Origin of the sequence: Bradyrhizobium jicamae (assembly GCF_018130215.1) — a bacterium.
Classification (GTDB): Bacteria; Pseudomonadota; Alphaproteobacteria; order Rhizobiales; family Xanthobacteraceae; genus Bradyrhizobium; species Bradyrhizobium jicamae_A.
Genome location: NZ_JAFCKQ010000040.1, coordinates 1 through 54,179 on the forward strand (window position 1 = coordinate 1; position 54,179 = coordinate 54,179).

Sequence of the window (54,179 nt, forward strand, 5' to 3'; positions counted from 1 at the left end):
GGGGGGGGGGGGGGGGGGGGGGTAATAGTTGCGGCTCGGGGGAACTGGATGGCGAGGATTTAGCCGGACGGACATCAGGACGGGGCATTGGCAACACTACCAGCCGTGCGGCAACGGTAAGTCGCTGGGATGGTCCCTTCTGGCCCAACCCGGAAGTCGATGTCCACTTCAGCGCCGCTATTGGGGAAGGAGCGGACATCGGTCACGCAGGCCGTTTAATGAGCACACGCCTAGTCCTACTTCCCGGTGCATGACGCCTGGCAGCTTTCCAGCCGGTCGAAGCACGCGTCGATTTCATGCTTGTCCGTCGTCGAGGGGAAGCATGCCCCCAGGCGATCACTGCAACCGGCGCGACAGGCGTCAACACTCGGGTGTGCCTCTTCCGAGGCTTCGCTCGAGCACGTGCTCGCGAACGGCACGTTGCTCCACGACCAGTAGAATTCACGGCCGTCCATATCGACGCATTTCCTCAGCGACGTCGACGGCGCGCCGGAGGGCGATTCGGCGGCAGGCGCCGCGGTGCTGGCCGTCAAGCCGAGCAAAATCAGGACGACCGGAAGGCTGCGGGTTCGGGCCATGGATCGATGCCGCGATGAGGGACGCGCACCACGATACAACGGCTCGCGCGCAATCTGAATCCGATTTGCCCGTCGTATCCGATCCGAACTCACGCGATCGCGACGATCTCGAGTTCCTGACTGCCGGAGCCAACAACATCGCCGACAGCTTTGCCCATCAGTGATCTCGCCACCGGAGCGACGAATGAAATCGACCCGAGCTTGGGATCGGCTTCATCCTCGCCGACGATGCGATAGGTCTGCACGCGCCCGTCGGCTCGGCTGAAGGTCACCGTACTGCCAAAGGCGACTGTTTCGGTCGACGCCGGATTTGGTTTGACCTGCGCCGTGCGGATTCTTTCAGTCAGATAGCGCTTGTCGCGCAGCGGGACCGCCGAGAGCCTGCGTTTCTCATTGACGTCTTCAACCTGCTGCGCGGCGTCATACGCCTCGCGCGCCTCCTGCAATTGCAGCTCGAGCGCCTTCAATCCCTCCGCCGTGACCAGGTTCGGATGCGGCGAGATCGGGCGATCGGGGAGCAGGGTCTCCGACGCCGTTTCCGCGCTTTCTTCCTTGGTGAAGGCGACACTCAATCCTGACGCTCCCATCGCACAGACGCTCGCCGCCCTCCGCTGAACGCAGACCCGACGCGCAAAGAGTAAATGTATGACGATATAATGAAAATGCCCACCCCGGGTTCCTCCGGATGCCGGCGGAGGGACGGGTCGTCGCTGCGGGGCGATGCGGCAACGGGTGTTGCCCGTTCGACACGACGGGCAAATCAAACGAAAACCCGTCAAGTCTCCCGGCAGCAAAAATAATTCTGTTTTCACGAATATCGAATTGATGTATGAATTCGCCCGTCTCACCCGCTCGAGGGGCGCTTCGCGATCGTCACGAACGTTGTGGTGGGATGCGGTGGACGCCGATGTCGCGATTGACGGTCGCGGCGGATAGCGGACGGCGAAATCGTGCAGGCCTGACGCCCTAGTGGCAGGTGTCCTGTCAGCAAGAGACCAACGTCTCTTGCTGACGGCGGTGACAAAAAAGCCCAGTCTCACCGGGGCGAGCACGTATAAGCCGTAACCCATCGCGCAGGGAAAGCCGGGATGTTCCGGTTACACCTGTGGTCCTACCCCCGAGCTACCTTTGTTGCTCGGGGCCCATGGGTGCGATCGGCGCCCGGCTTTCCCTGCGCCCTCACTACTGAGAGAGGGTGAAACGAGATGAAGGACTCGGACAAATCATGTCGCGAGAGCGCGAAGCCGCGTCGTCATCCTCGTGCCATCGCCCGGCTCGACCGGGCGATCCGGTATGCCGCGGCCTCTCGGCTCAAGCACAGCCGCATCTGGAATACCGGATCGCCCGCATGCGCGGGTGACGACACCGGCGGGCTGTTTGACAGTTGAATCGGAATTCGCCCCCGTCCATTGCGACGTGGGGAAGCTGCGACCCTACAGCCCCGTATACCCCGCCTTGATGTGATCCGTGCTGCCGTCGAGCTGGCGCAGATAGGTGAGACCGCACACGGTGAGGCGATGCGTATCCTTCTCGCCGGCCTCGAACAGGGTACGGACATAATCCGTCACCTTGGCCCGCGCCTCCTCGCTCGCGGCGGTCGAGCGATTGAGCAGCAGGTCATAGGTCAGCATGATGCGATCGATGGCGGCTTCCACTGATGTCTCCGGATTTGCGACTTAGACGAGGATCAGCGTCTCGGCCTCGAATCTCGCGATCGCCTTGTTGGCGAGGCGGATCCGGTTCATCTCACCGTGCTGGAACAGCTTCACGATGATACCGAGCAGGCGCTGATTGGTGACGTAGGCATCGGGGATGGCGCCGCACTTGCGCAGATAATTGGAAGCGATGGCATAGGCGTCGCCAACCACCTCCATATTCAACACCTGCGACTCGCGCTCAACCAGCATGTCCTGCTTCTCCAATGGCTAACGGATAAAGCGCTGATGAAGCCATGGTTCCACGGCGGGAAGAATTTATTTCGCAACCGCGAAAACGACAAAGCGCACCGGCCGGGCATGGCCGATGCGCTGATTGGAGGATGGCTGCCGGTCTTTTGAACCGCCGGCTTGGCCGACAGGCGGGAGGGGAAGTTCAGAGGCGATACAGGATCTGGTCGGTCCAGAACCGCTCGAGCCGGTGCAGCGACTTGTTGAGGCTCGCGAACTCCTCGTTCGAGATGCCACCGACCTGCTCGACCGTCTTGACGTGCTTCTGATACAGCGCGTCGACGATGCGGCGGACTTCCTGGCCCTGCGCAGTCAGACGGATACGAACAGAACGCCGATCGACGCGCGAGCGCTGGTGATCGAGGAAGCCGAGCTCGACGAGCTTCTTCAGATTGTAGGAGACGTTGGAGCCGAGATAGTAGCCGCGGGTGCGCAGCTCGCCGGCAGTCAGCTCCTTGTCGCCGATATTGTACAGCAGCAGCGCCTGCACCGAGTTGATGTCGGCACGTCCGCGGCGATCGAACTCGTCCTTGATGACGTCGAGGAGCCGGCGGTGCAGCCGCTCCACCAAAGTCAGGGCTTCGAGATAGAGCGGCTGCACCGGAGCCTGACCGGCAGCGCGATCGGCGGCATCCGCCGCCGTTGTCGCAACGGCTTTCATCATGACACTTCCCCTGTTGTCGTTTTTATCGACTTATTCGACGAAACTTGTGTCCCGCCTGATAGCTGCAACTTAAGGGGGCCGTTTGAAGATCAGCTTAAATAAGACAATAAAGAGATCATGAATTTAAGACAGTGAATCGCGGATTAAGCCCATGGATCAAGGGCTTTTCGAAACTTTTCATTGACGGTGCAGAGCACCTGTTCACGCTTCGTCTGCCTCCCCTGTCACATTCGGAAACAGCTTCGTGTGAATTCGAAACGGTGGCGTAACGGTCGTGCGGGAACCCTTTACGGTCACCGAAGGGTTAGCGGAAAAATCTTCGAAAATCTTACGGGATCGCACGGCTGGGTTCTGCACGCATGACGCGTGGCGACGCTGGACAGCAGCAAAGTGGTCCCGCCGCCGGCCAGCGCAACACCGGCTGGCAAATATGCCTAGACCCGACAACAGGCCCCGGCGGCAGTCCCGAGAGATCCGCGCTGCACGATCTGTCGTCTCTGAACAGCGCGGTCCGGGCGCTTCACCTAGCAGAGCCTGTGATTCTGTCTTCTCAGTGCGCGCACCGGCGTTGCGAAGGTGGCGATTCAGACGCGCTGTCGCAGTGAGGCAACAGTGGAGACTGGACTACGGCGGACGTTCACGGGCTGCCATCCAGGCCAGCGCAAGGTAGGCCGCAAGCATCACGGCCTCGAAGGCGACCACCGTGAGGCTGCCGCCGTAGATGCCGGGAAACATCAGCTCAATGACCGCCATCGACACGACCGCGGTCAGCCACACCACCGCGCCCCAAGGCGTCGCGAGCCAGAGCCCGACCGCTGAGACGAGTTCGATGACGGCGAAATAGATCGTGGCGGTCTGCCAGGCCATCGACTGGTTCTCGAAGGCCTCCTCCTCGCCGCCGACGAAGCCGGTGACCTGGGCCCAGTGGTAAAGGCCCTTGGCGATCGACACGACGGCCATGATGCGCAGGAAGATGACGAGACGCCGCGTCCAGGCGTTCTCGTCCGGCTCGATGCGATCGGACGAGATGCCGCCGACCGGCATGGCAGTGTCCCGTGCCTGATCGCGCGCAGAGGTGTCAGACATGCGAGGTGCCGCGCAGGGGCTGCAAAGCGAGGTTCATGGTGGGACTCTTGACCCGCCCGAGCGGCAAAATCAATCGCCGTTACGGCAATTCGAGGGTGTCAGGCTGCGATGACGCCCGCCCCTTAAAGGTGCTAGAAGCGGAATTATATCAGGTCGAAACCAAGCCGCCGTCGGGAGAACAGACATGGCGATCAAATTCGGACGCCCGATCGAAATGCGCGACGCGCCGCGACGCCAGGGCGAACGACAGACACCCCTCGCCTCATCCTCGCTCGATCTCACGGTGCGGCCGCGCCGCAACCGCAAGTCCGAATGGGCACGCCGGCTGGTGCGTGAGAACGTGCTGACGACCGACGACCTGATCTGGCCGATGTTCGTTGTCGACGGCCACAACACCCGCACTCCCGTTGCCTCGATGCCCGGCGTCGAGCGCCTCACCGTCGACCAGATCGTGCGCGACGCCGAGCGCGCGGCCAGGCTCGACATCCCCTGCATCGCGCTGTTCCCGTTCACCGAGCCCTCGCTGCGCGATGAAGAGGGTTCGGAGGCGCTCAACCCCGACAATCTGGTCTGCCAGTCGGTGCGCGCGATCAAGCGGGAATTCCCCGATCTCGGCGTGCTCTGCGACGTCGCGCTCGATCCCTTCACCAGCCATGGCCATGACGGGCTGATTGCCGACGGCAAGATCCTCAACGACGAGACGGTTGCGGTGCTGGTGAGGCAGGCGCTGACGCAGGCCGAGGCCGGCTGCGACATCATCGCGCCGTCGGACATGATGGACGGCCGCGTCGGCGCGATCCGCGAGGCGCTCGACGACAACGGCTTCGGCGAGGTGCAGATCATGTCCTACGCGGCGAAATACGCCTCCGCCTTCTATGGACCGTTCCGCGATGCGATCGGCTCGGCCAAGACCCTGACCGGCGACAAGCGCACCTATCAGATGGACAGCGCCAATTCCGACGAGGCGCTGCGCGAGGTCGAGCTCGACATCGCCGAGGGCGCGGACATGGTGATGGTCAAGCCCGGCATGCCCTATCTCGACATTGTCCGGCGCGTGAAGGACACCTTTGCGATGCCGACCTTCGTCTACCAGGTCTCGGGCGAATACGCGATGATCGCGGGCGCCGCCGCAAATGGCTGGATCGACGGCGAGCGCGCGATCATGGAGAGCCTGGTCGGCTTCAAGCGCGCCGGCGCCGATGGCATCCTGACCTACTTCGCACCGAAGGCAGCGGAGAAGATCAAGGCCGGCGCGTGAGGGTCGCCGGCACGAATGGAATTTCATCTGCTTCCATTCGCCATTCGCCGCTCCCTGTTCGCCATGGTTCCCCCGGAATATTTCGGCTCCATGGAGTTTCCCGGGGCTTGGCTTGCGTTCGACCAGTTCCCATGTCCTGCCCGGGATATCAATCGGAGGTTGGCATGTCGTACAGCAATGACAGGGGCCCTTATGGCGGTGCCTGGCGCAACGACGGCGGTGTCCCGCCGCATGCGTTCGATCCGTGGGCGCAGCCGGAACTGTTCCGGGGCGTGCTGACGCGGCGGGTGTTCGCGTTCCTGATCGACCTCGTCGTGCTGTCGGTGCCGGTCATCCTCGGCGTGATCTTCATCGCCCTGTTCGGAGTGGTCACGCTCGGCCTCGGCTGGGCGCTGTTCTGGCTGGTTTCGCCCGCCTCCATCATCTGGGCGATCGTCTATTACGGCTGCTCGATCGGCGGGCGGCATTCGGCCACCATCGGCATGCGCGTGATGGATCTGGAGTTACGCACCTGGTACGGGTCGCCGGGCTATTTCGTGCTCGGCGCGACCCGCGCGGTGCTGTTCTGGGTATTGGTCTCGTTCCTGTCGCCGCTGGTGCTGCTGGTCGGCCTGTTCAACGGCCGACGCAGGCTGCTCCACGACATCATCCTCGGAACCGTGGTTATCAACAGCTCGGTCCGGACCGAGGTGACCCGGGCAGCGCGTGCCTATTAGGCCCGCCTAAACCAATTGACCGTTAGCTTCTGGAGGGCGATGCTAACTCGGCTGCCTTGTTTGTTTGGAGCCTGACGATCTGACGTGACCCAGCATTCGCGTGACACTCCGCAATTTTACCTGACGGCGCCATCGCCATGCCCGTATCTGCCGGGCCGGCACGAGCGCAAGGTGTTCACGCATCTGGTCGGCGACAAGGCGGGCGATCTCAACGACTTGCTGACACATGGCGGCTTCCGCCGCAGCCAGTCGATCGCCTACCGGCCGGCCTGCGACCAGTGCCGGGCCTGCGTTTCGGTGCGGGTGGTCGCCAACGAATTCCGCGCCTCCCGCAATTTCCGCAAGGTTCTCGCCCGCAACGCCGACATCATCGGCGAGCAGCGCAACGCGGTGCCGACCTCAGAGCAGTATTCGGTGTTCCGCGCCTATCTCGACCGCCGCCACCGCAACGGCGGCATGGCCGACATGACGGTGCTGGACTACGCCATGATGGTCGAGGACAGCCATGTCGAGACCCGCATCATCGAATACCGCAAGCGCAACGTCGACAGCGGCATCACCGGCCGAGGCGACGAGTTGATCGCGGTGGCGCTGACGGACGTGCTCAGCGACGGGCTGTCGATGGTCTATTCGTTCTTCGAGCCGTCGCAGGAGGCGCGCTCGCTCGGCACCTTCATGATCCTCGACCACATCGCCCGCGCCCGGCGGCAGGGCCTTCCCTACGTCTATCTCGGCTACTGGATCGAGGGATCCAAGAAGATGGACTACAAGGGACGCTTCCTGCCGCAGCAGCGCCTCGCGCCAAGCGGCTGGCTCCGCGTCGAGGCAACCGGCGAGGTCCCGGCGGAGCCGCAGGACTGAGCGATCGGCCTCAGCCCGTGAACGTATCGATCAGGAGCTTCAAGTTGAGGATCACGATCAGCCCGGCGACGATCCATGCCGCTGCTGCCACCGGCGCCGAAATCGCGAACGCGCCCATCTTGCGCCGGTCGGCGACGAAGCGGACCAGCGGAATCACCGCGAACGGCAGCTGCATCGACAGCACGACCTGGCTGAACACCAGAAGCTGCCCGGTTCCGCGCTCGCCATAGAGCGCAGCAACGACGATCACGGGCACGATCGCGATCCCCCGCGTCAGCAGCCGCTGCGCCCAGTCCGGCAGCCGCAGGTCGAGAAAGCCCTGCATCACGATCTGGCCGGCAAGCGTCGCCGTTACCGTCGAGTTGAGGCCGGAGGCCAGCAGCGCGACGGCAAACAGCGTCGAGGCGATGCCGAGGCCGAGCAGCGGCGACAGCAGCTCGAACGCCTGGTCGATCTCGGCGACGTCGGAATGGCCGCTCTTGTGGAAGGTCGCGGCCGCCAGCACCAGGATCGCGGCATTGACGAACAGCGCCAGCATCAGCGCGATGGTGGAATCGACAGTCGCCCATTTGATCGCATCACGCCGCCCCTCCTCGGTACGCGGATAGGCGCGGGTCTGCACGATCGAGGAATGCAGATAGAGATTATGCGGCATCACGGTCGCGCCGATGATGCCGATCGCGATGTAGAGCATCTCGGGATTGGTGACGATCTCGTGCGACGGCATGAAGCCGCCGATCACGGCGGCGACCGGCGGCGCGGCGGCGGCGATCTGCACCACGAAGCACACCGCGATCACGATCAGCAGCGCGATCACGAACGCCTCGAGGAAGCGGAAGCCGCGGTTCATCAGGAGCAGCAGCAGGAACGCATCGAGCGCCGCAAGCAACGCCCCGCCGACCAGGGGAATGCCGAACAGCAGCTTGAGCGCGATCGCGGTGCCGATCACCTCGGCGAGGTCGCAGGCGATGATGGCGGCCTCGCAGGCCAGCCACAGCATCAGGTTCACCGGTCGCGAATAGGTCGCCCGGCAGGCCTGCGCCAGGTCGCGGTCGGTTGCGATGCCGAGCCTTGCCGCAAGCGCCTGCAGCAGGATCGCCATCAGGTTGGATAGCAGGATGACCGAGAGCAGCGTGTAGCCGAACCTCGAGCCACCCGCGATGTCGGTGGCCCAGTTGCCGGGGTCCATATAGCCGACCGAAACCAGGTAACCGGGTCCGGCGAAGGCCAGCAGGCGCCGCCACCACAATCCGCCGCTGGGGACCGCGACGGTCGCATTGACCTCCGGGAGGCTGCGGGCATGGCCTGCGTCGCCGCGCCAGCCAGCGGCCGGAAGGGCTTCCTGGAGGGCAACCGTGTGCGTCTGAGGCGTTCGAGCGTCCATACCACCAAGATGGCGTAGCCGATCACTTAATGCAACTCATTTGCAACTGCATCTAGGCTTACGAAGATGCTATCGCCGCCCTTCTTGTAAAGCACTGAAGAAGTGCTTTATATTCTAAGCATGATCAAACTACCCGTCGAGACGCCGACCGCCACGCTTCGCTACGCACTCGCCCCTGACCCGACAGGCATCGCGGCTATCGAGGCGACGTTTGCGGCCTATGCCCGCATGATGGAGATCCTCGCGGAAGTCGCCCCCGTCGGCGCCAATCTGGTCTCGCTGCACGCCCAGGCCTACGAGACGATCCGGCGGGAGACCGGCCTGCCGGCACGGCTGGTGACGCTCGGGCTGCGCGACCGCGCCAACTATGCCGCTGACGCGGCCGTCCGCCGGATCCCGCTCGACGACAAGTTGTTCGCGATCAAGGGTCCAACTTCACTGACCATTAGCACTGTCAGCGGACGCGTCTTGGTGCCGTTCGAGGTGCCGGGATATGTGTCGGGCTGGGAAAGCCCCTTCCCGGCACACTTGGTCTCGGATGGACGCGGCTACGAAATCCACATCGCCGTGAAATCGAAATCAGCACAACCGGAGGAGAAGACCATGCTTCACGAAGGCATCCTTGCGCGCATGGGCCGGCTTCTTGCCGCCATCGCGAGCCAGACCATCGACAATGCCGAGAACGCCAACAAGGTCGCGCTGGTCAAGCAGGCGATCCGCGAGATCGACGCCGGCGCCGACGAGGCACGCTACGCGCTCGGCAAATCGCGCGCCGAAGAGTTTCGCCTGAAGCGGCGGCGCGAAGAACTTGATACCGAGACCGCAAATCTCACCGAAAAGATTCGTCTCGCAATTGCGGAAAATCGCGAGGACCTCGCGCGCGCCGGCGTCGCACGGCAAATTGATCTGGAGTCCCAGATGATCGCGCTGGAGCGCGCGATGGATTTCATCGAGCTCGAAATCGACGAGCAGACCAAGGCCTTGCAGGCGATGCTCGGCGCGCGCCGCGAGGCCGAGGCGCGATTAACCGATCTCGAACAAAGCCTGATCCGGGAATCCCAGCAGGAAACCAACCGGGGCCCATCGCCGACCAATACAATGAGTGCCGAACGCGCCATGGCGGCGATTGCACGGGTGACCGGCGTTCCCGCAGCGAGCGTGCTCGGCGACAAGGAGCTTGACGAACTCGATCGCCTGCATCGCGAAAAGGAAATCGCGGCGCGGCTTGAAAGGATCAAGTCACAACAATGAGTGCAGTTGGCGACATTCTGCTCGCCTCCGACGTGCGGCCGTTTGCGGTCGCGGCTGCGATCATGGTGGCGCTTGGCGGTATCGAACTGCTGAGCACCATGATCGGACTTTCGATCAGCGAACTCATCGGCAAGGATTTCGCGGTCGAGGCCGAGAGCCATAATGCTCTCAGTGGCCTGTTTCTCTGGATCAACGCCGGACGGCTTCCCCTCCTGATCCTGATCATCCTGGTTCTCGGCATATTCTCGATCGGAGGCTTTTTGCTCCAGGGCGTGGCGCATGCCGTCGGCACCGCCATCCCCGTATCGATTGCCGCGCTGGCGGCCGCCGCCGTCAGCGTCCCCCTCGTCAGGACCGCGAGCCGCGGCCTCGCGCGCATGATCCCGCGCGACGAGAGCTACGCGGTTGATGACAACGACTTTGTCGGCAAGGTCGCCACCGTTGCGGTCGGCCCGCTCGATCAGGGCCTGCCCGGCCGCGTCCGTCTCAAGGATGTCTTCGGCAACTGGCATACCGTGTCGGCGCGTGCCAGCCGCGAATCCGAAGCGTTGCCGGTCGGTGCCAGCGTGCTGCTGGTCGATCGTGACGCGAGGTGCTTCATCGCGATCGCCGCTCCCGCCGACCTCATTCAGCAACAACAATCTTCCAACAGGGCATAACACATGTGGGAATTCGCTGTACCCGTCGCCATTGGCGTCCTAGCCATCCTCGTGATTGGCCTCCTCTTCGCAAAGCTCTACAAGCGCTCGACCCGCGACGAGGCCTATGTCCGCACCGGCCTCGGCGGCCAGAAGGTCGTGCTCGACGGCGGCTCCATGGTGCTGCCGATCTTCCACTCGACCGCCGCGGTCAACCTCAAGACGCTGCGGCTCGAGGTCGCGCGCGGCGGCCCGGATTCGCTGATCACCAAGGACCGCATGCGCGTCGACATCGGCGCCGAGTTCTATCTCCGCGTCAAACCCGATACCTCCTCGATCGCCCTGGCCGCACAGACGCTCGGCAACCGCACCAATGACGCGGCCGAGCTCCGCGAGCTGGTCGAGGCGAAGTTCGTCGACGGCCTGCGCTCGGTCGCCGCGACCATGAACCTCGAGGAACTGCAGGAGCAGCGCGCCACCTTCGTCAAGGCGGTGCAGGACGCGGTCGGCGCCGACATCCAGAACAATGGTCTCGAGCTCGAATCGGTGTCGCTGACCAAGCTCGACCAGAGCGACATCAAGCATTTCAATCCGAGCAACTTCTTCGACGCGCACGGCCTGACCACCCTGACCAAGATCACCAAGGAGCGTGAACAGGAGCGCAACCAGATCGTCCGCACCACCGAGGTCAACATCGCGCAACAGGACCTGGTGGCGCGACAGACCACGCTGACGATCGAGAGCACCAAGCGCGAGGCCGAGTTGGCGCAGCAGCGCGATATCGCCAACAAGACGGCGGCGATGCGGGCGCAAACCGCGCAGGTCGAACAGACCGCGTTGCAGAACGAGGCCGAATACCGCATCCAGCAGGAGCTTGCGGTCGCCAACAAGCAGACCGAGGCCAACCAGGCCCGCGACACCCGCAAGATCGAGGCGGATCTGGCGGTGAAGCGCCGCAACACCGAAATGGAGCGCGACCTCCAGATCGTCGCCCAGGAAAGCGCGATCGCGGTCGCGGCCAAGAGCAAGGAGCAATCGGAAGCCCAGACCATCGCCGAGACCGCGCGGGCGGTTGCGATTGCCGCCGAGGAAAAGGTCACGACGGCGCGCGCCACGGAGATCGCCGAGCGCGACAAGATCATCAACGTGATCGCCGCGCGCAAGGCTGCCGAGACCAACGCGATGCCGATCACCGTGATGGCCGAGGCCGAGCGCCAGGCCGCCGCCAACAAGGCGGAAGCAACCAACGTTCTCGCCAAGGCCGATGCGGCCGCGGCGACCACGCGTGCTGCCGGCGTCAAGTCGCTCGGCCAGGCCGAGGCCGAAGTCGCGACGATGAAGGCGGAAGCACGCAACAGGCTGAGCGCGGACATGATCGCATACGATCTCAACCTTGCGCGCATCAACGTGATCCCGAACGCACTCGCCGAGGCGGTCAAGCCGATCGAGAAGATTTCCGACATCCGTATCTTCGACACCGGCGGCCTGCTCGGCCGCGGCGGCGGCAACGGCCACGCCAACGGCAATGGCGGTCTCGGGCTCGGCGACGGCCTCGCCGCTCAGCTGCTGTCGGTCTCGGCGTTCAAGCCGATGATCGACAAGATCCTGTCCGAGGCGGGATTCCCGGCCGGACCCGACGCACTCTCGAGCCTCACCAGCGCGCTCGCGCAACGCAAGGCCGAGACCGCTGCGCCCGAGGTGCCCGCGATCGCCGATGGTGTGCAACCCCAGGCGCTGGTCGGCACCATCACAGGCCACCTCGCACCCGGTTCCAAAACGCAGTGACGGCCTGATCAAACATCGCGTCAAAAAAGGCCCGCCTTCCCGGCGGGCCTTTGCATTTGGCGTTGTCGGGAAACGGGTGGGATCGGACGCCGCCCATCCACACACTATGGCTGGATCGAATCCTCACAGGAATCTGACATGTCCGCCGACACACATCATTTGCCCACAACCTTCAACCGCCTGGCCTGGTCCAACCTCGCCGCACAATCGGCGGAGCAGATCGCGCTCGCCGCGGCTCCGATCGTCGCCGTGCTGCTGCTCGGCGTCGGCGAGGGACAGACCGGCCTTCTGCAGACCGCGCTGACGCTGCCCTTCATCCTGTTTGCCATACCCGCGGGCCTGCTCGCCGACCGCGTATCGCGGCGCTGGGTGATGGCGGGTTCGGAGGCGCTGCGTGCCGCCGCGCTTGCGGCGATCCTGCTTTTGCTCTGGCTCGGCCTGATGACCCTGCCGCTGCTGGCGCTGCTCGGCTTCATCGCCGTCTGCGGCACGGTCGCCTACAGTGTTGCCGCGCCGGCGCTGGTGCCCTCGCTGGTGACGCCTGCACTGCTGCCGGCGGCAAATGCCCGCATCGAGCTGGCGCGCACCGTCGCCTTCGCCAGCGGGCCCGCGCTCGGTGGCGTGCTGGTCGGCTGGGTCGGCGCCGCACCCGCGTTCGGCTTTGCCGCGGCGCTGTCCGCGATCGCGGTCGTACTGCTGGCCGGCGTCTACGAGCCGGCGCGCCCGCCGGCGCCGCAGCGCCACCCGCTCAAGGACATCAAGGAAGGCGCCGCCTTCGTGTTTCACCATTCCTTGCTGCGTCCGGTGTTCGTGACCCAGTTCATCTTCAACACCGGCTCGTTCCTGTTGCTCGCTGTGTTCGTGCCCTATGCAGTGCGGCATCTCGGGCTTAGCGCGACCGGTGTCGGCACCACGCTTGCGATGTACGGTGTCGGCATGGTGGTCGGCGCGCTGTTTGCGACCCGCGTGATGAAGCGGCTGGCATTCGGCACCGTGATCGGACTAGGCCCGGTGACCGGCTTCGTTGCATCGGTCGTGATGGCCCTGACCACGTGGTTTCCGACACCGCTGCTCGCTGGCCTCAGCTACTTCCTGCTCGGCGTCGGCCCGATCCTGTGGGTGATCTCGACCACCACGCTGCGGCAGTCGGTGACGCCCCCTTCGCTGCTCGGCCGCGTGTCGGCGATCAACATCATGAGCTACGGCGCCCGCCCGCTCGGCTCCGCGCTCGGCGCTGTCGTCGGCGGCCTCTACGGTGCCGAGACCTGCCTCTACCTCGCCGCCGCGATCTTCGCGGCGCAGGCGCTGGTGATCCTGATCTCGCCTGCCGTCTCGCTGACGCGGCAACCCGACATGGTCGGCGAGCTGGCGCGCTGCTAGCAGCCGTCATTGCGAGCACCGAAGCAATGACAGTGGAGAGACCTCAGCTCGCCAGATACCGTTCGTACTTGCCGCCGACGACCTCGTCGGCGGCAATGGCCGGGTCGAGGGTGAAGAGATCCTGGGCCTGGCCGATGCCGCGCAGCGCATAGCGGCCGGTGGAAACGAGGTAGTTTCGTCCTGCCGCGTCGAGGCCGGCACGGAACGCCGACGACGTCAGCAATTCGCGATCGACTGAACGGCACATCGAGGCGATGCGGCTGACCTCATTGACCGCCGGCCCCACCACGGTGAAGTCGAGCCGGTCGTCGCTGCCGATATTGCCGTAGAACACCTCCCCGACATGCAGGCCGACATGTGCCGAGGTCGCCGCCCTGCCCTCCGTGGTGCGACGGACATTGACCGTCTGCATGTTGTGCCGGAAGCGATGCTCGGCGCGCAGTGCCGCGCGCTTGGCCTTCGCCATGTTCTCGTGCGTGAACATCCCCAGCACGCCGTCCCCGATCAGCTTCAGCACCTCGCCGCCGGCGTCATGGATGGCATCGATCGAGGCCTGTGCATAGTCGTTGAGGAACGGGATGATCTCGTCGGGTTCTATGCTTTCGCTGATCGCGGTCGAGCCGCGCAGGTCGGAGAACCACAGCACCGCATTGATGCGCTCGGTGACGCCGCGGGTGATCCGGCCGCGAAGCACCTGCTCGGCGGTGTCGCGCCCGAGATAGACCCGCCCCAGCGTGCGCGTGATATCGGCCTGCGCCGCCGACTTGATCGCAAGCCCCAGCACCGGCACGAGATCGCGCAGCGCCTCCAGCCCCTGCTCGCCAAATCCCTCGTCCCGCCGGGTCGTCCAGTAGGAATAGACGCAGTCCATCTGCCCCATCGTGCCGCCTTCGCCGAACTGGTGCACATAGGCCACCAGATGCTTGTGACCTCTGTCGAGGAGATCGCCGGTGAATTTGAAATTGTAGGACTGGCCTTGAGCGAGCTCGAGCGGCATCTCCTGGTGGCCGTTTTCGAGCATGTGGTAGAAGATCGAACGCCGCCAGGCGTCAGCGGCTTCGCCTTCGTTGGTCGAGCCATATTCGAACGCGTCGCTCTCGTTGGTCTCGGCGTCGTTCCAGCGGAAGCCGCGCCCCTCGAAGATCGGGTGCAGCGTGTCGATGAACACCATGCCGCGCGCCAAATGGAGCCCTTCGGCGCAGCAGCGCTCGCAGAAGCCGCGTATCAGGTCGTTTTCGGGCAGGCCCGTGAGACCCTGGTGGACCAGCCAGTTCATCAGGCGCAAGCGGGGTGTCAGTTCCATACAGCGAATTATGCCGGGCAATTCCTGCGGAAGGAAGATGCGTCGCCGCAACCCAGACGCACGCGGACCAAGCACACTGACCAACCCGGCCGATTTGCGCTTTCATTCGGCACGGCTTTCGCGCACAAGACGACATGGACAACGATGCCGCCCCGGCCACCTCCTTCCAGCGCCTCGTGAAATGGGCGATCACCCCGCCGCAGTCCTACGGGGTCTATCTGGTCGCCCTGATCCTGATCTTCACCCTGTCGTTCTACGCCGGCACGCTGAAGCCGAAGCACAGCCCCGCGCCGCCGCCGGTCACCGCGCCGTCACCACCGCGAAGCTAGCCATCTATTTGCGCTCCGACGTGGCGATCCAGATCCCGGCAAACACCGCGATCAGGCCGGCCACCAGGTTGGGCGTGATCGGTTCGCCGACCAAGCGGGTCGCAAGCAGACCGGCTGCGATCGGATTGACCGTCATGGTGTTGGCGACCCGCGTCGGGGACGCCCGCTCCAGCGCCTTCACCCACAAGATGAAGGCCAGCGCGCCGCCGGCCACTCCGAGATAGAGTCCCGCGATCCACTGCGGTGGACCGAAATCGCGCAGCGTCGCTAGGCTACCGGTCAGCATTCCCACAAAGACGAGTGCAAAGGCCCCGGTGCCCATGCCGACGGCGAGGAACCCGAGCGCGCTCGACCGCCGGATGAAGGGACGCGACAGGACATTGTAGAACGCCATGCATAGCACGGCTGCCATCATGATCAGTTCGCCGCGCCACGCGCCCGCCGGCGCGGTCGACAATCCGGATGCAAGCGCGGCCCCCACGCCGAGCACCGCAATCAGGACGCCGGTCGATTTGCGCAACGTCAGCGGCTCGACCCCTAGCGCGGCACCGACCACCATGGTGGAAAGCGGCAATGTCGCCAGCGCGAGGCTCGCGCGTGCCGCCGTCGTGTAGGACATCGCAATGTTGTAGAGCACGAAGAATACGCCGAAGAACGCCAGGCCGAGCGCCGCGACCGCAGGCAGGTCGGCACGCTGCGGCCATTTTGCGCGCGTCAGGACGGCGACGGGGCCGACGCAGAGAAAGCCGATCGCCCAGCGCAGAATGGCGAGCGTGACCGGATCGGCATTGCCTGCCAGATAGCGCGTGATCGCCGCCGCAGTACCGCCGAGGCAGCTCGACACCAGTGCGATCGCAACGCCGATCCATTCGCTCATTCCGGGCCCAATGCGTTTGGGTTTCTGATGTGGCATCTTGCCCCATGAGGTCGTTTCGGCAACTACCCGGCAGGTATTCATGTCGCAGCAGCACGAATTCGCGGCCAGCCTCCGCTGGTGGCGGCAACGCAAGGGCTATTCGCAGCTGGAGCTCGCCGGGCGCGCCGACATCTCCCAGCGGCATCTCAGCTTCCTCGAACTCGGACGGGCCGCGCCGAGCCGCGACATGGTGATCAGGCTTGCCGCGGCGCTCGACGTCCCGCTGCGTCAGCAGAACGCCCTGCTCGTTGCAGCCGGCTTCGCGCCGGTGTGGCGGCAGACCGATCTCGCGGCGCCCGAGCTTGTGCAAATCCGCGCTGCGCTGGACTTCATGCTGGCACAGCAGGAGCCGTTCCCTGCGGTCGCGGTCGACAGGCACTGGAACCTGCTGCTCGCCAATGCAGGCGCCGGGCGGCTGGTCGAATTCCTGGTAGGTCCGCTCGCTCCCGGCACACCGGTCAATCTCGCCGACGCGCTGGTCGCACCCGACGTGCTGCGGCCGTATCTCACCAACTGGACCGAGGTCGCCGGCTATTTCATCCGCAGCGTGGAGGCCGACGCTGCGGCCGACGGCAGCGCCGGCACAGCCGAATTGCTGAAGCGCCTGCTCGCCTATGACGGCGTGGCGACGGCGCTCGCTGCGCCACCTCCCTCCTCCACGCCGGGGCCGGTGCTGCCGATGCTGTTTCGCAAGGGCGATGTCCATCTGCAATTATTCACGACCATCGCGACGCTCGGAATTCCCCAGGACATCACGCTGCAAGAACTTCGCATCGAGAGCTTCTTTCCGATGGACGAGGAGACCAGCCGGATCTTCCGCGGATGGGCGGCGAAGGCCGACTGACCTCCGCCTACACCATTTCCGCCGGCGCGAGCCGGCAGGTCTCGCTGCTGATCTCGACCTGAAGCGTGGCGTGGTGAATCTGGAACCGGTGCGAGAGCTCGGCGCAGACATGGTGCAGGAACGCATCGTCATGGCCGCCGGGACGCACCAGATGCGCCGTCAGCGCGGTCTCGCTCGTGCTCATCGCCCAGATGTGGAGATCGTGAACCTCGGTGACGCCCTCCAGCGTCGCGAGATACGCCCTCACCACCTTGAGATCGATGCCCCGCGGCACCGCGTCGAGCGCCAGATTGACGCTGTCGCGCGCCAGTTCCCAGCCGCTCACCAGCACGACGGCGGCGATGACGAGGCTGATCGCGGGATCAAGCCACTGCCAGCCGGTCGCCATGATCAGCAGCGCGGCGACGACGACGCCGAACGAGACGCCGGCGTCGGCCGCCATGTGCAGGTAGGCGCCGCGGACATTGAGGTCCGAGTCGCGGCCGCGCATGAACAGGAGCGCTGTGCCGCCGTTGATCAGGATGCCAAGCGCCGCAACCCAGACCACGGTCCAGCTTGCAACCTCCGCCGGCTCGCGGAAGCGATTGAACGCCTCGACCGCGATGCCGCCGACCGCGATCAGCAGCAGGCCGGCATTGAACAGCGCGGCGAGGATCGAGGCGCGGCGATAGCCGTAGGTGTGGGTGTCGGTCGGCCGCTTGCCTGCCAGCCACGTCCCGCCCCAGGCCAATAGCAGGGCGATCACATCGGAGAGATTGTGAACGGCGTCCGACACCAGTGCCAGCGAATTGGCGGAGTAGCCGAAGATCACCTCGGCCACGACGAACGCCGCGTTCAGCCAGGCCCCGATCGCAAACGCCGTGCCGAAACTGGCTGGCGCGTGGCTATGCCCGGCATGGCCATGAGAATGACCGTGGGAATGACCGTGGGAATGACCGCTGTGGTCGTGGTCGTGGTGATGATGATGATGATGATGCGCCATTGCGTGGCAACCGTCGCCTGATATCGTTGGCGACGGTTATAGCGCCGTAAAATGTGGATACTATCACATCCGGCTCGCCCAAATGCGCAGCCCGGATGGAGCGCAGCGCAATCCGGGACCGCTCTCGCGTTTGGCGCAGATCCCGGATTTCGCTCCGCTGCATCCGGGCTACGGGATCCCTACTCCACGCCGCGGTTGAACTTGTTCGACTTCGGCAGGCCGTGTGCGAGCCGGCCGGCGTCGGCGCGGTTGCCGCGCCAGTCGGCCAGTTCCTTCAAGGTCATGCTGTGCTCGCGGCCGGCCGAGTCCTTCCAGGTCAGGCCGATCTTGGAGTCGAACACCGCCACGTCGGACAACGACGCGCTGGTGTATTTCTGCAAGCGGACGCCGCGGCCGCGGGCCATTTCCGGCACCTGGTCGACGCCGAACAGCACCATCTTGTGGTTGGTGCCGATCACAGCGATGGTGTCGCCGGTCACAGTCGCGATCGCCCGGGCCTCGTTCGGCATCTCGACATTGAGCACCTGCTTGCCCTTGCGGGTGTTGCCGACGCAGTCCTCTTCCTTGACGATGAAGCCTTGGCCCTCGCTGCTCGCGATCAGGAACTTGCGCTCGCCCTTGTTGACGAACAGCGAGACGATCGCGGCGTCCTGCTCGAGCTCGATGAACATGCGGATCGGCTCGCCATGGCCGCGGCCACCGGGCAGCTTCGCGACGTCGAGCGAGTAGAACTTGCCGTTGGTGGCAAACAGCAGCAGCTTCGAGGTCGTCTCGGCGAAGAACGAGTGCTCGAGCTTGTCGTCGGTCTTGAAGGCGAGCCCCGACAGATCCTCGACGTGCCCTTTCAGGGTCCGCACCCAGCCCTTCTCCGAGATCACGACAGTGCACGGCTCGCGCTCGACAAAGGCCTCCTCGATCGCGGCGAGATCGTGCTCGGGCGCATCGGCGAAGGTGGTGCGGCGCTTGCCGAGCGGGGTCTTGGGACCGAAAATGTCGCGGACCTTGGTGACCTGCTCGCCGACCTTGGCCCATTGCTGCGTCTCGGAACCGAGCAGGCCCTCGATGCCCTTCAGCTCCTTGCGCAGCTCCTTGTCCTCGTTGCGGATCTCCATTTCCTCGAGCCGGCGCAGATTGCGCAGCCGCATGTTGAGGATGGAGTCGGCCTGGATGTCCGACAGCTTGAAGGTCTTCATCAGGACGGGCTTCGGCTCGTCCTCGGTGCGGATGATCTTGATCACCTTGTCGAGGTTCAAGAAGGCAACGAGCTGACCGCCGAGCACTTCAAGGCGATGCTCGATCTGCGCCTTGCGGTAGTTGGAGCGGCGGATCAGCACGTCGCGCAGATGGTCGAGCCATTCGCGCAGGCATTCGGCAAGGCCCACCACCTTCGGGATGCGGCCCTTCACCAGCACGTTGAGGTTCAGCGAGATCTTGCTTTCCAGCTCGGACAGCCGGAACAGGGATTCCATCATCAGTGCCGGATCGACCGTGCGCGACTTCGGCTCGATGACGAAGCGGATGTCATCCGCCGATTCATCGCGGACGTCGCCGACCAGCGGCAGCTTCTTCTGGTCGAGCAGCTCGACGATCTTCTCGTGCAGGCGCGCCTTCTGCACCAGCCACGGGATTTCGGTGACCACGACCACCCAGGTGCCGCGGGCGCCCTCCTCCACCGACCAGCGCGCGCGGGTGCGGAACGAGCCGCGGCCGGTGGTGTAGGCCTCGATGATCGCTTCCTTGGAATCGACGATGATGCCGCCGGTCGGGAAGTCCGGTCCCTTGACCCACCTCAACAGCGCCTTCGACTTGGCATCGGGCTTTTCGATCAGATGCAGCGCGGCGTCGCACAGCTCGGCCGCGTTGTGCGGCGGAATCGAGGTCGCCATGCCGACCGCAATCCCCTGCGAGCCATTGGCAAGCAAATTGGGGAAGCCGCCCGGCAGCACCACCGGCTCCTTCGACTGGCCGTCGTAATTGAGGCGGAATTCGACGCCGTCCTCGTCGATGCCGTCGAGCAGCAGCCGCGCGACCTCGGTCATGCGGGCTTCGGTGTAGCGGTAGGCGGCCGGGTTGTCGCCGTCGATATTGCCGAAATTGCCCTGGCCGTCGACCAGCGGGTAGCGCGAGGAGAAGTCCTGCGCCAGGCGCACCATTGCGTCATAGATCGCCTGGTCGCCATGCGGATGGAACGAGCCCATCACGTCGCCGACGATCTTGGCCGACTTCTTGAACGCGGTCCCCGGATCGAGCCGCAGCAGCCGCATCCCGTAGAGGATGCGCCGGTGCACCGGCTTCAGCCCGTCGCGGGCGTCCGGCAGTGCGCGATGCATGATGGTCGAGAGCGCATAGGCGAGATAGCGCTCCTCGAGCGCATCGCGCAGCGGCACCTCGTGGATTTCGGCCGGCTCTTCCGGCGGTACCTGTCGTTTTCCCATGGGGAGGCGTTAAACCGTGTCGCTGAATCGGGCAAGCCGCGAATCAGCAGCAATTTAGGTCCCGAATCGGGCCTACGGAACCGCTGTGCGTGTCCGCCGCTTGGTGACGGCGTTGATAAACCCCCCGCGGGCGTCGGAATGGCCCTGCCCGCGCGGCTCCAGCACGTGGCGCCGCAGGAACAGGCCGGTAATCTCGAAGCCGTCGAGCAGATCCTGGTCCGACCAGGCATTGGCGCCGCCCTCGCCTTCGCGCAGGAAGGCCGGCAATGGCAGCAGCCGGTCGCGCCACGGCTCGCCCGCCGCGCGCGACACCGCGCCGCCGGATTTCGGCGAGACGTAGACCAGCTCGCTCGTTGCGCCGGTTGCCGCGCAATTCTCCAGGTCAAGCCCGAAGCCGAGCTCGGCGAGCATCGCCAGCTCGAAGCGGATGAGATGCACCGCGGCCGTGCCGGCGTCGTCGAAATCGTCGAGCGTCCCCTGGAGCATCTCGTAGATGTCTTCGTGCGGATCGCGCTCCGGCAGCAGCCGCGCCAGCGCGGCGAGATGCGTGACGCCGTAGACCGCGTGCGACGAGGCGAGCAGCGTCGCCGCGCGCAGTCTCGTCCCTTCCAGCGTGTACATGCCGAGATGCTCGTCGAGCCGCGCACGCCACACCGCGGCGACGCTGTTGCCGGGCTGCAGCAGCGGCCGCATCCGCGAGCTTGCACCGCCGCGCACCAGCCCGAGATGGCGGCCATGCTCGCGCGTCAACAGCTCGACGATGGCGGACGATTCGCCATGCCGCCGCACGCCCAGCACGATGCCTTCGTCGGTCCATTCCATGAACGAGAGATTACAGGATTCCGCCTGTCCCTGCAGTCGTCATTCCGGGATGAACTGAAGGACCAGACCCGGTATCTCGAGATTCCGGGCTCGATGCTTCGCAGCGCCCCGGAATGACACCTGGCGCCTCACGCGTTGAACCAGCCCTTGGCGTCGCCGGTGAACGAGAAATAGAGGCCGAACGCGGTCACGATGCAGGACACCACCTCGATGCCGCTGTCGAGCGCGAGGCCTTCCACCCCGATCGCCTGCAGCAGCGAGGCCACCGAGAGCGCCAGCATCGCGGCCAGCACCCAGCGCGCCCAGTTCTTGCGCCGCTGCGCGGCAAGCCAGACGAAATACATCAGCAGCAGGATCATGCCGCCCGTCACCAGCGTGTCGCCCATGATCATCTGTTCGGTCCTCGCCTCGCTCGGCGTGCGGTCCGCGAACGCGACCGACAACGAGTCCAGCGTCAGCGACAGATAGAGCAGCACTTCAAACCACAGCACATTTCTCGGGACGGTCATCGCACAGCCGGTTCTTACTCTTTTGGGAATTCCAGTCCCATTTCCCGGTAGCGATCGGGATCGTCGCCCCAGTTCTCGCGCACCTTGACGAACAGGAACAGGTGCACAGGGACGCCCATGATCTCGGCGATCTCGGCACGTGCCTGCGCCCCGATCGACTTGATGGTGGCGCCGCCCTTTCCGAGCACGATCTTGCGCTGGCTCTCGCGCTCGACATAGATCGTCTGCTCGATGCGGATCGACTGGTCCTTGCGGTCCTTCCAGCTGTCGGTCTCGACCGTCGACTGGTACGGCAGTTCCTGGTGCAGATGGCTATAGATCTTCTCCCGGGTGATCTCCGCCGCCAGATGCCGCATCGGCGCATCCGACATCTGGTCCTCGGGATACAGGAACGGCCCCTCGGGCACCATCTTCGCCAGCGTATCGCGCAGATCGGCAACGCCGTCGCCCGACAGCGCCGAGACCATGAAGGTGTGCTCGAAGCGCATCCGTTCGTTGGCGGCCTGCGCGAGCGCCAGCAGCTTCTCGCGCTGAACGAGATCGACCTTGTTCAGCACCAGGATCTTCGGATGCGCGACGCTCTCGAGCTTCGTCAGGATCGCCTGCGCCTCGTCGTCGAGCCCCGACTTGGCGTCGATCAGCACGCAGACGAGGTCGGCGTCATGGGCACCGCTCCAGGCGGTCGACACCATGGCGCGATCGAGTCGGCGCTTCGGGGCGAAGATGCCGGGGGTATCGACCAGGATGATCTGCGCATTGCCCTCGATCACGATGCCGCGGATCAGCGCCCGCGTGGTCTGCACCTTCCGCGACACGATCGTGACCTTGGAGCCGACCAGCGCGTTGACCAGCGTCGACTTGCCGACATTGGGGGCACCGATCAGCGCGACGAAGCCGCAGCGCGTCGCGGTTGCTTCCGCTTTCGCCTCGTCAGTCATTGGTGCCGACGCCTTCGCGCTCGATCATTGCCGACGCCGCGGCCTTCTCTGCCGCACGCTTGTTACCGCCGAGGCCCTCCGCCGAGGTCAGTCCCGGCAGCTCGACCGCGACGCGGAATTGCGGATCGTGGTGCGGGCCGGTGCGCTCGATCTCGCGATAGACCGGCGTCGGCAGCCCCTTGCCCTGCGCCCATTCCTGCAACACGGTCTTGGGATCGCGCAACGGACGGCGCAGCTTGTGCATCCGCTCCGTCCAGTTGCGCTCGACGAACAGGCGGGCGGCATCGAAGCCGCCGTCGAGATAGATCGCGCCGATCACGGCCTCGCAGATGTCGCCGAGGACCGACTTGCGCAGACGCGCCCCCTCCACCGCCTTCACCAGGCCGAGCTTGATGTCCTCCAGCAGCCCGAGCGACTTCGCGACGTCGGCGCAGCTCTCCTTGCGGACGAGGTCGGCAAGCCGCTTCGACAACTCGCCCTCGTCGGCCTTCGGAAAGGCGCGGAACAGCATGTCGGAGACGATCAGCCCGAGCACGTGATCGCCGAGGAATTCCAGCCGCTGGTAGCTGTCGGCGCGGTTGCGGGCGGCGGGCTTCAACGCCGAGACGTGGGTGAACGCGGCGGTCAACAGTGCCGGATCGGCGAATGTGTACCCGATGCGCGCCTCGGTGCCGGCGATCGCGGCCCTCTCTTCCGCGGCCTTGGCGGCCTTGCTGCGCCGCTTCTTCGGCACGGCTGCGCCGCCGGCGGCGGCGCTCTCGCTCGGCTCACCGGGAGGCGGTTGGTCCTTGATGGCTGGCGTCTCGTCGTTCATCGCACGATGGAGAATATGCGATTCCACCGCACGGCGGTGGGCCAGCGCCAGAACATCCAGGCGTGCTCGCCCTCGGCGATAGAGAAAAAGATCATCTGGGCCCGGCCGACGATGTTCTCGAGCGGCACGTAGCCGACCGCCGACAGCACCCTGCTGTCGGTCGAGTTGTCGCGGTTGTCGCCCATCATGAAGAAATGGCCTTCGGGCACCGTGTAGACGTTGGTGTTGTCGTAGAAGCCGTTGTCGACACAATCGAGCGTCTCGTAGGTGACGCCGTTCGGCAACGTCTCCTTCCAGCGCTTGACCCTTGCGGTGGCATCCGAGCCGCAGGGGTCCTCGCCGACGAAGTCGCTCAGCCGCTCGCGCTTGACCGGGACGTCATTGATGTAGAGCAACCCCTCCTTCATCTGGATGCGGTCGCCCGGCAGGCCGATCACGCGCTTGATGTAGTCGGTCGTGTCATCCTTCGGCAGCCGGAACACGACGATGTCGCCGCGATTCGGGTTGGAGCCGAAGATCCGCCCCGAAAACAGCGGCGGCGACAGCGGGATCGAGTAGTGGCTGTAACCGTAGGAGTATTTCGAGACGAACAGGTAATCGCCGACCAGCAGCGTCGCCTTCATCGAGCCCGAGGGGATGTTGAACGGCTGGAACAGGAAGGTCCGGATCACGAGCGCAATCAGGAGGGCGTGGATGACGACGCGGATGGTTTCTCCGAAGCCGCTCTCAGATTTGGTCCCGGTGGTCGCGCTCATTGCTTTCCCAATTCCCGCGGGTCCTGGCGCCCACGTGGTGGCAGAACGTTTTCTTCACGCGAAGCGTCCCCTCGCGCGAGGAAAATGGCCTTGATTCTGAACTTGAGGGCAAATTCCGGCGTAAACCCGAATTCGCGTCTCGCTCGATAATACCCTGCGGCGTTTTAGACGGTTGTTCGCGGGCACGCAATCAATCGTCGGGTCAAAACTTCGCAATCCATTGAAATATCAATGATTTTTAGTTTTGCCGGAGTTTCGGAAGCATCCCCGCATCGCGGGCCTCATTTGCCGGGGGCAACGGCCGAAATTATGACGAAGGCCTGCGCCAGCGGCCAGTCGTCGGTGATCGAGAGGTCGATCCGCGCCTCCATGCCCTCGGGCGTCAGTTCCTCGAGCCGCGCCAGCGCGCCGCCGGTCAATTGCATCGTCGGACGGCCGCCGGGCAGGTTCACCACCCCCATGTCCTTCCACCACACTCCGCGGCGGATTCCGGTGCCGAGTGCCTTGGAGCAGGCTTCCTTGGCTGCGAAGCGCTTGGCGTAGGTCGCGACCACCATCTTCTCGCTGTTGGCGCGCCGCATCGCCTTGGCACGCTCGGCGTCGGTGAAGATGCGCTCGAGGAAGCGCTCGCCATGGCGCTCGATCACCTTGCCGATGCGGGTGATGTCGATGAGGTCGGAGCCGATGCCGATGATCATGCGCTGGTCGCACCTTGCACCCTGGCGCGGCCGCGCTCCATCGCGGCGCGCATGGCGCGGACCGTCTCGTCGATGCCGACGAACAGGGCCTCGCCGATCATGTAATAGCCGATGTTGAGTTCGCGGATCTCTGGCAGCACCGAGATCGCCTCTGCGGTCTCGTAGTCGAGGCCGTGGCCGGCATGGACTTCCAGCCCGGCCGCTTGCGCGAGTTTCGCGCCCTCGACGATGCGCTTCCACTCGGACGCGGCCTTGTCGGCGTGGCCGTCGACCACCGCATCGCACCAGCCGCCGGTGTGAATCTCGATCACCGGCGCCTTCAGTTTCGCGGCCATCTCGATCTGCCGGGGATCGGCGGCGATGAACAGCGACACCCTGATGCCGGCATCGCTGAGCCGCGCGATGAACGGGGAAAGCACATTGTGCTGGCCGACCACGTCGAGACCGCCCTCGGTGGTGAGTTCCTGGCGCCGCTCCGGCACGAGGCAGACGGCATGCGGTTTGGTGGCGAGCGAAATACGCAGCATGTCGTCGGTCGCTGCCATCTCGAAATTCAGCGGCTTCGAGATCTCGGCCTTCAGCCGCGCCATGTCCCCATCGCGGATATGGCGGCGATCCTCGCGCAGATGCGCGGTGATGCCGTCGGCACCGGCCGCGATCGCGGCAAGCGCCAGGCGCACCGGATCGGGTCGAGCCCCGCCCCGCGCATTGCGCAGGGTCGCGACGTGATCGACATTGACGCCGAGGCGCAGCGGTGGAGCTTTGGACATTCTCTGACCTGCAAATAGAACCGGCGAAGCGCGGGTGCGCACCGCGCATCACTCCTGGAGATGGATCGCCGGGTCGAGCCCGGCAACGACGACAACCTATCCGTTGACGCGCTCGACCCGCGCGACAACGGCCTTGGCCCGCAACTGGGCAATGATAGCGCTGAGATGCTTGAGGTCATAGACCTCGAGGTCGATGGTCAGCTCCGTGAAATCGGGGGAGCGACGCGACATGTGGATGTTGTCGATGTTGCCGTCGTGCTCGGCGATCACGGTGGCGATCTGGGCGAGGCTGCCGGGCTCATTGACATTGTGAATCAGGATCCGCGCCGGGAAACGCTGCGGCATGGTCTCGTCGATGTCCCAGCGCACATCCAGCCAGCGCTCCGGCTCCTCCTCGAAATCCTTCAGCGCCGGCGACTGGATCGGGTAGATCGTGATCCCCTCGCCCGGCGTGACGATGCCGACGATGCGATCGCCCGGCACAGCGCCGCCGTTGGGCGCGAACTTCACCGGCAGTTCGGAGTTGATGCCGCGGACCGGGATCACCGAGGCCGCACGCGCCGGATGCGGCGTCGCCTGTGTCTTCAGCTTGGCAGCGAGTCCCTTCTTGGCACCGTAGCGGACGAGCCGCTCTTCCTTGTAGTCGGGATACATCGCGCGCGCGACGTCGGACGCCTTGATCTCGCCGCGCCCGACCGAGGCCATCACGTCCTCGATCGAGGTGCGCGCCAGCCGCGGCAGCGCGCCCTTCAGCTTGTCGTCGGCATATTCGATCTTGGCGCGGGCGAACAGGCGGTCGACTATGCGGCGCCCGAGGCCGGCATACTGGTCGCGCACCGCGTCGCGGGTGGCGCGCCGGATCGCCGCGCGCGCCTTGCCCGTGACGGCGAGGACCTCCCAGGCCGACGGCGGGGCCGACTGGGCCTTCGAGGTCAAGACCTCGACCTCGTCGCCGTTCTGCAGCTCGGACGACAGCGGCGCGAACTTGCCGTTGATCTTGCAGCCCACCGCGCTATGGCCGACGGCGGTGTGAACCGCATAGGCGAAGTCGATCACGTTGGCCTTGCGCGGCAGAGCGATCAGCTTGCCCTTCGGCGTGAAGCAGAACACCTGGTCGTGAAACAGTTCGAGCTTGGTGTGCTCGAGGAATTCCTCCGGATTGGCGCTGTCCGAGAGGATACCGATGGTGTGGCGCAGCCAGGCGAAGGCGTTGGATTCGTGCTTCAGCCGCTCGTGCGGCGAGCCCGCCCCTTCCTTGTAGAAGGCGTGGGCCGCGATACCGAACTCGGCGATCTGGTTCATGTCCTCGGTCCGGATCTGCAGCTCGACGCGCTGCTTGCCGGGTCCGATCACCGTGGTGTGGATCGAGCGATAGTCGTTCTGCTTCGGCGTCGAGATGTAATCCTTGAAGCGCCCCGGCACGACCGGCCAGGTCGTGTGCACAACCCCGAGCGCGCGGTAGCAGGCGCCGACGTCTTCGAGGATGACACGGAAGCCGTAGATGTCGGAGAGCTGCTCGAAGCCGACCGACTTGCGCTCCATCTTGGTCCAGATCGAGAACGGCTGCTTGCGGCGGCCGAAAACCCGCGCGGTGATGCCGTTCTTCTGCAGGTTCTTCGAGAGCTGGGTTTCGATTTCGCCGATCAGGTTGCGGTTGCGGTCGGCGAGCGCGTCGAGGCGCTGCTTGACCACCGCATAGGCCTCGGGATCGAGCACGAAGAAGGAGAGGTCCTCCAGCTCCCCGCGCATTTCCTGCATACCCATGCGGCCGGCGAGCGGCGCGTAGATGTCGAGTGTCTCCTCGGCAATGCGGCGGCGCGAGGCCGGCGGCACGAACTCCAGCGTGCGCATGTTGTGCAGCCGGTCGGCGAGCTTGATCAGGAGCACCCGGACGTCGTCGGCGATCGCCAGCAGCAGCTTGCGCAGGTTCTCGGCCTGCTTGGCCTCGCGCGACACCAGCTCCAGCCGCTTCAGCTTGGTCAGCCCCTCGACCAGCGCGCCGATCTCGTGGCCGAACACGTGGTCGATCTCGGCCCGCGTCGCCTCGGTGTCCTCGATCGTGTCGTGCAGCAGCGCAGCCACGATCGTGGCGTCGTCGAGCTTGAGGTTGGTCAGGATCGCGGCGACCTCGAGCGGATGCGAGAAATAAGGGTCGCCGGAGGCACGCGTCTGGGTGCCATGCGCCTTCATGGCGTAAACATAGGCGCGGTTGAGCAGGTCCTCGTTGGTGTCGGGGTTGTAGGAGCGGACGCGCTCGACAAGGTCGTATTGCCGCATCATCCGTGTGCGCGGCTTGGCCACCCTCTCCACCGCAGACGACGCCGGTGCCACCGCGACCGTCTCGGTCGCAGCCTGCATCTGGCTGGAACTGCGGCGTCGATACGCCATGATCTCACTGCCTCCCGCGGGCCAACGGCCCCCCTGATCAATCTAGTGCGCCCCGGACCGAAGCTGCACCCTGCGCGGGGTCAGAAACGTTCAATTTCCCGCGTCCCCCTAGGACGCATCGTAACAACGAAATTGTCAACAAAAGCAAAGGCCCGGAGCAATGCCCGGGCCTTTGGCAGGAATCTCTGAAAGCGGGACCTTGGCGTTCGCCCTATTCGTCCTCTTCGGGCTGCTCTTCCGGCGGGGCCAGACCCTCCAGGCCCTTCAACAGCTCTTCTTCGGTCATGCGCTCGACCGCCACCTCGGTGTCGTCGGCATCGACGCTGGCGCCGGCGGAACCGATCAGCGGCACGGTGTCCGGCTCGGGCTCGTCGACCTCGACGAACTTCTGCAGGGAGTGCACCAGTTCCTCGCGCAGGTCTTCCGGCGAGATCGTGGAGTCGGCGATCTCGCGCAGGGAGACGACCGGATTCTTGTCGTTGTCGCGATCAACCGTGAGTTGCGAGCCTGAAGAAATCATCCGGGCGCGATGCGCGGCCAGCAGAACCAGGTCGAAGCGATTGTCGACCTTATCAATGCAATCTTCAACGGTGACGCGAGCCATCTAGAGGCGCTCCGTGGTAAAAGGGACCGAACATGTTGGTTATGAGCGTTAGTTATAGGCCCGGCCGACGTTTCGCAAGGCAAAATTTGTGATTTGCCTTCCCAACAGGCTCTGATAACCCCATTGGCCGGGGCCAGAACGGCCGGAGCGTCTGACGACATGGCCTGGTTGCCGTGCGGGACAAGTAAATCTCTCCTTTGACATGTCAAAAGTCTAGGCTTTTTGCCCTCGCCTCACCATAATTGCGGTGGTGACTGTCGTGGGGAAGATTCACCGAACTTTAGGCAGCAACGCAGGAAATTGCGCGCGGTCGAATGCCGCTGCGCTAATAACACTAACAACCACGCGAGAACACTTTGATGTCGTCACCAGTTTCCAACAAGATCGCGCTCTTCATCGACGGCGCCAATCTTTACGCCACCGCCAAGACGCTCGGGTTCGACATCGACTACAAGCGCCTGCTCAAGGAATTCCAGGGCCGCGGCACGCTGCTGCGCGCGTTCTACTACACCGCGATCATCGAGGATCAGGAGTATTCGTCGATACGTCCGCTGATCGATTGGCTCGACTACAACGGCTACACCGTCGTTACCAAGGCCACCAAGGAGTTCATCGACGCCAGCGGCCGCCGCAAGGTCAAGGGCAACATGGACATCGAGCTCGCGGTCGATGCCATGGAGCTGGCCGAGCACATCGACCAGATGATCCTGTTCTCCGGCGACGGCGATTTCCGCTCGCTGGTCGAGGCCGTGCAGCGCCGCGGCGTCCGCGTCACCGTGATCTCGACCATCGCCAGCCAGCCGCCGATGATCGCCGACGAGCTGCGCCGCCAGGCCGACGTCTTCACCGATCTCGTGGAATTGCAGTCCAAGCTCGGCCGCGACCCGTCTGAGCGCCCGGCCCCACGCGAGCCGCGTCATCACTCCCCGCAATTCCTGCAGCGCGCGACCACCACCACCGTGGCGCCACGGTCGGCCGATGACGATTTCGACGAGTAATTTCGTCACTCCTGCTGTCGTACCTGATCGCAACTGCCCGCTCTGTCCGCGGTTGGCCGACTTCCGCGCCCAGACCCGCGCGCGCGAGCCAGGCTGGTTCAACGCGCCGGTCGATTCGTTCGGCGACGCCAAGGCGCGGCTGTTGATCGTCGGACTTGCGCCGGGAATGCAGGGCGCCAACCGCACCGGCCGTCCCTTCACAGGGGATTACGCCGGCGACCTGCTCTACGCGACCTTGCTCGAATACGGCTTTGCCAGCGGCGTCTATCGGGCGCGACCGGACGACGGGCTGCAGCTGGTCGACTGCCGGATCAGCAACGCAGTGCGGTGCGTGCCGCCGCAGAACAAGCCGCTGCCGGTCGAGATCAACACCTGCCGGCAATTCCTGGCCGCGACCATCGCTGCGATGCCGAAGGTGCGCGCGATCGTGCTGCTCGGACGCATCGCCCACGAATCGACCGTGAAGGCGCTGGGGCTCCGGCTGGCTGCCGCCCCCTTTGCGCACGGTGCCGTGCATATGGCCGGCAATTTCAAGCTGTACGACAGCTACCACTGCTCGCGCTACAACACGAACACGGGCGTGCTGACATCGGACATGTTCCGCAGCGTGTTCGCGAACGTTCGGAAAGATCTCGGCTGATCGTCAGCCCTGCTCGACCGCCTGATCAATCAGCGATAGGCGCTTCACAACCGTTGATTGTGCCAGGATTGCGCCCGGGGCGATGACGGCGTTGGCGCCGATCCGTGTTCGGTCGCCAACCAGGGCGCCAAACTTTTCCGCTCCGGTCTCGAGACGTCTGCCGTGGTGGAAGAACGAAATCGCCGGCCTCGGCCATTCGTTTCGGTAATTGGCGATAATCGACCCTGCCTCGAGGTTGACCCCGCTGCCGAGAAGGCTGTCGCCGACGAAATTGAAATGAGCAAGCTTCGAGCCACGGAACACGAATGATGACTTCAGTTCGGCTCCAGGCCCGAGAATGCAACCCGCTTCCAGCCAACAACCCCCGCGGACGTAGGCGCCTGCCGCAATGAAGCAGTCTGGGCCGATGATGGCCGGGCCCTTCAGGACCGCCCCATTCTCGACGGTTGACGTGTGATGCACGGCGACGCCGCCCGCGATCGCGTAGCCGTCGCGAAGGCCGCTCAGCAGCCGCTCGACAATTCCAACCGAGCCGAGGGTCAACTCCCAGGGCATGCACTCGGCAAATCCTCCGAGCACGGACGAGCCAAATCCACTGATGTACTCGTCAATCACCGCTGTTCCCGACATCTACTCGACCGGGTTTTCCCGGAGCCAATCCAGCACGTCGCCGGCGCTGCGGTCGGGCGGAAACACCGGGTAGAATACGTGTGTGATGCGCCCGTCGTCGATTACGAGCACCAGCCGCTTGATCAGCGTCAGCCCTGCAACCGACAGGGTCGGCAATTTCAATGCCCGGGTCAGCTCCAGCGCCTCATCCGACAACACCGGGAACGGAAGGTGCAATCGCGACGCCATTTCCGTCTGGTACGCGTTGCTCTGCGTCGACAGGCCGAACACCTGCGCGGCGCCGGCTGCCTTCAGCTCGGCGAACAGGTCACGGAACGAGCAGGCCTGCGGCGTGCAACCGCGGGCGCCGGGGATCATGTCCCAGTCGTCGACCAACCCGATCTTGCCCGGCTCGCCGGTTCGCGGATAGGCGAACACCACGGTGCGGCCGTCGAGCGCAGACAACGTGACCGTGGTGTCGTTGGTGGCGCGCAGGCTGAGCGGCGGGAGCTTCATGCCCTTCAGGTGCGCCGCTTCGCCGTCATCCACGGGCGCCGGGATCTTGCTCCAGTCGACGTCGGTAAGGCTGCTCTGGGTCATCGCACCAACCTCCATCGGCCGTCATCGCGAGTAGCGTTTGCGACGAAGCGATCCATCTTCGGTCTTTCTCAAAGATGGATTGCTTCGGTTCGCTCGCAATGCCGGCAAGGACAAAAGTTCTACCCCCGCGCCCGCATCAGGCGGCCCTTCTCGCGGCCCCAGTCGCGCTTCTTGACCGTCTCGCGCTTGTCGTGAAGCTTCTTGCCCTTGGCAACCGCGAGCAGCAGCTTGGCGCGGCCGCGCTCGTTGAAATAGAGCTTGAGCGGAATGAGCGTCATGCCCTCGCGGTCGACCGCGCCGAGCAGCTTGTTGATCTGCTTGCGATGCAACAGCAGCTTGCGCGGCCGTTTCGGCTCGTGGTTGAAGCGGTTGGCCTGCAAATATTCCGGGATGTTGGCGTTGATCAGCCACAGCTCGCCGTTCTTGGAATCCGCATAGGACTCCGCGATCGTGCTCTTGCCGCTGCGGATCGACTTCACCTCCGTGCCGGTCAGCGAGATGCCGGCCTCGACCGTGTCCTCGATTGCGTAGTTGAAGCGGGCCTTGCGGTTCTCGGCGACAACCTTGATCGGGCGTTCGTTCTTGTCGGCGGCCACTTTAGCTCTTCTTGAGGAGGTCGCGGATTTCCGTCAGCAGCACGACCTCTGCGGTTGGCTTCGGCGGCTCCGCAGGCTTCGCTTCTTCCTTGCGCTTGAACTGGCTCATCACGCGGATTACGAGGAACAGCACGACGGCGACGATCAGGAAATTGATGGTCAGCGTCAGGAAGTTGCCGTAGGCAAGCACCGCGCCCTGCTTCTTGGCGTCGGCCAGATTGCTGGCCGTCACCTTCGCGGAGAGCGGGATGTAATAGTTGGAGAAGTCGAGGCCGCCGGTGATCGCGCCGATGATCGGCATGATGATGTCGCCGACCAGCGAGGTGACGATCGCACCGAATGCCGCACCGATGATGACGGCGACAGCGAGGTCGACGACGTTGCCCTTCATGGCGAAGTCACGGAATTCCTTCAGCATTCCCTTCCCCTTCTCTTCGACATTGCGCACTGTGCTCACGGCGGATCCCACTTCCCTCAGTTGATCAAACCGGCATGGACCATGGCGCTGCGGACGGCGGCACGGGTCGATTCGGCGACCGGCACCATCGGCAGCCGCAGCCTCTCGTCCATCTTGCCAAGCAATGACATCGCGTATTTGACCGGTGCCGGGTTGCTCTCGATGAACAGGTTGGTGTGCAGCGGCATCAGCTTGTCGTGAATCCTGAGTGCCGTGGCCGCGTCGCCCTTCTGCCAGGCCGCCTGGAACTCCGCGCACAGCCGCGGCGCAACGTTCGAGGTCACCGAGATGCAGCCGTGTCCGCCATGCGCCATATAACCGAGGATGGTCGCGTCCTCGCCCGACAATTGGTTGAAATCCTCGCCCATCGCGGCGCGCTGCTGCGAGACCCGCACCATGCTCGCGGTCGCGTCCTTGACGCCGGCGATGTTCTTCAGCTCGAACAGCCGCTTCATGGTGTCGACCGACATGTCGATCACCGAGCGCGGCGGAATGTTGTAGATGATGATCGGAATGCCGATCGCATCGTTGATCGCCTTGAAGTGCTGGTACAGGCCTTCCTGGGTCGGCTTGTTGTAGTAGGGCGTCACGATCAGCACCGCCGTCGCTCCGGCCTTCTCGGCGTGCTCGGACAGTTCGATGGCTTCCTGGGTCGAGTTCGAGCCGGCGCCGGCGATCACGGGCACGCGGCCCCTCGCCTCCTCGACACACCATTCGACGACCCGCTTGTGCTCGTCATGGCTGAGTGTCGGGCTCTCGCCGGTGGTGCCGACCGGCACGAGGCCGTGCGTGCCTTCGGAGATCTGCCAGTTCACGAGGCTGCGGAACGCGGCCTCGTCCACCGATCCGTTCTTGAAGGGTGTCACCAAGGCAGTGAATGACCCCCGGAATTTTGTCTTGGCTGCCATGGATTTCCTCCAAACGCTTCAGGCCTAAGGCCAGGTCGACGGACCTTCGTTCCTGGCGTGCTTTCAGAACGCCATGAAAGGCAATTCATATCGGGTCTGACGGAGAGGTGAAAGGGCCGCGCCGTACCTATTCCCAACGGTATTCCGCTTACTGGAACACCCCTCCCGGCCGCGATTTTGCCGTTGTGCTGGCGCAAACAGCCGCACCGGCGAGGTTCTTAGTATTTTGTCGACATTTTCAATCGGATAAGAGCCGATGGCCCGAACGATCAGGTGATTCGGGACCGCAGGGGACCGCTGTGATCCGTTCCTTCAGCGTAGCTACATTGCGATCGACGGCGCTGGCCACCAGTCTGGTGTTTGGGATCGGTTTTGCCGTCTCGATGGCCGGTGCCCGGGCCGCTGCGGAGGTTCCAGCGCCTGATCCGGCCGCCCACAGCGCAGCTCCCAAGGCCGCCGCGGCCAAAAATCCTGCCACCAAGACTCCAGCCAAGAAGAGCGACGCATCCAAGTCCGGCACCGCAAAGGCAACGCCCGCCAAGCCGACTTCCGCCAAGCCAACTCCCGTCAAGCCAGCTCCCGTCAAGACAAGCACCTCCAAATCTGGCCCTGCCAAGGCTGAAGCTGCCAAGGCTGAGGCGACCAAGACTGGCGCGTCCAAAGCCACGGCCACCGCCTCCAGAACCACTGCAGCCTTGCCGAAAAAGCCGGCTCCCGCGAGGGCCGTCGCGCCCGCACTGGTCCCGGCGACCCGCCAGCACGCAGCACCGGTGGTGCGCAAGCCGGTGACGCCGGCGGCAGTGGCCGCGACATCGTCGACATCGCAGGCCGACAAGGAGACGCTCGAGACCGTCGTCGACCTGCTGCGCAAGCGCAAGCCCGACGACGCCACCCAGGCCGAGGCCTCGATCTCGGATCCGGTGGCGCGCAAGCTCGCCGAGTGGCTGATCCTGCGCAGCGAGGACAATGGTGCTTCGGTCGAGCGCTACCGCGCCTTCATCGAGGCCAATCCGAGCTGGCCGTCGCAGACCTTCCTGCGCCGACGTCTCGAGGCGGCATTGTGGGACGACCATCGCGACGATTCCGCGGTCTGGGCCTGGTTCCAGAATGAATCGCCGGTTTCGGCCAAGGGCCGCTTCGCGCTCGCCAAGGCAATGATCGCGCGAGGTGATCGCGCCAATGCCGAGCGGCTGGTGCGCGAGGCCTGGCGCAACGACGGCATGAGCGAGGAGACCGAGACCACCGCGCTCGACCTGTTCGGCTCGCTGCTCACCGGCGGCGACCACAAGGCGCGCATGGACACGATGCTCTATGGTACCGACAACGAGGCCGCCGGCATGCGCGAGGCCAGGCGGCTCGGCTCGGGCTACGTTGCGCTGGCGAAAGCGCGCATCGCGGCCAACCGCAAGGATTCGAACCTGCGCGCCTTGCTCCAGGACGTACCGCGCGAGCTGTCCGGCGACACCAGCTATCTGTTCGCGAAGATCCAGCTGCTCCGCCGCGAGGAGAAGTTCACCGAAGCCGCGCAACTGATGATGAGCGCGCCGAAGGAGCCGGCGCGACTGTTCAACGTCGACGAATGGTGGGTCGAGCGCCGGCTCCTGGCGCGCAAGATGATCGATGCCGGCGAGTATCGCACCGCCTATCTGATCGCGCGCGATGCGGCCCTGCCCGCCCGCGACATCTACAAGACCGAGCAGGAGTTCACCTCGGGCTGGATCGCGCTGCGCTTCCTCAACGACCCCTCGCTGGCCCTGGAGCACTTCGAGCGGATCGGCGTCGGCAGCGCCAATCCGACTGCGCTCGCGCGTGCCGGCTACTGGCAAGGCCGCGCCGCAGAGGCCGCCGGCCGCAGCCAGGAGGCGCGCGCCGCCTATGCACGCGCGGCCGAGCAGTCGACCAGCTATTACGGACAACTCGCGCGTGCCAAGCTCGGCCTGCCGCAGATCGAGCTCAATGGCGCGCCGCGCGGCCGCGGCGCCGAGCGGCTCGAGATCGTGCGCGCGGTGGCGCTGCTCTATGAGATCGACCAGCGCGAGCTCGCGATCCCGGTCTTCAGCGACATGGGCGACAATGGCGACCCGGAGGCGCTGGCGGGGCTCGGCGAATTGACGGCGCGCCATGGTGATGCGCGCGGCATGCTGCTGCTCGGCAAGTCGGCGCTCAACCGCGGACTGCCGTTCGACCACTACGCCTACCCGGTCAACGGCATTCCCGCGTTCCGGCAGGTCGGACCGGAGGTCGAGCCCAGCATCGTCTACGCCATCGCGCGCCAGGAGAGCGCGTTCAATCCCGCCGTGGTCTCACCGGCGCAGGCCTATGGCCTGATGCAGGTAACGCCGGAAGCCGGCCGCTATGTCTGCAAGCGCGCCGGCATCGCCTTCGACCTCAGCCGGATGAAAACCGATCCGGTCTACAACGCGGCGCTCGGCGCGGCCGAGCTCGGCGGCCTGCTCGAGGATTATCGCGGCTCCTACATCCTGACCTTCGCCGCCTACAATGCCGGCCGCGGCAGCGTGAAGAAGTGGATCGAGCGCTACGGCGATCCGCGCGATCCGAAGGTCGATGCGGTCGACTGGGTCGAGCTGATTCCATTCTCGGAGACCCGCAATTACGTGCAGCGGATCATGGAGAACCTCCAGGTCTATCGCGCGCGCTTCGGTGGCGGGACGCGGCTCCAGATCGAAGCCGACCTGCGCCGCGGCAGCAGCCTGGAATGACCCGCGGCGGCGGGTTTTCGACAGGCGAACCGCCAGAATGTGGGCAGCGCCGGCAGATCTTTGCATAAGCCATTGTCATAAATGGTATTTTCGCAACGGCAACGCGAGCCGAGCGCATCGTCATGCCCCGAAACAGGGGCTCACGGCCCGTTTGAGGCCGATCCCGCGACGCCCGAACCGCGGCGTGAGAACGGGCTGCCACCAAATCACCTTGCCACAATCCCAAACTGCACCTTGCGGCTCAGCGCCCTCTCGGGCATATCGGCGGCATTGGAGACGTGGCCGAGTGGCTGAAGGCGGCGGTTTGCTAAACCGTTATAGGCTTGTAAAGGCCTATCGAGGGTTCGAATCCCTCCGTCTCCGCCAGATTTCGCATTTTCCGAAGGATTATCAAGCGCGACGCGCGCGGTGGCGTCGGAGGCTGTCGGCGGGTCGACTTCCGAACTGGACGCGCTGACCTGTTCGCATGAGGCTGGTCCCGGCAGTTCTTCGACTGCATCGAACTGCCGGGAAAGACCCCACTGCCTTAGCCGGGAGGAAGGTAACCGCCCGGCTTCAGCTGCTTCACCATCTCGAGATTCTTGTCGATCGACGCAAGCAGCTTGTCGAACGCATTTGCAGGAACACTGATCGGCGCACCTCCCGAAACTGCTTCGAGCTCGGCGGTCGACAGGTCACGAATGCTGGTCGTCTTCATCTGTGCTTCCTCTCTGTTGCCGGCGGCTCCATTGCCACCCGGTGCTGGATGGATACGAACTCCAAGCGACGGTCGCTGTGACGTGCGTCACACGCGTAAACAGAGCCATAGTCGGCGCAATAGATCAGCGCGCCGCGAGCGCCGGGGCGTGTCATGCCGACGCTCGCCCGCTTGTTGCAGAACTCCACAGCTCCCTGATCCAGCTCGTGGCTGCCGCCACGCGGTCGCCGATCGGTGGAGCGATGATCTTTACCCTCGCCCTCTTTCACCGTTTGATCGATGATCCGACGGGGACCCCGGAAGCGCCTTTCATCCATCGACACAGTCAACTGCGGGAGAATACGAGCAATGATCATTCGTTCGTGGCGGGCCTTCGCCGGCTCCGATGACGTCCTCGCGGCGTATACGGATCACCTCAGGAAGACGACGTTTGTCGAAATGGCGGAACTGCCCGGTCATCTCGGTGCAACCCTGGCTCGAAAGGTGAAAGGGACTGACAACGAACTCGTCGTCATGAGTTTCTGGCAAGACATGTCGTCGGCCGGCCACTTCATGAAGGGCGATTTCGACGACGCTGTCGTCAAGCCGAGTACCCAGAAGCTGCTCAAATCCTATGATTTGAAAGTCGAGTATTTCGAGACGCTGGTGTCAACGGGTGTCGTCGGAGGACATGACATCGCCGCCGGATAGGGCAACAACACAAGCCTAGTAGCGAATGGTGCGCCTCGTCGTCGATCACGCGCTCCCATTGCGGCTCGATGCTCAAGCCGCCTGCCGGCGTTAATCGTTCAGTCATTTTCGAACTCTAGGGTCCCGTTGCGGACCCTTGTGACTCGTGCCGCGTTCAACGAGTCGCACTATGTCCAGAAACACCCTCAGCATACTGATTGTCGCCTTCGCCCTCGCCGGCTGCGCGTCGACGCCCGCGATCAGGCCAGGCGAGTTCGCCTGGGACGGACTGGGCCGAGACCCCAATCATCCGGCCGCCGTCACCAGGCCCCATGTGAAGGAGAAAACCGTCCTCGCCAGCGATCCGAACAGTCAGCGCGAGAAGGTGCTCGCTACCTTGCGGCCGTATTCCGCAGCATGGTGGGCTGTGCACGACGAGATCGAAGCCGAGAACGATCGATTGATACGCTCAAAACTCGTGATCTGTCGCGGCTGCCTTGAACGCGCGTCGGCGCAAGACATCACCGGATCGATACCCTGAATCAGCGAGCACGCGACGCGGGTGCGGAGGTCGTCCCGGACATTCCGCGAGGCAGGCTACGAGATCGAGGCCGCCGGCAAGGCGGCCTCCGGCATCGCTGACGCGCAATCTCGATGAACGAGCGCCGTCCCCGCGCCTCGCCTGGCGTTACCCGCAATAGGCGGGATCGACTGGAGCGTATTGTCCCGACGGATAGCGATAATAGCAGGAGCCCTGCGACCAATAGTATCCGGGCCGCCGCGTCGCCTGAGCACCCACGATCGCGCCGGCCGTCGCGCCTGTGACCGCGCCGACGGCCGCACCAACGGGCCTGCCCGAAATAAGACCGCCGAGCAGTCCACCCACGACGGCACCTCCGACGATGCTCGCGGCAGGGTCCGGCGCTGGCGGCGGCGGAGGTGGCGGCGCGTAAGCACCAGCGGGCGGCGGGTATCCTCCAGGCGGCGGATAGCCGTCGGCCACGGGCGGCCCATCGGGACCGCCGGCGTCATCGTAAACCTCGACGTCGGAGACGTAGGCGGGCGGTCCTTCCATCGGCTGCGGGTAGAAGTACCAGACGCCGCCCACATCCCACCACCAGCCCATGCGTCCATTATGCATCTCGTGGCGCCAGCGGCCGCCCTCCCAGGCGAGACGACCGTGATACGCGTGTCCGCCGAAATTGCGAGCGGGCAAGGCGCCATGCGCAAATCTCGCGTCATGCGGTCCCCTTCCCGGCGCGGGCCGGGCGGGCGCCGGTCTCGCAGCGTGAGGAGCCGCCCCGCCCGGCGCCATGTGTTCCTGCGCCTGCGCCGGCAGCGAAAATAGCGCGAGGGCTGACAACACAATGCCACAGCGCCCGAACGTATTCATGTGAGACCCCCTCGAAAAGCTGGCCGCGTTTGCTGCGGACTCTCGCAGGGTCCGTGAGTCTTGTCTCGTTACAAATCTGTCAGACCAAAGCCGTCGAGACCGGGCAAAGGCAGGTCGATCACCTGCAGCACCGGGCCGGAATGCGACATTTTTCTTACACGCAACGTGGCTATCGTCCCCGCCCGAGCCGCCGAGAGGGCGAGGCCATGAAGCAATATTTGACCGTCGGGCTGGCCGTCATCGCGGGAGCCGCCCTTATCGAGGTGGCGCTCGTTCCGGGAGTTCTGATCGGCGGCGCCGCCATGCTCGCGCCGAGCTACCTGCCCGGCTTGCGTCGGCGGAAGCGAAAGTCCGGGACAAAGCCGCGCAGGGAAACAGCGCCCGCGGCGTCTTTGCTGAGCAGGCTTCCGGTCAGGCCGCCGTCGATCAGGCTGCTGCCGAAGCTCGCGCTGGGGCAGACGGTCGCGAAGACCATTACATTCCGGATCATCGTCACGAGCCTCGACTTCACCACGAATTACCTGGTGATCGGCGAGCTCGCTACCGCGGCCGGTCTTTCATCCTTCAACCTGGTGGCCGGCCCGCTGTTCTATCTCGCCCATGAAACCGCCTGGAACTACTTCAAGTCCTCCGACACCGCGGTCGAGCCGGGCCCGCTTGACTCATCCGCAGGAGACGCACGATCAGCCGGCGACACCGGCACCACGATCAGCCGCGCGCTGGCCAAGACGATCACCTACCGGGCGATCGCAACCGTGGTGGACTTCACCACCAACTATGCGGTGGTGCGCAACGTCGCCGAAGCAAAGATCCTGTCGGCCTCTGGCTTCATCCTCGGCCCGTTTGTTTATTTCGGCCATGAGAAGACCTGGGAATATTTCACGTCGAGAGCCGCGCGGGCGCCCGACGAGCCGATGCAGACCCGCCTCCTGCCGGCGCCGGGCTGATCTCGCTGCTTGCTCGCGCTATCTCTGGAAGCAGGCACGCATCTGCGGATTCCAGACGAAGTCCGCGGGACATCGGGGACGCGGCCGGGCTCCAGCCGGGCATTCATTCCTGACCTGCGCTCCGGTCCCCCAGCCATCGACGACGCACGCGCCGTAGACCGTCGCGTGGCAGCCGGGCCCGCATCCTTCGAACGCAGCAGCCGAGCCCGCGCCCAGCATCAGCATCGCGACTGCCGTCACCAGAACTTTCATGTGAGCCTCCCTGCCCGCTGAGCCGGCGCCGAAGCCTCGACGCGCCGTTCGAACAGGCCGTCAACGGTGCAGGTGCCGATCGAGTTCCAGGCCTTGCGTCTACGGACGTCAGACGCCTCCGTGCGTCGAGCGCCGGCAATGTTCAGCTATCTGTCGGCATGGGCCGATTGCGCGATCGGCCCGAGGATCCACTCCCTGAATGCGACGATCTTCGGAAGCCCTTGCCTGTTGTCGGGGCAGACGAGGTAATACGCGAACTCCTCCATCTGCGCAGTCTCCAGCAATTGGACCAACTGGCCGCCGGCGATTTCATTCGCAACCATCGCCGCCGGCAGCAGGCCAGTCCCCTGTCCCGAAAGCACGGCGGTCAGAAGCAGACCAGTGTCGTCGAATGACGGCCCGCGCGGCGCACGAACCTCGTCGACGCCGTTGCTCTGAAACCACAGGCTCCAGCCCTTCCGATCGGCATCATGCACCTGCGGCCAGCGCGCGAGATCGGACGGTGATGTCGGGCGCCCGAGGCGCGCGACGAGTGATGGCGCTGCGACCGCCACCATCTCGACCGTGACGACACGGTCGCTGCGCAGGCCCGGATAGCGGCCGAGACCATGGCGCACCGCGACGTCGATGCCGCTGCGCGAAAAATCGACCAGCGCGCTGCTCGTGACGATCTGCAGATCGATCTCGGGATGTGCGTCCTGAAACGATGCGAGGCGCGGCACCAGCCAGGCCGACGCAAAGAACGGCGTGACGCTGACGGTGAGCGTGCCGACGTCGGTCGACGCAGCGACGCGGCGCGACGCCTCCGCGATCTGCCGAAACGCATTGCGGATCGACGGCAGATAATCGCGGCCGGCGTCGGTGAGATAGATGCCACGCGGCACGCGCTCGAACAGTTTGATGCCGAGATGGCTCTCGAGCGTCTTCAGCATCTGGCTCACGGCACCCGGCGTCACGCAAAGCTCCTCGGCCGCGAGTTTCACCGACAGATGGCGAGCGGCGGATTCGAATGCCTTGAGGGCATTGAGGGGTGGAAGCCGGTCATTCACGATTTAGATTTTCTAACTCCAATTGCGCAGAATTTCTCGTTTGCGAACCTCATGTTTCGTTAGCATATCTGGCACATCTGAGCCTCGTCAACGCCGGGCGACGGCATCGGAAGATTAGATTATCTACTTCATATGAGGGGCGCCTGCATGAGCAGCCTGGCGGATCGGATCAACGCGTCGCAGGCGGGCAGCCTGCCCGGAGTGCTGGAGTTTCAATGGCTCGAAGTCGAGACGGGTCGCGTGCGCGGCCGCTTCGACGTCACTGCAAAGCACTTCTCGCCGCACGGCTATCTGCATGGCGCAACCATCGTCGCACTGGCCGACAGCGCGTGCGGGTTCGGCTGCCTCGCCTCGCTGCCCGAGGGCGCTCACGGCTTCGCCACCGGTGAGCTGAAGACCAACTTCATCGGCACCACGCGCGAAGGACAAGTGAGCTGCGAGGCGCGCCTCGTCCATTCCGGACGCACGACCCAGGTCTGGGACGCCGAGATCCGCAGCGAAGCCACGGGACGGAGCATCGCGCTGTTTCGCTGCACGCAGATGCTGCTCTATCCGCACGGCGATGCCGCACGCCGCACGCCAACACCAGAACAATCGCAGGGAAGCTTGCCGTGATCACTGACCCTCCAAAGACAAGACTGTTCTACGGCTGGTTTGTCGTGGCGGCCGCCTTCGTCGTGACCTTCATCGGCTTCGGCAGCGCCTACACATTCTCGTCGTTCGTGGATTCCCTGCAACGCGATTTCGGCGCCTCGCGCGGCTCGGTGTCGCTGGTATTCTCCTTTGCGGGCTTCCTCTATTTCGGCCTCGGCATGATCTCGGGTCCCCTCGCCGATCGCTGGGGCGCGCGCAATCTCGGTGCCCTCGGGATGGTGCTGGTCGGACTTGGCCTTGGCCTCGCAAGCCAGGCCCAGACCATCGTGCAGGTCTACGCCGCCTACAGTATCGGCATCGGGGCCGGCGTCGGCTGCGCCTACGTCCCGACACTCGGCGCGGTGCAACGCTTCTTCGTCAAGCGGCGTGGATTTGCCTCGGGGCTGGCCGTCAGCGGGATTGGTGTCGGCACGCTGGTGATGCCGCCGCTCGCGACCTGGCTGATCGCAACGCTTGGCTGGCGGGATGCCTATCTCGTACTCGGCATCGGCGCCGCCGCGATCGGCGTCGGATCATCGCTCCTGATCGCGGATGATCCGCGTCGCTTTGGCACCGGACCGGACGGCGATCCGCTCGACGCGCGCGCAGCCGCACCGACACGTCAGGGTGTCTCGATCCGCGAGGCGGTGCGGACAGCGCGCTTTGCCGGGCTCTATGCAGCTTGCCTGATCAGCGCATTCGGGGTGTTCGTCCCGTTCGTGCATCTCGTGCCCTACGCCGTCGACCATCAGGTGACGCCAGGTGTCGCGGTGCTATTGCTCGGGATGATCGGCATCGGCAGCACCGCGGGTCGCTTCTTCCTCGGCGGCATCGCCGACCGGGTCGGCCGCGATACGTTCCTCGTCGCGATGTACATCGGGATGGCTGTCTCGCTCGCGATCTGGGCCGGAGCCGGCGGGTTCCGGTCGCTCGCGGTCTTCGCGTTGCTGTTCGGCTTGTTCTACGGCGGCTGGGTCGCGATCCTGCCGGCCGTCGTCACCGATCATTTCGGCGGCCGCAACGTCGGCGGCATCATCGGCATCCTCTACACCAGCGTCGCGATCGGGACGCTGCTGGGCCCGAGCGCAGCCGGTTTCGCCTTCGACATCAGCCACAGCTACTTCATCCCGGTGGCGATCAGCGCGGCTGCCAATGCGGTCGCCGCACTCATCGCGGCCGCCACGATGCGAAGCCGCTCGCCGGTCGTTTCGCTCGCGCTGAATGACCTCTGAGGTAATCGACCCGCCCCCGCGCGACGCCCAGACTTGCCACAACAGGCAGTTCATGAAGACCGGAACCCGCGCAATGGCCGTCACCTACCTGATCAAATTCAACGTCGTCCCGGATCAGCGGAGCCGCTTCCTCGCACTTCTGCAAGACGTGCTCGACGCAATGCGATCCGAACCCATGTTTCATGAGGCGGTACTGCATTGCGATCCGGCATCGGATTGCCGTTTCATGCTCTACGAGACGTGGGAGGATCACGACGACGTCTTGCAGGTGCAGCTTCAACGGCCGTATCGGCAGGCGTGGCACGAAGCGTTGCCCGCGCTGCTCCGCTGCATTGCCGCCTCGATCAGCGGCTTCGGAACGACATCTGGAATAACCACTGAGCCGCGCTCTGCGAAGGTGCGCAACTGGTGCCGAGCGGGCGTCCGGGGACGTTCACGGCCGGGATATTCCTGACCGACCAGACGGCGACCGATATGGGCAATCTCTGGGTCTGGCCCGGCTCGCACTACGTCGCGGCGTCGTATCTGCGTCAGCATGGATCCGACGCGCTGTTCGATATCGAGCACCCGACCTACCCGATGGCCTCACCGGAACAGGTGTTGGGACGGGCCGGCGACCTCTTCATCGGGCACTACTTGCTCGGCCACAATATGGGTGGAAACACGTCCGAGGTGGTCCGACGCGTCGTCTATTTCCGTCTTCATGCGGAAGACCATCGCGCCAGATGGCGGGACTGTGTGCAGGATCCGCTGCTGGAATTTGAGCCCGCGCGGATCTCGCTTGACCGCGTAAGGTGACGATCCATCGGACAGGGGGGCGTGCGTTGGCTCGCCCTTTTTCCTCAACGCTATGTCTGACGCGCTGGGCACGCCGTTCAGTGCGTCGTCATCCAGGCACGGGCTTCGCGCTGGGCGGTCGAGATCTCGGCATCCGACATCTGCTCGGCGACCTCACGACGCATCGCGATCGCATCGGTGCGGCCCTTTAGGGCAGCAAGGTTGAACCATTTGTGCGCCGCGACGAGGTTGACGACGCCGGAGCGGCCGCTCGCCCAGTACAGACCACGTTCGAACAGCACGTCCTGGATCGCAGTCGCTGCAACCGGAATGGCCGTATCCTGATCGATGAACCCCTGAAACACTGTCGCAACTCCCCATTTTGTTGTTGGCCACCCTCCCCCGAGCGCGGCCCCCATCCACTGTTAGATCGCCTGTCTGTCTCCGCGCTGATCTTGGGATCATGCGCCGCGCCGATCCGCTGGATCAGCGCCCGCCGCTTGCCGGCTTGTTGAGGCGATCATGGCCCAGCAAATTTGAAGAGCGGTTTAAGTATCGCGATGAACGGGATGTAAATTCGGGATATGGATGGCGTTTCCAGGAATCACAGAAGTGCCTGTGCCGCAGGCATTTTTCTGCATTCGTGAACGCTCGTTTACCCCATCGTTTCGGACAACGATAACCATCGCGGGCAAAGACGGACGCCGTGCGGGCCGGTTACGGCTGCGAACTCACGGGTTCGATCTCGACGGTGGGGTCGCATGGTCGGGTCCCGGGTTCCCGACGGGACCAACCGGCGCGCTAGCAAAGACGGAGCCATCAGGCTCCGCAAGCAAAGACGGAGCCATCAGGCTCGCCGACGATGGGGACTAGCTGTTGGGAAAACGGGCGCCAAGCGCGGACCGCGCGGGCCGCCGGAACGAGGGCGTCGGCGAACACGTCAGGGCCAGATCTCACTTGGGCATTTGCGCCGGTGAAATTGCGGAGCCGCATGGAATCCGCACCGAACGAAGAAAACTCTCGTTTCTTCTGCCGGACCGGTTTGGGAAGAGCGAGCCCCCTTTCAGGAGCGAAGTCTGCCGAAATACGATCCAGCCGTTTGACCTGATGTCTCGCCGACACCCTCTTTCGTCAACCAGAGCCGCCGGGGTTTGCCTCTCGGCAGTTCGTCCAGTGGCTCTCGTGACGTGCCGGCATCAAGCTGCCGGCGAACCTCTCGAGACGAGAGGCTTACTTCTTCTTCTTGGCGACCTTGCGGGTCTTCTTCGCAGTCTTCTTCACTGCGGACTTCGCCTTCTTCGCCTTCTTAGCCTTCTTAGCCATGTTGCCCTCCAGTATGTGAGATGGCTCTACTTCGCTGCGCGCACTCGGGAATCGAGATGCACGACATCCCGAATACACCAACACGTCGAAAAAAACAGTGTCCAGCTTAAGGAAGTGTTGACGCAGTGATGCCCCGTCACGCAGCGCGCGTCGTCGAGCAAATCGATGATGCGTTCGCGCGACAATCCAAGAAGTGCCGACGCCGCCGACATCAGCATTTGTCAACATCGCAGGAAACATCTTTATTTAAGGCATTTCCTGAATTCGCATTCGATTGATCGGCGCGCGAGCGTCATCACGCTGAGTCGACGGCGCCGCCGAAAAATCTGACGTCGCGATCTCCGAGTCGCGATTTTTGGCAACGAAAAAAATTTCGTGGGTAACCCCCGTTCGTCGCCTCAGTGGCGGCCAAAAGCCGGCTTTTGGCCGAATCGACCGCCGCGCGATTCGACGGCGGCGACGACCGACGGGGCGTTCCAAGCGCCGCCGCGGCGCGTTCAACATGAACGCGATGCCGCCGTGGAGACGATGTGCGCATCGTCTCCGTGTGCGCTCAGATGCCGAGCTTGGACTTCAGGAGGTCGTTGACGGCCTGTGGGTTCGCCTTGCCGCCTGACGATTTCATCACCTGGCCGACGAACCAGCCGATCAGTTGCGGCTTCGCCTTGGCCTGCGTGACCTTGTCCGGATTGGCTGCGATGATGTCGTCGACCACCTTCTCGATCGCGCCGAGGTCGGTGACCTGCTTCATACCGCGAGCCTCGACGAGCGCGCGCGGATCACCGCCCTCCTGCCAGACGATCTCGAACAAGTCCTTGGCGATCTTGCCGGAAATCGTTCCCTCGCCGATCAGATCGACGATCGCGGAAAGCTGCTCCGCCGACACCGGCGAGGCGGCGATGTCGCGGCTCTCCTTGTTCAATCGCCCGAACAGCTCGTTGATCACCCAGTTGGCGGCGAGCTTGCCGTCGCGCATCCTGTCGCCGAGACCTGACAGCACCGTCTCGTAGAAGTCGGCGCTCTCGCGCTCGGCCACCAGGACGCTGGCGTCGTAGGGCGACAGGCCGTAGCCCGTAATAAAACGGGACTTCTTCTGGTCCGGCAGTTCCGGCAGATGCGCCTTGAGATCGTCGACGAAAGCCTGGCTGAACTCGAGCGGAAGCAGATCGGGATCGGGGAAATAGCGGTAGTCGTGCGCCTCTTCCTTCGAGCGCATCGAGCGCGTCTCGCCCTTGTTCGGATCGAACAGCCGGGTCTCCTGGTCGATTGTGCCGCCGTCCTCGATGATCTCGATCTGACGCCGCGCCTCGTACTCGATCGCCTGGCCGATGAAGTTGACCGAGTTCATGTTCTTGATTTCACAGCGGGTGCCGAGCGGACCGCCCGGCTTGCGCACCGACACGTTGACGTCGGCGCGCAGGTTGCCCTTTTCCATGTCGCCGTCGCAGGTGCCGAGATAGCGCAGGATCGAGCGCAGCTTGGTGACGTAGGCCTTGGCCTGCTCGGCATCGCGGATGTCGGGCTTGGAGACGATCTCCATCAGCGCGACGCCACAGCGGTTGAGGTCGACATAGGACAGCGTCGGTGACTGGTCGTGCAGCAACTTGCCGGCATCCTGCTCCAGATGCAGCCGCTCGATGCCGACCGTGACGCTGCGGCCGCCGGTGAGCTCGAGTTCGACCTCGCCTTCGCCGACGATCGGCGATTGGTACTGGCTGATCTGGTAGCCCTGCGGGGAATCCGGATAGAAATAGTTCTTGCGGTCGAACACCGAGCGCAGATTGATCTTGGCATTCAGCCCGAGACCGGTGCGCACCGCCTGGCGGACGCATTCCTCGTTGATCACCGGCAGCATGCCCGGCATCGCGGCGTCGACCAGCGAGACATGGCTGTTCGGCTCGCCGCCGAACTCGGTGGAGGCGCCCGAGAACAGTTTCGAGTTCGAGGTAACCTGGGCGTGGACCTCCATCCCGATCACGACTTCCCAGTCGCCGGTCGCGCCTTTGATCAGTTTATGGGGTGCGGCAGGAGCATTCATGGGTCTGATTTTCCGGATGAGGCTTATCTGGGGTCGGTTGGGCTTCGCGCAACCGACCGCCTCAGTCAAGCCGGATCGGAGCCCGGTCGGGAGCCGTTCAGAGCCCGCGGCGAAACGACTGATAGGCCTTGCTGATGCGGAGCGCGTCCGCGCCGCCCGCGACGAGCTGGTCGACCTGCTCGGCGGGCAGCGAAAGCCGTGTCGGGATGGCATTGAGGAGGCCGGCGCGCTCGGGACCGAGCTGCTCGAAGCTCAGCCGCTCGATGTAGAACGAGACGTCACTGCATTTCCAGTTGGCGCCGACACCGAGCCGGGAGCGCTCCGCGGCCGACAAGCCGCAGCGCCAACGCCTCAGCTTGCCGTTCCAGTCATTGGCCAGCGCCGTGAAGGCTGCATAGCTCGAGCGCACGCTGGAATCGATCGCGGTATCGGCTGCCGCGGACACCAGCTCGACGCCGTTCGGCCCTTCGAGGGTCTGCACGAAGTCGCCGGTGATGCCGCGGCCGGCATCGACCACCAGGAACAGGATGCGGCGCAGTTTAACTGCCTGCCGCTCGCTCAGCGGCTCATATGGCCGTTGTGCCGCGAGCAGCGCGATGCTGATGCCCGACAGCCCGTAATTGTCGACCAGCCCGCCATCGAGCAGCTTCACGTATTTCATCGAGCCGTCGCGGTAGCGCGCCTGGGCCTCTGCATAGGAACGCAGCAGCGGCTGCGCGTTGGGATCCTTGCGCACCTGGTCGAGCCAGCGCGGCAGCGGCGCGGCGCAGCCGCCGGGATAGGTTTCCAGCACGATCGGCGCGAACGCCAGCGGCACCGCGGCCGAGGCCGCAACGGCTTCGGCGACACGATAGGATCGGATGTCGCTGCACAGCGCGTCGAAGGACGTCTTGCCGAACACGAAGGACGTGCGGTTGTAGATGTCGGACGCGTTGATCCAGACCCGCGGCCGGCGTTCGTCGGGCAGCGCATCGAAGCGCGCGCCATCGAACAGATTGTGGTCGAGCCAGTCGGTGAACTGGCTGTCGTTGACGCCGCCACCGAGCGCACGTCCGATATTGCCGAGCGAGATCCGGGTCTTCAGCCCCTCCTCGGCGTTGCGCAGCAGGAAGCGCTCGCGGAAATCATCGAGCGCCGCGCGCCGCTTCAGGCCGAAATAGGCCGCGGTGATCGAGCCCCCGGAGACGCCGGACACGAAGTCGACGCGGTCGAGCAATGTCTTTGTGCCGGAGACGCCGGAGCGCGCGCGATCGAGCTCCTGCAATACGCCGAAGGAGAACGCCGCCGCGCGCGTGCCGCCGCCGGAGAACGACAGCGCGAGCAGCACATCATCCTGGTAGTCCGGAAGGTCACTCGCGCTACCGGTGTCGGCGAGCGCGGCGCCGAGCGGCACATTGCCGGGCAGATTGTAGACGGTCGCGCACCCCGCGAGGCCCGCCGCCAGTACGGCCACCAGCATCGCCGACAGCCATCCCCCACTACCCAACCCACGCACGAAATACTCTCTAGCCGCCGGCCCCCGCCTGGTTCCATCAGCGTATCACGGCCAATCTGGGCGGCGGCATGGCGGAAGAAACACGGTTAACGGTCACGGTGCCGCCGCACCGGCGTTCACGGGCGATGCGTCAGCAGCGCGGCGACGATCCGCTCCCATTCCGCCTCGAGCGTATCGCTCGCGACCGGCTGCCCGGCGCGCCGATACCAGTAGCCGGCGTTGCCGAGATCGCCCTCGACCCGATGCAGATAGGCATGCACCCAGGCGGAACTGGCGTCGTCCTCGTCCTGGACGATCCTGTGCGCCTGAGCCCAATCGCCCTTGGCAGCCCACCACAGCGCTGCAAGCGGCGGCGACAGCGTCCTGTCAGGCGCGGCCTCGGCGAGACTGGCGCGGAAATCCGCCATCGCTCACCACCATCTCGCCGGCGTGAAGCGGCCCGCCGCCTGCTCGATGATGGCGCCGAGCGAGAACAGCGTTTCCTCGTCGAACGGACGGCCGATCAATTGCAGGCCGAGCGGCAGGTCTTGCGCGTCCCTGCCTGCGGGCACCGCGATGCCCGGGAGGCCCGCCATGTTGACCGTCACCGTGAAGATGTCGTTGAGATACATCTCGACCGGATCGGCGCCGCCCTTCTCGCCGATGCCGAACGCCGCCGACGGGGTCGCAGGCGTCAGGATCGCGTGCACGCCCTTGGCGAAGCAATCCTCGAAGTCCTTCTTGATCAGCGTGCGCACCTTCTGCGCGCGCAGGTAATAGGCATCGTAATAGCCGGCCGACAGCACATAGGTGCCTATCATCACGCGGCGACGCACCTCGGCGCCGAAGCCCTCGGCGCGGGTCTTCTCGTACATCTCGATGATGTTCCTCGCAGGCTCGCGCAGGCCGTAGCGCACGCCGTCATAGCGCGCCAGGTTCGACGATGCCTCCGCGGGCGCCACGATGTAGTAGGCCGGCAGCGCGTATTTGGTGTGCGGCAGCGACACCTCGACGAGTTCGGCGCCGGCGGCCTTCAGCCACTCCGCGCCCTCGCTCCAGAGCTTCTCGATCTCGCCCGGCATGCCGTCGAGGCGATATTCCCTGGGGATGCCGATCCTCATGCCCTTCACGGACTTGCCGATCGCGGCCTCGTAATCCGGCACCGGCACGTCGGCCGACGTCGTGTCCTTCGGATCGTGGCCCGCCATCGAGCGCATCAGGATCGCCGCGTCGCGCACGCTGCGCGCGATCGGTCCGGCCTGGTCGAGCGAGGACGCGAACGCCACGATGCCCCAGCGCGAGCAGCGGCCGTAGGTCGGCTTGATGCCGACGGTCGCGGTGAACGCGGCCGGCTGGCGGATCGAGCCGCCGGTGTCGGTCGCGGTCGCGCCCATGCACAGCATCGCCGCCACGGCCGAGGCGGAGCCCCCGGAGGAGCCGCCCGGCACCAGATCGGTGTTGGAGCCCGCGCGCCGCCACGGGTTCGCAACCGGACCGAAGCACGAGGTCTCGTTCGACGAGCCCATCGCGAATTCGTCATTGTTGAGCTTGCCGAGCAGCACCGCTCCGTCGCGCCATAGCTGCGAGGTGATGGTCGACTCGTAAGACGGGATGAAATTGCCGAGGATCCTCGAGCACGCCGTGGTCCTGATGTCGCGGGTCGCGAACAGATCCTTGATGCCGAGCGGGATGCCGGCGAGCGGGCCGCCCTCGCCCTTCGCGATCGCTTCATCCGCCGCCCGCGCCATCTCGCGCGCGCGGTCCGGCGTCTCGAGCACATAGGCATTGAGCAGGCGCGCCGCCTCCATCGCCTTCAGATGGGCGTCGGTGAGTTCACGCGCGGTGAACGCCTTGTTCGCCAGGCCCTGGCGGGCCTCGGCGATCGTCAGTGATGTCAAATCAGTCATTTATTGATCGGGCTGCAGAAGAACGGAGACAGGGTCTTGTCGTTGGCGGGGTCGTCCTGCCGTGCCTTGGCATTCTCCCTGGCGCGCGCCGCGTCGAGCGCCTCGAGTTGATCGAGCACGGCGTCGATCGCCTCATTGGGATCGGCGACCTTCCCCTTGCGCTCCATCGCGTCGAGGAAGTCCATATAGGCCTTGTAGGCCTTCTCATCGTCGCAGAGCAGACACATCGGACTTACCGGTTAGCAATTACTCGACCACCTTCGGCACCAGGAAGAAGTCGCTCATCGTCTCGGGGGCATTCCGGACGATGGCGTCGGCGATGGCGCCGTCATTGACCACGTCGGCGCGCTTCTTCATTTCCATCGGCGTCACCGAGGTCATCGGCTCGACGCCCTCGACGTTCACTTCCGACAGTTGCTCGACGAAGGCCAGCATCGCGTTCAGTTCGCCCTGGAGATGGGGAACTTCGGCGTCGCTGACCGCGATCCGGGCCAGATGCGCGATACGGCGGACGGTCGTGGCGTCAACGGACATTATATAGGGCCCCAAGGCGAAATGGTCAGCCTGCCGTATAGCAGAGGCCGGTTTTGCACCGCAACCACGGCAAGCCACCGCTGCGGCCCTGACTCCCCGCCGAACCGTCCACCTGCAGCAGCCGATTTAGGGGCCAAACCCCCGCGACGAAACCACTTTGCGCCCCCGACGCAGTCGTCCTGAAACATTCACGGTGCGTACTTGCTCCAAAGAGAAAAGTGGAGCGCGTCATGTCCATGCTCGACAGCAATCGCCGGCCGGAAGGCTGGGATCCTGCGCTTTGGTCAATAGGCACGGTGCTCGGGATCGCGATCGTCTACGTTTGTTGCCTGGTCTGAGCGAAGCAGTAGCCCAATCACGCCTGAGATAGCGCGCTCATGCGCGCCAGAGCAGCTCCCGCGAGCGCGCGCGTCAACTCGGCCGCCGGCATCTCCCGGCCCATCCGCACCGCCTGCCCGGCCCACAGATTGCTGAAATCGACCCTGCCCTGCTTTTCGGCCGCTGCTTTCAGCGGGCCGAGCGCGGTCGCGGCATGCGGGAATGCGGGCGCATCCGGCGCAACCGGGCCGACCTCGCGCATCACGCGGTTGGCGACGCCGCGGGCCGGACGGCCGGTCATGACATTGGTGATGACGGTCGATTCGTCGCTCGCTCGCGCCAGCATGGCCCGTGCGGCCGGGGTGACCCTGGACTCCGGGCAGCGCAGATAGGCCGTGCCGATCTGAACGGCGGACGCGCCGAGCGCGAAGGCGGCTGCGATGCCGCGGCCATCCGCGATGCCGCCGGCCGCCACAACTGGCACCTTCACCGCATCCACCACCTGGGGCACCAGTGCGAAGGTGCCCGGCTGCTCGGCAATGGTTTCGGTCAGGAACATGCCGCGATGCCCGCCCGCCTCCGCACCCTGCGCGATGATGACATCGGCGCCGTTCTCCTCGAGCCAGATCGCTTCCTTCACCGTCGTCGCCGACGCCATGACGATGGCGCCGGAGGCCTTGACGCGCTCAAGCAGCTTTTGCTCCGGCAAGCCGAAGTGAAAGCTGACGATCTCCGGCTTCAGCTCCTCCACGACGGCGCAGAACGCGGCGTCGAACGGCGCGCGGTTCGCAGCATTGACCGGGGCGTCCGGATCGAGGCCGTACTCGCGATAGTATGGCGCGAGCCGTTGCCGCCACTTCGCTTCGTGCGCGGGATCGGCATCGACCGCCTTGTGGCAAAAGAAGTTGAGATTGACCGGCGCCTTGACCCGCTGGCGGATGATGTTGACCTGCTCGCGCGCCTTCTCCGCCGACAGCATCGCGCAAGGCAGCGAGCCGAGCCCGCCGCCCTGCGCCACCGCGATCACGAGCTCCGCATCCATTACGCCTGCCATCGGCGCCAGCACGATCGGGAATTCGGTCTTGAAGAGGTCAATCAGACGACGATCCGGCCACATGGTGTGTCTCGCGTGTTTCAGCCAATGGAAGCGGTCGAGTTGCGCCGGCCGCGCAACGATTGCTCGGCCTCGGCGATGATGCGGCCGACGATCTCGGCCGCAGGAGGAATATCATGGATCAGCCCAACCGCCTCGCCTGCGATCACCGCGGCGATGTCGAAATCGCCGCGCGCCTTGGCTTCGGCATAGTCGGCGCCGACCTTCCTCACGTTCTGCATCAACTCCACCTCGCGTCCAATCCAGCGCCGTGCATGGTCATTGACGAGGCAGCGTCCGGTGAATGGCGCCGGCCAGACATTGTTGCGCGAAAGATCGAAAATGATGCCGCGTACGGTTTCGCCGCTTTTGGCGGCGCACACGCGGCGTTTCGCTTCCTCCGCGATATCGGCCTCCTCGCTCGCATAGAAGCGCGTCCCGAGAAGCACCCCGGAGGCGCCAAGCATCAGCATCGCGGCGAGACCCCGGCCATCCGCGATGCCGCCGGCGGCGACCACCGGCACACGGCCCGCGACCAGATCCACGATCGCAGGCACGACATCAAGTGTCGTGCGCGAGGCGCCGTGTCCACCGGCCTCAGTCCCCTGTGCAACCAGGATGTCGGCACCGGCGTCCAGCGCCTGCCGCGCGAGTTCCTCGTTTTGCACCTGACAAATCAGGATTGCGCCCGCCTGTTTGATCCGGGCCCCGAATGGCTTTGGGTCGCCGAACGACAGCATGACCGCACGCGGCCGTGCATCAAGCGCGATGTCGAGCAGTTCCGGCTGCTTCGCCATGCTCCAGGTAATGAAGCCGATTCCGAACGGTGCCGTCGACTTCCCGAGCTTCGCTGTCTCCTGCTCGAGCCATGTCCGGTCGCCGTAGCCGCCACCGAGAATACCAAATCCGCCGGCCGCGCTGACCGCCGTCACAAGCCTGGCATTCGCCACCACATCCATCGGCGCCAGCAGCACCGGATGCTGGATGCCCAATCGATCCGTCAATTCGGTGCTGATCGGCATGCGCTTGCTCCCTGTTCTGGACAGCGACTGTAAACCCGTCTAACATTCTAAAAAAATGAATACTTGAGAACTCTACCATCTGAAAAATGAAACGGAGCCGGCTGCCGTGGAACTGACCGATCTCCTGACCTTCTCCACCGTCGCCCGGCTCGGCGGCATCACCCGCGCGGCTGACGAGCTCAACACCGTGCAGTCCAATGTCACCCAGCGCATCAAGGCGCTGGAGGCCGAGATCGGCACCGCATTGTTCGAGCGGCACAGCCGCGGCATGACGCTGACCGGCGCCGGCCGCAGGCTTTTGCCCTACGCGCAACGGATGGCGGCGCTGTCGCGCGAGGCCGTGCTCGCGGCGCGCGACGATGGCGAGCCGAAGGGCCCGCTGTCGATCGGCTCGATGGAGACCACCGCCGCAGTGCGGCTGCCGGCGCTGCTTGCCGAATTCCATCGTCGCTTCCCCGCCGTGCGCCTGACCTTGCGTACGGCACCGACCGCCGACCTCGTCGCTGCCGTGCTCGACGGCTCGCTCGACGGCGCCTTCGTTGCCGGCCCGATCGAGCATGGTGAGTTGGTCTCGACCCCGGCTTTCCGGGAGGAACTCGTACTCGTCACCGCGCAACGCTGGAAGAGCCTCGCTGCCTT

At 64.8% G+C, this 54,179-nt stretch carries 60 protein-coding genes and 1 tRNA gene (1 of these 61 running past the window's edge); 22 read left to right on the top strand and 39 right to left on the bottom strand.

Going from position 1 to position 54,179, the window contains the following annotated elements:
* Positions 1-236: 236 nt before the first annotated feature.
* Positions 237-578 (bottom strand): hypothetical protein, encoded by a 342-nt coding sequence (locus JQ586_RS30465; RefSeq protein ID WP_212398332.1) that lies wholly within the window; start codon positions 576-578, stop codon positions 237-239.
* Positions 579-667: 89 nt separating this feature from the next.
* Entirely contained in the window at positions 668-1,150 is a 483-nt protein-coding gene (greA, locus tag JQ586_RS30470) for a transcription elongation factor GreA (protein WP_212398400.1), read from the bottom strand.
* A 633-nt stretch (positions 1,151-1,783) separates the two neighbouring features.
* Here greA and JQ586_RS30475 point away from each other — a divergent pair.
* On the top strand, positions 1,784-1,966 hold the full coding sequence (locus tag JQ586_RS30475; RefSeq protein WP_212398333.1) for a hypothetical protein: 183 nt from the start codon (positions 1,784-1,786) through the stop codon (positions 1,964-1,966).
* 45 nt (positions 1,967-2,011) lie between these two features.
* Here JQ586_RS30475 and JQ586_RS30480 read toward each other — a convergent pair whose 3' ends face one another.
* The 4 genes from JQ586_RS30480 to JQ586_RS30495 form a co-directional block, all read right to left on the bottom strand.
* Positions 2,012-2,233 carry a hypothetical protein gene (locus tag JQ586_RS30480; RefSeq protein ID WP_212398334.1) on the bottom strand — a complete coding sequence of 74 codons (222 nt, stop codon included), beginning with the start codon at positions 2,231-2,233 and terminating at the stop codon, positions 2,012-2,014.
* Between the two features lie 21 nt (positions 2,234-2,254).
* Positions 2,255-2,485 carry a hypothetical protein gene (locus JQ586_RS30485; RefSeq protein WP_212398335.1) on the bottom strand — a complete coding sequence of 77 codons (231 nt, stop codon included), beginning with the start codon at positions 2,483-2,485 and terminating at the stop codon, positions 2,255-2,257.
* Between the two features lie 184 nt (positions 2,486-2,669).
* A complete protein-coding gene (gene ldtR, locus JQ586_RS30490; RefSeq protein ID WP_212398336.1) occupies positions 2,670-3,188 on the bottom strand; it encodes a transcriptional regulator LdtR in 519 nt (172 codons plus the stop codon).
* A gap of 624 nt (positions 3,189-3,812) precedes the next feature.
* Positions 3,813-4,274: a DUF6163 family protein gene (locus tag JQ586_RS30495; RefSeq protein ID WP_212398337.1), complete on the bottom strand. Its 462-nt coding sequence runs from the start codon at positions 4,272-4,274 to the stop codon at positions 3,813-3,815.
* Between the two features lie 184 nt (positions 4,275-4,458).
* Between JQ586_RS30495 and hemB the strand changes: the two genes are divergently transcribed.
* From hemB to JQ586_RS30510, 3 genes are all read left to right on the top strand, one after another.
* Positions 4,459-5,532, top strand: a complete 1,074-nt coding sequence (gene hemB / locus JQ586_RS30500) for a porphobilinogen synthase (RefSeq protein ID WP_212398338.1) — start codon at positions 4,459-4,461, stop codon at positions 5,530-5,532.
* A 164-nt stretch (positions 5,533-5,696) separates the two neighbouring features.
* Entirely contained in the window at positions 5,697-6,248 is a 552-nt protein-coding gene (locus tag JQ586_RS30505) for an RDD family protein (protein WP_212398339.1), read from the top strand.
* 84 nt (positions 6,249-6,332) lie between these two features.
* On the top strand, positions 6,333-7,109 hold the full coding sequence (locus JQ586_RS30510; protein WP_212398340.1) for an arginyltransferase: 777 nt from the start codon (positions 6,333-6,335) through the stop codon (positions 7,107-7,109).
* A gap of 10 nt (positions 7,110-7,119) precedes the next feature.
* Here JQ586_RS30510 and JQ586_RS30515 read toward each other — a convergent pair whose 3' ends face one another.
* A complete protein-coding gene (locus JQ586_RS30515; RefSeq protein WP_212398341.1) occupies positions 7,120-8,493 on the bottom strand; it encodes an Nramp family divalent metal transporter in 1,374 nt (457 codons plus the stop codon).
* A 120-nt stretch (positions 8,494-8,613) separates the two neighbouring features.
* On the opposite strand from JQ586_RS30515, the gene JQ586_RS30520 reads away from it, so the two are divergent.
* The 4 genes from JQ586_RS30520 to JQ586_RS30535 all read left to right on the top strand — a co-directional run bounded on the left by JQ586_RS30520 (position 8,614) and on the right by JQ586_RS30535 (position 13,547).
* On the top strand, positions 8,614-9,744 hold the full coding sequence (locus JQ586_RS30520) for a PspA/IM30 family protein (RefSeq protein WP_212398342.1): 1,131 nt from the start codon (positions 8,614-8,616) through the stop codon (positions 9,742-9,744).
* Complete coding sequence (locus JQ586_RS30525) at positions 9,741-10,403, top strand: OB-fold-containig protein (RefSeq protein WP_212398343.1); 663 nt, start codon at positions 9,741-9,743, stop codon at positions 10,401-10,403. Before JQ586_RS30520 ends, JQ586_RS30525 begins: the two co-directional genes overlap by 4 nt.
* Before the next feature lie 3 nt (positions 10,404-10,406).
* Positions 10,407-12,167: a flotillin family protein gene (locus JQ586_RS30530; RefSeq protein ID WP_212398344.1), complete on the top strand. Its 1,761-nt coding sequence runs from the start codon at positions 10,407-10,409 to the stop codon at positions 12,165-12,167.
* Between the two features lie 138 nt (positions 12,168-12,305).
* Positions 12,306-13,547 (top strand): MFS transporter, encoded by a 1,242-nt coding sequence (locus tag JQ586_RS30535; protein ID WP_212398345.1) that lies wholly within the window; start codon positions 12,306-12,308, stop codon positions 13,545-13,547.
* 43 nt (positions 13,548-13,590) lie between these two features.
* Here the strand turns inward: JQ586_RS30535 and JQ586_RS30540 are convergent, their stop codons facing one another.
* Positions 13,591-14,850 carry an adenylate/guanylate cyclase domain-containing protein gene (locus tag JQ586_RS30540; RefSeq protein WP_212398346.1) on the bottom strand — a complete coding sequence of 420 codons (1,260 nt, stop codon included), beginning with the start codon at positions 14,848-14,850 and terminating at the stop codon, positions 13,591-13,593.
* Positions 14,851-14,984: 134 nt separating this feature from the next.
* Between JQ586_RS30540 and JQ586_RS30545 the strand changes: the two genes are divergently transcribed.
* On the top strand, positions 14,985-15,179 hold the full coding sequence (locus tag JQ586_RS30545; RefSeq protein WP_212398347.1) for a hypothetical protein: 195 nt from the start codon (positions 14,985-14,987) through the stop codon (positions 15,177-15,179).
* A 4-nt stretch (positions 15,180-15,183) separates the two neighbouring features.
* Here JQ586_RS30545 and JQ586_RS30550 read toward each other — a convergent pair whose 3' ends face one another.
* Positions 15,184-16,056 carry a DMT family transporter gene (locus JQ586_RS30550; protein ID WP_212398348.1) on the bottom strand — a complete coding sequence of 291 codons (873 nt, stop codon included), beginning with the start codon at positions 16,054-16,056 and terminating at the stop codon, positions 15,184-15,186.
* Positions 16,057-16,135: 79 nt separating this feature from the next.
* Between JQ586_RS30550 and JQ586_RS30555 the strand changes: the two genes are divergently transcribed.
* On the top strand, positions 16,136-16,939 hold the full coding sequence (locus JQ586_RS30555) for a helix-turn-helix domain-containing protein (RefSeq protein ID WP_212398349.1): 804 nt from the start codon (positions 16,136-16,138) through the stop codon (positions 16,937-16,939).
* A gap of 7 nt (positions 16,940-16,946) precedes the next feature.
* Here JQ586_RS30555 and JQ586_RS30560 read toward each other — a convergent pair whose 3' ends face one another.
* From JQ586_RS30560 to rpoZ, 11 genes are all read right to left on the bottom strand, one after another.
* Entirely contained in the window at positions 16,947-17,921 is a 975-nt protein-coding gene (locus JQ586_RS30560; protein WP_212398350.1) for a cation diffusion facilitator family transporter, read from the bottom strand.
* A gap of 179 nt (positions 17,922-18,100) precedes the next feature.
* Positions 18,101-20,356, bottom strand: coding sequence for a DNA topoisomerase IV subunit A (parC, locus tag JQ586_RS30565; protein ID WP_212398351.1), 2,256 nt, complete (start codon positions 20,354-20,356; stop codon positions 18,101-18,103).
* Between the two features lie 72 nt (positions 20,357-20,428).
* A complete protein-coding gene (recO, locus tag JQ586_RS30570) occupies positions 20,429-21,178 on the bottom strand; it encodes a DNA repair protein RecO (RefSeq protein ID WP_212398352.1) in 750 nt (249 codons plus the stop codon).
* A 128-nt stretch (positions 21,179-21,306) separates the two neighbouring features.
* A complete protein-coding gene (locus tag JQ586_RS30575) occupies positions 21,307-21,687 on the bottom strand; it encodes a hypothetical protein (RefSeq protein WP_212398353.1) in 381 nt (126 codons plus the stop codon).
* A 14-nt stretch (positions 21,688-21,701) separates the two neighbouring features.
* Positions 21,702-22,625, bottom strand: coding sequence for a GTPase Era (gene era, locus JQ586_RS30580; protein ID WP_212398354.1), 924 nt, complete (start codon positions 22,623-22,625; stop codon positions 21,702-21,704).
* Entirely contained in the window at positions 22,618-23,439 is an 822-nt protein-coding gene (gene rnc, locus JQ586_RS30585) for a ribonuclease III (RefSeq protein ID WP_212398355.1), read from the bottom strand. The genes era and rnc overlap by 8 nt, the downstream gene beginning before the upstream one ends.
* The gene (gene lepB, locus JQ586_RS30590) at positions 23,436-24,194 is read right to left on the bottom strand and encodes a signal peptidase I (protein ID WP_212398356.1); all 759 of its coding nucleotides are present in this window, start codon (positions 24,192-24,194) and stop codon (positions 23,436-23,438) included. Before lepB ends, rnc begins: the two co-directional genes overlap by 4 nt.
* 281 nt (positions 24,195-24,475) lie before the next feature.
* Positions 24,476-24,892 carry a holo-ACP synthase gene (gene acpS / locus JQ586_RS30595; RefSeq protein WP_212398357.1) on the bottom strand — a complete coding sequence of 139 codons (417 nt, stop codon included), beginning with the start codon at positions 24,890-24,892 and terminating at the stop codon, positions 24,476-24,478.
* The gene (locus JQ586_RS30600; RefSeq protein ID WP_212398358.1) at positions 24,889-25,662 is read right to left on the bottom strand and encodes a pyridoxine 5'-phosphate synthase; all 774 of its coding nucleotides are present in this window, start codon (positions 25,660-25,662) and stop codon (positions 24,889-24,891) included. The genes acpS and JQ586_RS30600 overlap by 4 nt, the downstream gene beginning before the upstream one ends.
* 96 nt (positions 25,663-25,758) lie before the next feature.
* Positions 25,759-28,050 (bottom strand): bifunctional (p)ppGpp synthetase/guanosine-3',5'-bis(diphosphate) 3'-pyrophosphohydrolase, encoded by a 2,292-nt coding sequence (locus JQ586_RS30605; RefSeq protein ID WP_212398359.1) that lies wholly within the window; start codon positions 28,048-28,050, stop codon positions 25,759-25,761.
* 211 nt (positions 28,051-28,261) lie between these two features.
* On the bottom strand, positions 28,262-28,654 hold the full coding sequence (rpoZ, locus tag JQ586_RS30610; protein WP_024512695.1) for a DNA-directed RNA polymerase subunit omega: 393 nt from the start codon (positions 28,652-28,654) through the stop codon (positions 28,262-28,264).
* A gap of 359 nt (positions 28,655-29,013) precedes the next feature.
* Here rpoZ and JQ586_RS30615 point away from each other — a divergent pair, with 359 nt between their 5' ends.
* Both JQ586_RS30615 and JQ586_RS30620 read left to right on the top strand, forming a co-directional pair.
* The gene (locus JQ586_RS30615; RefSeq protein ID WP_212398360.1) at positions 29,014-29,652 is read left to right on the top strand and encodes an NYN domain-containing protein; all 639 of its coding nucleotides are present in this window, start codon (positions 29,014-29,016) and stop codon (positions 29,650-29,652) included.
* Positions 29,633-30,292 carry a uracil-DNA glycosylase gene (locus JQ586_RS30620; protein WP_212398361.1) on the top strand — a complete coding sequence of 220 codons (660 nt, stop codon included), beginning with the start codon at positions 29,633-29,635 and terminating at the stop codon, positions 30,290-30,292. The genes JQ586_RS30615 and JQ586_RS30620 overlap by 20 nt, the downstream gene beginning before the upstream one ends.
* Positions 30,293-30,295: 3 nt before the next feature.
* Here JQ586_RS30620 and JQ586_RS30625 read toward each other — a convergent pair whose 3' ends face one another.
* The 5 genes from JQ586_RS30625 to dapA all read right to left on the bottom strand — a co-directional run bounded on the left by JQ586_RS30625 (position 30,296) and on the right by dapA (position 33,462).
* On the bottom strand, positions 30,296-30,922 hold the full coding sequence (locus tag JQ586_RS30625) for a DapH/DapD/GlmU-related protein (RefSeq protein ID WP_212398362.1): 627 nt from the start codon (positions 30,920-30,922) through the stop codon (positions 30,296-30,298).
* Positions 30,923-31,501 carry a peroxiredoxin gene (locus JQ586_RS30630; RefSeq protein ID WP_212398363.1) on the bottom strand — a complete coding sequence of 193 codons (579 nt, stop codon included), beginning with the start codon at positions 31,499-31,501 and terminating at the stop codon, positions 30,923-30,925.
* A 119-nt stretch (positions 31,502-31,620) separates the two neighbouring features.
* The gene (smpB, locus tag JQ586_RS30635) at positions 31,621-32,097 is read right to left on the bottom strand and encodes an SsrA-binding protein SmpB (RefSeq protein ID WP_212398364.1); all 477 of its coding nucleotides are present in this window, start codon (positions 32,095-32,097) and stop codon (positions 31,621-31,623) included.
* 1 nt (position 32,098) lies between these two features.
* Positions 32,099-32,515, bottom strand: coding sequence for a large conductance mechanosensitive channel protein MscL (gene mscL, locus JQ586_RS30640; RefSeq protein WP_212398401.1), 417 nt, complete (start codon positions 32,513-32,515; stop codon positions 32,099-32,101).
* A 56-nt stretch (positions 32,516-32,571) separates the two neighbouring features.
* The gene (gene dapA, locus JQ586_RS30645; protein ID WP_212398365.1) at positions 32,572-33,462 is read right to left on the bottom strand and encodes a 4-hydroxy-tetrahydrodipicolinate synthase; all 891 of its coding nucleotides are present in this window, start codon (positions 33,460-33,462) and stop codon (positions 32,572-32,574) included.
* A gap of 383 nt (positions 33,463-33,845) precedes the next feature.
* Between dapA and JQ586_RS30650 the strand changes: the two genes are divergently transcribed.
* Both JQ586_RS30650 and JQ586_RS30655 read left to right on the top strand, forming a co-directional pair.
* Complete coding sequence (locus JQ586_RS30650; protein WP_212398402.1) at positions 33,846-36,182, top strand: lytic transglycosylase domain-containing protein; 2,337 nt, start codon at positions 33,846-33,848, stop codon at positions 36,180-36,182.
* A 272-nt stretch (positions 36,183-36,454) separates the two neighbouring features.
* Positions 36,455-36,548 (top strand) — tRNA-Ser (locus tag JQ586_RS30655).
* Positions 36,549-36,708: 160 nt separating this feature from the next.
* Here JQ586_RS30655 and JQ586_RS30660 read toward each other — a convergent pair.
* Positions 36,709-36,879 (bottom strand): hypothetical protein, encoded by a 171-nt coding sequence (locus JQ586_RS30660; RefSeq protein WP_212398366.1) that lies wholly within the window; start codon positions 36,877-36,879, stop codon positions 36,709-36,711.
* A complete protein-coding gene (locus tag JQ586_RS30665) occupies positions 36,876-37,235 on the bottom strand; it encodes a hypothetical protein (protein WP_212398367.1) in 360 nt (119 codons plus the stop codon). The genes JQ586_RS30660 and JQ586_RS30665 overlap by 4 nt, the downstream gene beginning before the upstream one ends.
* Between JQ586_RS30665 and JQ586_RS30670 the strand changes: the two genes are divergently transcribed.
* Both JQ586_RS30670 and JQ586_RS30675 read left to right on the top strand, forming a co-directional pair.
* Positions 37,228-37,569, top strand: coding sequence for a hypothetical protein (locus tag JQ586_RS30670; protein WP_212398368.1), 342 nt, complete (start codon positions 37,228-37,230; stop codon positions 37,567-37,569). The genes JQ586_RS30665 and JQ586_RS30670 overlap by 8 nt on opposite strands.
* A gap of 169 nt (positions 37,570-37,738) precedes the next feature.
* Positions 37,739-38,089 carry a hypothetical protein gene (locus JQ586_RS30675; RefSeq protein ID WP_212398369.1) on the top strand — a complete coding sequence of 117 codons (351 nt, stop codon included), beginning with the start codon at positions 37,739-37,741 and terminating at the stop codon, positions 38,087-38,089.
* A gap of 147 nt (positions 38,090-38,236) precedes the next feature.
* Here the strand turns inward: JQ586_RS30675 and JQ586_RS30680 are convergent, their stop codons facing one another.
* Positions 38,237-38,764 (bottom strand): glycine zipper domain-containing protein, encoded by a 528-nt coding sequence (locus JQ586_RS30680; protein ID WP_409334490.1) that lies wholly within the window; start codon positions 38,762-38,764, stop codon positions 38,237-38,239.
* Between the two features lie 383 nt (positions 38,765-39,147).
* Here JQ586_RS30680 and JQ586_RS30685 point away from each other — a divergent pair, with 383 nt between their 5' ends.
* The gene (locus tag JQ586_RS30685; RefSeq protein ID WP_212398371.1) at positions 39,148-39,888 is read left to right on the top strand and encodes a DUF2061 domain-containing protein; all 741 of its coding nucleotides are present in this window, start codon (positions 39,148-39,150) and stop codon (positions 39,886-39,888) included.
* A gap of 18 nt (positions 39,889-39,906) precedes the next feature.
* Here the strand turns inward: JQ586_RS30685 and JQ586_RS41635 are convergent, their stop codons facing one another.
* Positions 39,907-40,140, bottom strand: a complete 234-nt coding sequence (locus JQ586_RS41635; RefSeq protein ID WP_409334491.1) for a GCG_CRPN prefix-to-repeats domain-containing protein — start codon at positions 40,138-40,140, stop codon at positions 39,907-39,909.
* Between the two features lie 146 nt (positions 40,141-40,286).
* Positions 40,287-41,189: a transcriptional regulator GcvA gene (gene gcvA / locus JQ586_RS30690; RefSeq protein WP_212398372.1), complete on the bottom strand. Its 903-nt coding sequence runs from the start codon at positions 41,187-41,189 to the stop codon at positions 40,287-40,289.
* A gap of 147 nt (positions 41,190-41,336) precedes the next feature.
* On the opposite strand from gcvA, the gene JQ586_RS30695 reads away from it, so the two are divergent.
* From JQ586_RS30695 to JQ586_RS30710, 4 genes are all read left to right on the top strand, one after another.
* The gene (locus JQ586_RS30695) at positions 41,337-41,804 is read left to right on the top strand and encodes a PaaI family thioesterase (protein ID WP_249148393.1); all 468 of its coding nucleotides are present in this window, start codon (positions 41,337-41,339) and stop codon (positions 41,802-41,804) included.
* A complete protein-coding gene (locus JQ586_RS30700; RefSeq protein WP_212398374.1) occupies positions 41,801-43,054 on the top strand; it encodes an MFS transporter in 1,254 nt (417 codons plus the stop codon). The genes JQ586_RS30695 and JQ586_RS30700 overlap by 4 nt, the downstream gene beginning before the upstream one ends.
* Positions 43,055-43,127: 73 nt before the next feature.
* Positions 43,128-43,508 carry a putative quinol monooxygenase gene (locus JQ586_RS30705; RefSeq protein ID WP_212398375.1) on the top strand — a complete coding sequence of 127 codons (381 nt, stop codon included), beginning with the start codon at positions 43,128-43,130 and terminating at the stop codon, positions 43,506-43,508.
* 20 nt (positions 43,509-43,528) lie between these two features.
* The gene (locus JQ586_RS30710) at positions 43,529-43,852 is read left to right on the top strand and encodes a phytanoyl-CoA dioxygenase family protein (protein WP_249148395.1); all 324 of its coding nucleotides are present in this window, start codon (positions 43,529-43,531) and stop codon (positions 43,850-43,852) included.
* 77 nt (positions 43,853-43,929) lie between these two features.
* Here JQ586_RS30710 and JQ586_RS30715 read toward each other — a convergent pair whose 3' ends face one another.
* The 9 genes from JQ586_RS30715 to JQ586_RS30755 all read right to left on the bottom strand — a co-directional run bounded on the left by JQ586_RS30715 (position 43,930) and on the right by JQ586_RS30755 (position 53,564).
* On the bottom strand, positions 43,930-44,196 hold the full coding sequence (locus tag JQ586_RS30715) for a hypothetical protein (protein WP_212398377.1): 267 nt from the start codon (positions 44,194-44,196) through the stop codon (positions 43,930-43,932).
* 1,511 nt (positions 44,197-45,707) lie between these two features.
* On the bottom strand, positions 45,708-47,192 hold the full coding sequence (gene gatB / locus JQ586_RS30720) for an Asp-tRNA(Asn)/Glu-tRNA(Gln) amidotransferase subunit GatB (protein WP_212398378.1): 1,485 nt from the start codon (positions 47,190-47,192) through the stop codon (positions 45,708-45,710).
* Positions 47,193-47,289: 97 nt separating this feature from the next.
* Positions 47,290-48,651 carry a patatin-like phospholipase family protein gene (locus JQ586_RS30725; RefSeq protein WP_212398403.1) on the bottom strand — a complete coding sequence of 454 codons (1,362 nt, stop codon included), beginning with the start codon at positions 48,649-48,651 and terminating at the stop codon, positions 47,290-47,292.
* A 152-nt stretch (positions 48,652-48,803) separates the two neighbouring features.
* Complete coding sequence (locus tag JQ586_RS30730; RefSeq protein WP_212398379.1) at positions 48,804-49,094, bottom strand: hypothetical protein; 291 nt, start codon at positions 49,092-49,094, stop codon at positions 48,804-48,806.
* Positions 49,095-49,097: 3 nt separating this feature from the next.
* The gene (gatA, locus tag JQ586_RS30735; RefSeq protein WP_212398380.1) at positions 49,098-50,573 is read right to left on the bottom strand and encodes an Asp-tRNA(Asn)/Glu-tRNA(Gln) amidotransferase subunit GatA; all 1,476 of its coding nucleotides are present in this window, start codon (positions 50,571-50,573) and stop codon (positions 49,098-49,100) included.
* Positions 50,570-50,800, bottom strand: a complete 231-nt coding sequence (locus JQ586_RS30740) for a hypothetical protein (RefSeq protein ID WP_212398381.1) — start codon at positions 50,798-50,800, stop codon at positions 50,570-50,572. Before JQ586_RS30740 ends, gatA begins: the two co-directional genes overlap by 4 nt.
* A 19-nt stretch (positions 50,801-50,819) precedes the next feature.
* Entirely contained in the window at positions 50,820-51,107 is a 288-nt protein-coding gene (gene gatC / locus JQ586_RS30745) for an Asp-tRNA(Asn)/Glu-tRNA(Gln) amidotransferase subunit GatC (RefSeq protein WP_212398382.1), read from the bottom strand.
* A gap of 355 nt (positions 51,108-51,462) precedes the next feature.
* Entirely contained in the window at positions 51,463-52,542 is a 1,080-nt protein-coding gene (locus JQ586_RS30750; RefSeq protein WP_212398383.1) for a nitronate monooxygenase family protein, read from the bottom strand.
* 17 nt (positions 52,543-52,559) lie between these two features.
* Complete coding sequence (locus tag JQ586_RS30755; protein ID WP_283815497.1) at positions 52,560-53,564, bottom strand: nitronate monooxygenase family protein; 1,005 nt, start codon at positions 53,562-53,564, stop codon at positions 52,560-52,562.
* Between the two features lie 82 nt (positions 53,565-53,646).
* Between JQ586_RS30755 and JQ586_RS30760 the strand changes: the two genes are divergently transcribed.
* On the top strand, positions 53,647-54,179 hold the 5' portion of the coding sequence (locus JQ586_RS30760) for a LysR family transcriptional regulator (protein ID WP_212398385.1). 358 nt of this gene lie beyond the right edge of the window; the window shows 533 of its 891 coding nt (coding positions 1-533); its start codon is at positions 53,647-53,649; its stop codon lies off the right edge, out of view.

What these genes read in the sequence shown, in the direction of transcription:
- gatC (WP_212398382.1), bottom strand. Translation starts at nt 51,107, where the DNA reads ATGTCCGTTGACGCCACGACCGTCCGCCGTATCGCGCATCTGGCCCGG.
- rnc (WP_212398355.1), bottom strand. Translation starts at nt 23,439, where the DNA reads ATGAACGACGAGACGCCAGCCATCAAGGACCAACCGCCTCCCGGTGAG.
- ldtR (WP_212398336.1), bottom strand. Translation starts at nt 3,188, where the DNA reads ATGATGAAAGCCGTTGCGACAACGGCGGCGGATGCCGCCGATCGCGCT.
- JQ586_RS30475 (WP_212398333.1), top strand. Translation starts at nt 1,784, where the DNA reads ATGAAGGACTCGGACAAATCATGTCGCGAGAGCGCGAAGCCGCGTCGT.
- JQ586_RS30555 (WP_212398349.1), top strand. Translation starts at nt 16,136, where the DNA reads ATGTCGCAGCAGCACGAATTCGCGGCCAGCCTCCGCTGGTGGCGGCAA.
- JQ586_RS30505 (WP_212398339.1), top strand. Translation starts at nt 5,697, where the DNA reads ATGTCGTACAGCAATGACAGGGGCCCTTATGGCGGTGCCTGGCGCAAC.
- JQ586_RS30605 (WP_212398359.1), bottom strand. Translation starts at nt 28,050, where the DNA reads ATGGCGTATCGACGCCGCAGTTCCAGCCAGATGCAGGCTGCGACCGAG.
- JQ586_RS30730 (WP_212398379.1), bottom strand. Translation starts at nt 49,094, where the DNA reads ATGGCGGATTTCCGCGCCAGTCTCGCCGAGGCCGCGCCTGACAGGACG.
- JQ586_RS30740 (WP_212398381.1), bottom strand. Translation starts at nt 50,800, where the DNA reads ATGTGTCTGCTCTGCGACGATGAGAAGGCCTACAAGGCCTATATGGAC.
- JQ586_RS30710 (WP_249148395.1), top strand. Translation starts at nt 43,529, where the DNA reads ATGGGCAATCTCTGGGTCTGGCCCGGCTCGCACTACGTCGCGGCGTCG.
- JQ586_RS30515 (WP_212398341.1), bottom strand. Translation starts at nt 8,493, where the DNA reads ATGGACGCTCGAACGCCTCAGACGCACACGGTTGCCCTCCAGGAAGCC.
- JQ586_RS30625 (WP_212398362.1), bottom strand. Translation starts at nt 30,922, where the DNA reads ATGTCGGGAACAGCGGTGATTGACGAGTACATCAGTGGATTTGGCTCG.
- JQ586_RS30530 (WP_212398344.1), top strand. Translation starts at nt 10,407, where the DNA reads ATGTGGGAATTCGCTGTACCCGTCGCCATTGGCGTCCTAGCCATCCTC.
- era (WP_212398354.1), bottom strand. Translation starts at nt 22,625, where the DNA reads ATGACTGACGAGGCGAAAGCGGAAGCAACCGCGACGCGCTGCGGCTTC.
- JQ586_RS30525 (WP_212398343.1), top strand. Translation starts at nt 9,741, where the DNA reads ATGAGTGCAGTTGGCGACATTCTGCTCGCCTCCGACGTGCGGCCGTTT.
- rpoZ (WP_024512695.1), bottom strand. Translation starts at nt 28,654, where the DNA reads ATGGCTCGCGTCACCGTTGAAGATTGCATTGATAAGGTCGACAATCGC.
- JQ586_RS30685 (WP_212398371.1), top strand. Translation starts at nt 39,148, where the DNA reads ATGAAGCAATATTTGACCGTCGGGCTGGCCGTCATCGCGGGAGCCGCC.
- gatA (WP_212398380.1), bottom strand. Translation starts at nt 50,573, where the DNA reads ATGACTGATTTGACATCACTGACGATCGCCGAGGCCCGCCAGGGCCTG.
- JQ586_RS30545 (WP_212398347.1), top strand. Translation starts at nt 14,985, where the DNA reads ATGGACAACGATGCCGCCCCGGCCACCTCCTTCCAGCGCCTCGTGAAA.
- JQ586_RS30575 (WP_212398353.1), bottom strand. Translation starts at nt 21,687, where the DNA reads ATGACCGTCCCGAGAAATGTGCTGTGGTTTGAAGTGCTGCTCTATCTG.
- mscL (WP_212398401.1), bottom strand. Translation starts at nt 32,515, where the DNA reads ATGCTGAAGGAATTCCGTGACTTCGCCATGAAGGGCAACGTCGTCGAC.
- JQ586_RS30725 (WP_212398403.1), bottom strand. Translation starts at nt 48,651, where the DNA reads ATGCTGGTGGCCGTACTGGCGGCGGGCCTCGCGGGGTGCGCGACCGTC.
- dapA (WP_212398365.1), bottom strand. Translation starts at nt 33,462, where the DNA reads ATGGCAGCCAAGACAAAATTCCGGGGGTCATTCACTGCCTTGGTGACA.
- JQ586_RS30560 (WP_212398350.1), bottom strand. Translation starts at nt 17,921, where the DNA reads ATGGCGCATCATCATCATCATCATCACCACGACCACGACCACAGCGGT.
- JQ586_RS30650 (WP_212398402.1), top strand. Translation starts at nt 33,846, where the DNA reads ATGGCCGGTGCCCGGGCCGCTGCGGAGGTTCCAGCGCCTGATCCGGCC.
- lepB (WP_212398356.1), bottom strand. Translation starts at nt 24,194, where the DNA reads ATGAGCGCGACCACCGGGACCAAATCTGAGAGCGGCTTCGGAGAAACC.
- JQ586_RS30495 (WP_212398337.1), bottom strand. Translation starts at nt 4,274, where the DNA reads ATGTCTGACACCTCTGCGCGCGATCAGGCACGGGACACTGCCATGCCG.
- JQ586_RS41635 (WP_409334491.1), bottom strand. Translation starts at nt 40,140, where the DNA reads ATGAAAGTTCTGGTGACGGCAGTCGCGATGCTGATGCTGGGCGCGGGC.
- acpS (WP_212398357.1), bottom strand. Translation starts at nt 24,892, where the DNA reads ATGATCATCGGCATCGGCTCCGACCTCATCGACATCACCCGCATCGGC.
- hemB (WP_212398338.1), top strand. Translation starts at nt 4,459, where the DNA reads ATGGCGATCAAATTCGGACGCCCGATCGAAATGCGCGACGCGCCGCGA.
- JQ586_RS30750 (WP_212398383.1), bottom strand. Translation starts at nt 52,542, where the DNA reads ATGTGGCCGGATCGTCGTCTGATTGACCTCTTCAAGACCGAATTCCCG.
- gatB (WP_212398378.1), bottom strand. Translation starts at nt 47,192, where the DNA reads ATGAATGCTCCTGCCGCACCCCATAAACTGATCAAAGGCGCGACCGGC.
- JQ586_RS30695 (WP_249148393.1), top strand. Translation starts at nt 41,337, where the DNA reads ATGAGCAGCCTGGCGGATCGGATCAACGCGTCGCAGGCGGGCAGCCTG.
- JQ586_RS30600 (WP_212398358.1), bottom strand. Translation starts at nt 25,662, where the DNA reads ATGTCCAAAGCTCCACCGCTGCGCCTCGGCGTCAATGTCGATCACGTC.
- parC (WP_212398351.1), bottom strand. Translation starts at nt 20,356, where the DNA reads ATGGGAAAACGACAGGTACCGCCGGAAGAGCCGGCCGAAATCCACGAG.
- JQ586_RS30485 (WP_212398335.1), bottom strand. Translation starts at nt 2,485, where the DNA reads ATGCTGGTTGAGCGCGAGTCGCAGGTGTTGAATATGGAGGTGGTTGGC.
- JQ586_RS30535 (WP_212398345.1), top strand. Translation starts at nt 12,306, where the DNA reads ATGTCCGCCGACACACATCATTTGCCCACAACCTTCAACCGCCTGGCC.
- JQ586_RS30660 (WP_212398366.1), bottom strand. Translation starts at nt 36,879, where the DNA reads ATGAAGACGACCAGCATTCGTGACCTGTCGACCGCCGAGCTCGAAGCA.
- JQ586_RS30615 (WP_212398360.1), top strand. Translation starts at nt 29,014, where the DNA reads ATGTCGTCACCAGTTTCCAACAAGATCGCGCTCTTCATCGACGGCGCC.
- JQ586_RS30705 (WP_212398375.1), top strand. Translation starts at nt 43,128, where the DNA reads ATGGCCGTCACCTACCTGATCAAATTCAACGTCGTCCCGGATCAGCGG.
- JQ586_RS30540 (WP_212398346.1), bottom strand. Translation starts at nt 14,850, where the DNA reads ATGGAACTGACACCCCGCTTGCGCCTGATGAACTGGCTGGTCCACCAG.
- JQ586_RS30520 (WP_212398342.1), top strand. Translation starts at nt 8,614, where the DNA reads ATGATCAAACTACCCGTCGAGACGCCGACCGCCACGCTTCGCTACGCA.
- recO (WP_212398352.1), bottom strand. Translation starts at nt 21,178, where the DNA reads ATGGAATGGACCGACGAAGGCATCGTGCTGGGCGTGCGGCGGCATGGC.
- JQ586_RS30670 (WP_212398368.1), top strand. Translation starts at nt 37,228, where the DNA reads ATGATCATTCGTTCGTGGCGGGCCTTCGCCGGCTCCGATGACGTCCTC.
- JQ586_RS30675 (WP_212398369.1), top strand. Translation starts at nt 37,739, where the DNA reads ATGTCCAGAAACACCCTCAGCATACTGATTGTCGCCTTCGCCCTCGCC.
- JQ586_RS30665 (WP_212398367.1), bottom strand. Translation starts at nt 37,235, where the DNA reads ATGATCATTGCTCGTATTCTCCCGCAGTTGACTGTGTCGATGGATGAA.
- JQ586_RS30630 (WP_212398363.1), bottom strand. Translation starts at nt 31,501, where the DNA reads ATGACCCAGAGCAGCCTTACCGACGTCGACTGGAGCAAGATCCCGGCG.
- JQ586_RS30550 (WP_212398348.1), bottom strand. Translation starts at nt 16,056, where the DNA reads ATGAGCGAATGGATCGGCGTTGCGATCGCACTGGTGTCGAGCTGCCTC.
- JQ586_RS30465 (WP_212398332.1), bottom strand. Translation starts at nt 578, where the DNA reads ATGGCCCGAACCCGCAGCCTTCCGGTCGTCCTGATTTTGCTCGGCTTG.
- JQ586_RS30620 (WP_212398361.1), top strand. Translation starts at nt 29,633, where the DNA reads ATGACGATTTCGACGAGTAATTTCGTCACTCCTGCTGTCGTACCTGAT.